Genomic DNA, 57671 nt, shown 5'->3' with positions numbered 1-57671 from the left:
GCCATAAGCCAGTTCAGCTGGGATAACGAAACGGTATTTCGCGCCTTTTGACATCAGTTGCAGGCCTTCAGTCCAACCTGGGATCACGCGATTCAGCGGGAATTCGATGGGCTCACCGCCGTTTTTCTCGGTGCTATCAAACACTGTACCGTCGATCAGCTTACCGGTGTATTTCACTTTCACTGTGTCTTCAGCTTTTGGTGAGTCACCAGATCCTGCTTGCAGTACTTCGTATTGCAGACCTGATTCTGTGGTTTTCACGCCATCTTTGGCTTTGTTTTGTTCAAGGAACGCTTTACCAGCCGCTTGGTTTTGCTCAGCTTCAGCTTGGGCTTGTGCTTGGCGTTTTTCGTTTACCGTCTTATCCAAACCTTCCAGCGTCGCTTTGATTTCGTCGTCAGTCATGGCTGATTGACCATTCAGACTAGCTTTAAAGCCTTCGATGATCATCTGTTGGTCAACATCAAAACCCAGCTCTTTTTGCTCTTTTACGTGTTGTGCCACGTAACGTCCTACAGAAGCGCCGATACCATAACCCTGTTTTTGTACATCTGTTTTCAGCTCAACTTTCGCAGTTGCCGCTGCTGGATCTGCAGCTTTTTCTTGATTGCAAGCAGTCAGGCCAACAACAGCCAGGGCTACCAATGAGTATTTCAACATGCTCTTCATTCAATTCTTCCTTAGGATGTTTAGGCAGTTATGAGTAACCTACAATGTAACTAGCGGCCCACTCTATAACAGTTAACTTGTTTGTACAAAATGGCATATTCTCACTAAAGGAGGCTAGTCAGCAAATGGAACCTCTGGCAACAGACCAGCAAAATGGGTAAGAGTTCATGAATCTGTATCGATTGCTCAAACTTTCTACCGCGCTCATCACATGCTGCCTATTATTTGCCTGCGCGCCGTCGGGCGCTCCCATTATCAATTTCGACAATAATGGCCTTTATAGTGCCGCTTTAGCCGACGATGGCACCTTAGCGCTGATCAGTAGTAGCCAACAAATCACCTTGTGGGATCTGACCACCCAACAGCCCAAATATCAATGGTGGCAGGGCAAGCGCCGTGACAATGTCATTGCGGTAGCGCTGTCTAACAATAGTCACTATGCCGCTACGCTCAGCAGCAATTCAGTGGTGCTATGGAATACTCGCGATGGGCAAGCCCTTGGATGGTGGCAACTTGCTGGTCAAGCCCAAAGTGTTGCTGTTGCCAATAATGGTCAATTATTAATTGGGCTGGCAGATGCCAGCGTGCTTTACTTGGCAACAGACCATCAACGTTTATTGAAATTTATCGGACATCAGGAAAAAGTTAACAGCGTGGCGCTCTCCAGCGATGGCAGTTTGGCGCTTACTGGCGGTAATGGAGCTAACGCCCTGTTATGGCGCACCAGCGATGCTAAAATATTACAGCGCTGGCCAATGGACTCGCGCATCTTGCAAACAGCACTGTCAGCCGATGGCCGCTTGGCGTTTGTCTCCGATAGTTCCGGCCACGGCGATATTTGGAACATTACCGAGCAGCGCCGCGTCAGCACGTTAACTATTCGACGTCGGCAAATGAACTTTACCACGGCGCGCTTTATCCAACAGGATACGCAACTGCTGACGGGTACACCGGATCGCGAGTGGCAACTGTGGCGCGTCGCTAATGGAGAAAAATTGCGCAGTCAGCGCGTTGCCTTGCCGGCAAAGCCGCAACCGCCGAGCGCCGTGGTTTATGCTGTGTCACAATGGCGTGATAATAGTATTCAAGCCATCAGCAGCAGCGGTTTGCTGGAGCGATGGAACCATCCATAACCGAGGACAGCATGGATCCAATTAGCCAACGCATTGAAGAGTTAGAAACCAAGTTAGCCTTTCAAGAGGCAACGATTGAAGAATTGAACGGCGAAGTGATTGCGCTCAATAGAGTGGTAGCAGAGCAACAATACCAACTGCAACTGATCGTCACTAAGCTGAAAGCGATTGAACCAAGCAATATGGCCACGCAAGCAGAAGAGACACCGCCGCCACACTATTGATGGAGGATTTGCCATGTTACCCATAGCGACATACGGTGAAGCAGTATTACGACAGGTAGCGGCTCCCGTAACCGTGTTTGATAGCGAACTACATCAGCTCGCCGAGCAGATGCTGCACACCATGCAACAGGCTAACGGTGTTGGCATTGCCGCACCACAGGTGCACCGCTCGTTACAGCTATTCATCATGGCATCCAATCCCAATCCTCGTTATCCCACCGCGCCGATCATGGCGCCGCAAGTGGTGATCAATCCGCAGATCCTGCAAGCCTCTGAGCAAATGGTGGCGGGTGAAGAAGGCTGTTTATCGATTCCACAGCAACGTTGCCAAGTGATGCGCCATCAGGCAATAGAGGTGAAATACCAAGATCTTTCTGGCGAATGGTGCCAAGAGTGGTTGGAAGGTTTTATTGCGCGGATCTTTCAGCATGAGTTCGATCACCTCCAAGGCATAACCCTTAAAGAGCGTGCAACGGAAGCATGATAATGTCCTATGACATTCCCAAAAAACTAGCGAAAGCCGTTAGTTACAGTTGGCTGATATTGACGCTATCTGGCTGTGCGGTCAGTGGCGTATTGACTAGCTACCCCAACGAAATGGCCTCCGTCAAAGACCAGATCAATAGCAGCGATGCCAGCGGTGTTGCGGCTAAACTCGCTGATAAGATGCAGTCATCCAACCCGTTGCTCTACGCTCAGGAAGCGGGACGCGCCGCGCAAATTAGCGGTGATTTTGCCAGCAGCATTAAGCTATACGACAGCGCCATCAACAGCTACCTTGCCCTCGATGATCGCGCCAAAGTGAGCCTCTCGCACGTAGGCGCCAACAGCAGCAGCTTGCTGGTCAATGACAAAGTGATCCCTTATGAGGGCAACCTGAGCGAACGCATTCTGCTGCATCAATATCAGGCGCTCAACTACCTGTTCAATGGTAACAACGTCGCCGCGCAGGTAGAGATGCGCCGCACCAATGAGCTGCAACAGCGACAACAGCAACAGCTCGACCAACAGAGCAAAACCGCCCAACAGCTTAGCAATGGTGAAGTCAGTGCTGAAGTCAGTCGCTTAAAATCAATTGGTGATACGCCGCTCAACGCTGGCAGTTACTACGTCACCGGTTTGCTGCATGAGCTATTCGGCCAGCCCAATGACGCCTATATCGATTACCGTAAGGCCGCGACCGTATTGCCTGATAGTCCGGTGCTACAGCAAGCATTGCTGCGATTAGCGCAATCACTGAGCATGCCGCAACTCGAAGAATTTACCCAACGTTGGGGTAAACCTGTACAGCCAAAAGCCAGCCAAGGCCGAGTAGTATTGCTGCTGGAACGCGGTTTTGTTACGCCGAAAACCAGCTTCACTTTGCCGTTTGTGGTCGATAACAGTGTGTTGAGTCTATCACTGCCCACATACCGCGAACCTGGGCCATTACCCGCGGTACCGGCCACGTTATTTGGTAGCAATGCCCTGAGTTTTGCACCATTAACGCAATTTACTCAGATAGAAGCGGCGGAATTAAGTGATCGCTTGCCTGTCATCTATACTCGACAAGCAGCTCGCTTAGCCGCCAAGGCCACCTTGTCGCATCAAACACAAGGTGACAGTACTGGCGCGTTACTCGGTAATGCCTTGATGCAGATATTTAATGTGGTAACCGAGCAAGCAGATTGCCGCAGTTGGCTAACACTGCCCGCACAGCTAGATTTGCTTGATAACTTTACCGAACAGGGCCAATATCAACTGCACTATGGCAACAACCAACAGCCGGTCACGGTTCAAGCAGGTAGAACAACCGTGGTGTGGATTATCGATACTGGCAATCTGACGCGTTTTTATACAAAATTGCTGTAAGTAAGGAACATAGGAACGGATATGAAACCTTCTAAGTTGATGTTTATCGCCGCAATGGCACTGGGGCTGTCGGCCTGTCAAAGCAAAGTAGAGTATGGTGACGCCAATGCGGTGGAAACCGTTAACGAGAACTTTGGCTCAACCGATCTGCAAGCCATTACCGACAAAATGGTCGACAGCATGCTGACCACACCGTCAGTGATTGTGTTATCTGCCAACAAGCGCCCTATTCTGTTTGTTGACTCCATCAAAAACAAAACCTCAGAACACATTGATACTGAGTCTGTAACCGACTCAATCAGCACCAAGTTGCTGCAATCTGGCAAATTCCGCTTCATCGATATGACCAAAGTGGATGCAGTGCGCAAACAACTGGATTATCAAAATAATGCGGGCATGGTTGACCCATCTACCGCGATTAAATTTGGTCGCCAGATCGGTGCGCAATACATGCTGTACGGCAACCTTTCTAGCATCGTCAAACAAGATGGCAGTACCAGAGATGTGTACTACAAAATGACCATGCGTTTGATGGATTTGGAAACCGGCTTAATTGAATGGGCCGACGAGAAAGAGATCCGCAAAGAGCGTTCAAAAACCCTATTTGGGTTATAATCTGCGCTTAACTGCTTAATAAGAAACGGCCGACTTCAAGGCCGTTTTTTTATGGCAAAAAATCCCCCAAGTCCCCAGTGCAATCATTAGGGGCTGTCTATTAACAAAATCTTATTTTTGTAACACTTCTGTTTTGGTCTCAGCGCCGATTTAGCGTACCTTATGCCACTGACAACAGATCTTAGGTTTAACCAAAAGGACATCAGCGTGAACTCGCTTCCACAGATGATTAAAGGCAGTATGATGCTGCTAACACTGGGATGGCTCACCGCGTGTAGCACCAGCAATACCGCAACGCCCCCAGCCGCCCGCGAAAGCAAAGCTTTCCTTACTGAACAGCAAGCCATGGCGCGTTCGGCACGTGTCAGCAACGTCAGCTATCAGTTGAACTTCAACTTAGATGGCAGCGAACGTTTCAGTGCGGCCGCCGATTTGAATTTTCAGCTAAGTGATACCAGCAGCCCGCTGACTATTGATTTAAACAAAGCCACCATCACTCGCTTGGTGATCAACGGTCAACCGCTGTATCCCAACTACAACGGCTTGTTTATCTCAATCAACCCAAGCATGCTGACCAATGGCAGCAACCAAGTTCATATTGAATACAACCGTGCCCACTCAACGAACGGCGAAGGTTTACACCGCTTTGTTGACCCAGTGGACGGCAAAGTCTACCTGTACTCTCACTTTGAACCTGCGGCAGCGCAGCAGATGTTCCCAGTGTTTGACCAACCCGATCTTAAGGCAACCTATACATTAACGGTATCGGCGCCGAAAGATTGGCAAGTGATCAGCGCCACCCGCGAAACCTCGGTGGAAGATCAAGGTAACAGCAAGCTGTGGCATTTTCCGGTGAGCCCTAAGCTAAGCCCATATAACTTTGCCATGCACGCAGGTCCTTACCACATGTGGCAAGACAACAGCGGCAAATATCCAATGCGCCTATTTGCGCGCCAATCGGTGGCAAATCAAGTCCGTCCGGAAGATTGGTTCAAATACACCGATTCTGGCCTGCGTTTCTTTGATGACTACTTCGGCATTAACTATCCGTTTAAAAAGTACGATCAGATCTTAGTGCCTGATTTCCTGTACGGCGCGATGGAAAACGCGGGTGCCATTACCTTTGCTGAAGGCCGTTTCCTCTACAAAGCTGAGATGACCGCCGCGCAAAAAGAGCGACTGGCAGGCGTTATCATGCACGAAATGGCCCACCAGTGGTTTGGCGATCTGGTCACCATGAAATGGTGGAATGGCCTGTGGTTGAACGAAAGTTTTGCCTCGTTCATGGGCACTATGGCGACCGCTAAAGCGACCGAGTTTGATTACGCATGGCGCAGTTTCTACGCTGGTGGCAAACAGAGTGCTTACCTTAAAGATAGCAAGGTGACCACTCACCCAATCGAAGTGCCAGTGCCAACCACTGCCAATGCCTTTGATAACATTGATGCGATTACCTACCAAAAAGGGGCATCGGTATTAAAGCAGTTGCGTCACCTGTTAGGGGATGAAGTATTCCGTAAAGGGGTACAAAACTACCTGCATCAATACCAATGGCAAAACGCCACACTGCAAGACTTTATCGGTAGCCTCGCCAAAGCTGCCAACCGCGACTTAGATCAGTGGACTAAAGACTGGCTCTACGCTGAAGGCGTAAACACCCTGCGCGCCGAATATACCTGTAGCAACGGCACTATCGACAGCTTTAAGTTGCTGCAAAGCCCTGCTGAAACCGGCCAAAGCACCTTGCGCGAGCAAAAGGTACAAGTGGCATTGCTGGTGAAAGGTCGCCACGAAATGCATCTTGTACAAAAAGTGCCAGTTACCTACCAAGGTGGCGAGACTGAAGTACCGGGACTGATTGGCGGTGAATGCCCTGATTTAGTCTATCCAAACTACGAAGACTGGGGCTTTGTGAAGGTACAACTGGATCAACGTTCATTTACCACAGCACAAAATCAGCTGTCTAAAGTGAATGATCCATTCTTGCGTTCTATGCTGTGGCAAAGTCTGTGGGATAGTGTGATGAACGGCAGCCTGCCACTGAACAACTATCTGGACACCGTTTTTGTTAACTTACCGCAAGAGCAAGATTACACCATCATCGGCCAAGTGCTGAACACGCTGCATGGCAGCAAATATTGGCTAGCCAGCATGCAACCACTGCATCAAAGTTATGGTGAAAGTGCCGTACGTGCGATGGCACAGATGAGCCTGCGCTTAGCGATGGAAAACACCAGCAACAGCGACAAACAACGTCGTTGGTTCAACGCCTATGTCAGTTTTGCTAGCGATGATGTGTCACTGTCACACCTCAAGCAACTGCTTTTAGGTCAGGCGCAAGTCGATGGCATTACCCTCGACCAAGATCTGCGTTGGGAGATCATCTATCAATTGAATCGCTATGACTTTGCCGGTAGCAAACAACTGCTACAAGCTGAAGCGAAAGCGGATCAATCTGATACTGGTATCAAAGCGGCGCTTGCGGCAGAAGTTGTGCGTCCAGATGCAGATGTGAAGAGCAAGTGGGTGGATAACATCATCAACGACGCTGAGCCGTTCCCGAAACTGCGTATTGCCATGAATAACCTTTACCCAGCAGAGCAAGCAAAGCTGCAACGGCAAACCGCCGCCAAACGTTTGCAAACGTTAGCCGCAGTTGATGCCAGCAAAGGCGCGGTATTCATGCGTTCATACGCACCAGCGATGATCCCAACAGATTGTACCAATGCCTCGGTCAACGAACTGCAGGCCACCATTGCCAACAATCCTAACTTGTCGACCATCACTATGCGTACGCTGAAAGAGATCGCACAAGAGGAACAACGTTGCGTATTGGTTAGCGGCAGCATGACCAAGTAAACAGCAAACCTAAACTGAAAAGCAGCTCCTGTGAGCTGCTTTTTTTATACACAAAACTATACAACGTAACACACTCAGCTAGCGCCTAACTGTTTGTCGCTGCGCTATGTTCCACCACGTCACTCACCGCAGTTGCTGGTGAAAGCTGAGCCAATTCAGCATTCATCACCACCACGGTTTCGCCAATTTTATCTTGAATGCACTGGCGATTGTTGTCCCAATAGATTTGCAAAAAACCGAGCAACCCCGTGGTCACCCCCGCACCATAACCACCGTAACGACCAAAGGCGCCCCACAACGTTAACGGCTCACCAGTAAGGCGAACCACCCGCATGCCCAACAGTTTTTTGCCCGGTGTTTGGCCGCGCATCAAGGCGGTAAACAGCGTGAAATACAAGGCCCCCCAACTGAGGCCCAAGCCTAAATCAGCAATAATCCCTTTCGCCCATTCAATAATTGAGTGCTGTACCGACGCTTGCTCTTCGTTATGCTCGGTGGTCGATGCCATCTCGCTCGCGGAGGATAGTGGTGCAACCGCCTGAGTTAATGTGTTTGCGTTTAGTTCACTGTCGTTGGCATCTGTTGGCGTAACGATGGCAGATGGTTCGGTCACCGATGAGACTGGCGATGCTTGCTGCGACGCTTGTGGGCTAGCCGCTGCACTGGCGCTGGCGCCATCAACCGCTTGCGGATCAACACCCGCCATCAGTTGCGCTACATATTGTTGCCGCTGCTCAGTTGAAAGAAACGCCATCTTATCAAATAGAGAGCCAACCAACTCGCGCCGCGTGCCGGGCTTGTCGGCATAAACCGCATCAAGCTGCTCTTTCATCAGCGGCAGCTTTTGCTCCACACAGCTTGAATGATGACAATCATCGAGCTTACTGGCAATGATGACCATTGCAGCGGTATGTGACAGTTGCTGCAACTGGCTAATGGTGGGACTGGTGTCACTGTTGTCCTCGGTAGCATCATCAAGCAACGGGCTAGCGAGTTCGAGCACCACCACAAAAATCACTAAGCTACTCACAATCCGCAACCAGCGCCGCGCCCAAGCTGACACCACCTGCTCGTGCCGCTTACTTACCACCCAAGTAGCAATAGCGGCCATTAAGGCGATCCATATACTCGGCACACTGCTCAAAAATGCCACCAGCGTCAGATCGAGCATCATAGCCAGCGCCCGCCGCCATGGCCGAGCTAACGGCATGCCAACCAACTCCGGCGCCAGCTTGAAAGCAAACGGCGTCACAATAGCGCGAGTTTCTTTACCGGCACGCCATGCTTCAAGCGCCGATTGATAGTGTTTATCCTGAGCTTTCACGCACAAATTCCTTATGCCAGATAATCAGTTACATCATCATTAATCGCTGCAAAGCATACAACAAGTCAGTTATTAAAAAGTAACAGTTTTGTATATTTATTTGAGTGATTTTTAAGTGAGGAGTCACGTTGGCAAGCGGGATAACACCAGTACCTCTCGTATTGATTTGGCAAAAAAAAAGAAGCACCGCAGTGCTTCTCAATAATGCAGTTTAGTTTGCAGCAATTATTCAAACAGCTCGCGAATATTGCGCAAATCACCCTTGCCTTCTGCAATCTCGTCCGGAGTTAACCCTGAGACTTCATGCGGGAACACTAGCCACTCATCAGAAGAGTGAATGAAATAATCTGGCTTCAATGGCACTGCGGTATTTTTTGGCTTGTAGTAAGGGCAAGCGATGCGGATATCTTTTGGCAAGTTCAAACGCATGGTTTGCGCCAATTTTTCTTTCAACGCATGGACGCTGCGGCCTGAATCGAACACATCATCAACAATCAGCAAGCCATCGTCTGCACCGGCGTTTTCCACGATGTAGTGCAAACCATGTACTTTGATCTCTTTACTTTGTTTATCAGTGCCGATGCCATAGTAAGAAGAGGTACGCACCGCGATGTGGTCAGTTTCGACCTGCTTGAAATCAAAGTATTCTTGTACCGCGATACCAATAGGAGCACCACCGCGCCAAATGCCCACAATAAATTGTGGACGGAAGCCACTTTGGTAAACCTGTGCTGCTAGGCGGAAAGAATCCTCCAACAGTTCCTGAGCAGTGATAAAGCGTTTTTCGATCATCGTAACGACCCCGAGTGATATCTAGAAAAAATCTGCCGCTGAATGCGGATGACATGATGGCCAAGCCACCATTGACTGTTGGCCGCGAATTTTAGCGCAATTCTTCCGCCAGTGCTGTGGTTTATCGGTCGACTTTTGTGAGTCATTACAAATTTAGTGCAGCTTTCACTGAATAACGACATTTGTTTGCGGCAAATCACATCACCAAATTGAATTTATTGCTGCGGCTCGTAGAATTGAGCTTCCCAATTTTTAGGTCATCAGTTAACCATGAGCGAATTGATCAAAGCCGTGCAAAGCCGCTACACCTGTAAAGCGTATAATCCCGCGAAAAAGATCCCTGCCGAGCATATCGAACAGCTTAAAACCTTGTTGCAGTTCAGCCCATCATCGGTGAACTCACAACCGTGGCATTTCATTGTGGCTGCCAGCGATGCAGGCAAAGCCAAAGTGGCCGAAGGTACCGCCAACTTTGCCTTCAATACTGACAAAATTCTCAAAGCGTCCCACGTCATCGTACTTTGTACGCGACAAGATCTGAGCGAGCAGTATCTGCTGCAGGTGTTGGCACAAGAAGCGGCCGATGGCCGAGTAACCGATGAAAAAAGCCAAGCGGCGCTGCACCAAGGCCGACAATTTTTCGTCAATATGCACCGCTTTGAGCTGAAAGATGCGCAACACTGGATGGAAAAACAAACCTATCTGGCACTGGGCACTTTGCTGTTAGGCGCCGCGTCATTAGGCATTGATGCTACCCCAATTGAAGGCTTTGATGTCACAGCGTTAAACCAAGCACTGGGGCTGCGTGAACAAGGCGTTAACGCCAGCGTGATTGTGGCCTTGGGTTATCGTGACGACAGCGACTTCAACGCCAAGTTACCTAAATCTCGCCTGCCACAAACTGACGTTATCAGCGAAATCTAACATTCGCTTAGCTTTTGCTACACTTGGTGTAGTCGTCTCGCGACTACGCCACTGCTAAGGCCAGTTTTTTATTGCACTAGCGATCCACTGTGGCATAGTAGAAAAAATCGCCTTCAGGATGAATGTTGCTATGTTGCTAGCCAAGCCCGCTATTGCAGAGAACACGTCAGAAAATACGATAAAGGCCAAGTCGTTTCGGCAAGATAACCCGCTGATTTGGCCGCTGATGACGCTGTTCAAAACCTCGGTAAAAAGTTGGAAGATCCATCATCTTGCTAGCGAATTGCAAAGCCGTGGTTTGATGCACAAGCTAGATGACAGCCCTGAAAAAGATCTTTTCAAACGCAATTTTCTGTTGATGAATGCCCTGTATGAGTTGCAGGAGATGCTGCTGCCAGACCAATGGCTGCAAGTAAAGTCGATGGATATTCAGCTATTCCGCTTAACCCCAACTAACGTGCTGTTGCTGCTCGATGAAGATCAATCGCTGCGGGATTATTACCTCGATTGGGCGCATTACGATACCAGCGTCAATGTGGTCAGACAGATGTTGGAAGAGTTCTGGAGTTCTTACGAGCAGTATATTGGTGCCAATCCTAAACGTTTGGCGCACATTGAAGCGCTGAAAGTGATGGAACTCGACATCAACGCCACCGATCGCGAAATTCGCCGCCAATGGCGCAAGCTCGCACTGCGCTGGCACCCCGATCGCCCCGATGGTGACGCCGCCAAATTCAGGCAAATCTGCGAAGCGTGGCAGGCACTCAAAGCCAGCTAACCAGCGCGGAAATCAGCGTCATTTCACAGATATCACTAAAAAAGCGTTGTTTAAGATTGGATTAAGTCACAATACCTACCCTCAACGCTATTAAACTAATCTATCCGCATTTATTGCAAGGAGTCTATTTTGTTGAAACCCGCTCTGGCCGTATTGATGCTTGCAGGGGCATCTTTTGCAGCTCACGCCACCGATTTTGTTGAAGGTAAACATTATACTCAGGTAGCGAATAAGGCGAGTGATAGTCCCAAGGTCACTGAGTACTTCTCGTTCTATTGTCCGCACTGCTACAACATGTCTAACAAGTACCTCAACTTCATCAAAGCCAAAATCGATCCTAGCATCAAATTTGATGACGCCCACGTCGACTTTATGAACAGCAGCATCGGTACTGAAGTGATGCGTTCACTGGCGGTAATGAAAACACTGGGCGTGGAAAAAGAGCTGCTGCCGAAGATGTTTGCCGCAATTCAAGGTGATAACGCCGGTGCGCACGACCACAGCCATCCGCATCCAACCACCATCAACAATCGTGATGACATCAAACAGGTGTTTGCAAGCGCCGGTATCGATGCCGCCAAATATGATGAAGTGGCCGATAGCAGTGAAACTACTGACACCATTAATCGCTGGCGCCAAGAGCAAAACAGCTATCAAGTAGAATCGATTCCGACCTTTATCGTCAACGATAAATACCGCATCAATATGGATGAGATCCGCTCGGTAGCGGATTTGACCGAGTTGATCGATTATCTGGCGACAAAAAAAGAAGAGAAATCAAGTGGTAGCATGGGCTGGTTATTCCTTGCCTTTGCGGGTTTAGCTGCGGCAAGCCGCCGTCGTTACAGCTAACATCGACACTCCCGCTGATAGCAAAAAGGCCTCAAATGAGGCCTTTTCTATTATCTAATCAAACATGCGCTGCCACCACGATTTAGGCTTGCCGCAATTCTCTGCCGGATGGTAACTGTCAGCCAAGGCTGGCACCGCAATCACATCGCCACAGTCAGGCTCCATCGCTACGCCAGTATCGCGGTCAAAGTAACCTTGTACCACACCATTTTCTGGCGGCAGTCGTAATGGCAATGGCGCGCGATTACGCAGGAATTGTGTGTACACTGCCATCGCGCCGCTGCTGCCGTAGAGCGACGTTTTGCCGTTATCATCACGACCCACCCACACCACTGCCACGTTACGTTCATCCATCCCAGCAAACCAAGAGTCACGGCGGTCGTTACTGGTACCGGTTTTCCCCGCCAACGTCACACCCGGGAACGCTTGGCCTAACTTAGCCGCAGTGCCCGATTCCACCACCTTGGTCATGCCGTATTGCACTAAGTAATTGACCGATGGATCAATCGCTTGATGTTGCGCCAAACCACTGGCGGCAATCGGCTGATTGTCTTTATCCAGCACTTGCGTCACCGCCGCCAATTGGCGATAACGGCCGTGAGAACCAATTGTCTGATACAGCTGTGCCACCATCAGTGGCGAGCCATTGACTGCGCCGAGCAACATCGATGGGTAAGGATTGATGTTTTCCTTCCAGCCAGCCTGTTTAATGGTGGTGGCGACGGCATCCAAGCCCAACGACATACCGAGATTGACCGTCGGTACGTTCATCGATTTTTTCAACGCGGTCAGTAACGGGACTTGCCCACTAAACTGCTTGTCATCGTTTTGAGGCGACCAAGTGTCACCCCGCTCGTTTTTCAGCGTGATCGGCTCATCTTTTAACGGCGTGACTAAGTTGTAGTGGCCGGGCTGCGCCAACGCGGTGGCGTAGATAAATGGTTTCACCAAGGAACCAATTGGCCGCCGAATATCCGTGGCACGGTTAAAGCCGTAATAAGATGGCGTGCGGTCGCCCACCATGGCCGCAATGCCGCCGCTATAACGGTCAGTCACCACCATGCCGGTTTGCAGTTGCTGTTTTTCAGCATTAAGCGACTTCATCGCACTGCTCACCGCTTGCTCGGCGGCTTCCTGCGCTAACGGATCCAACGTGGTATACACTTTCACGCCGGATTGTTTCAGCAGCGCTTCACCATAGCGACTGCGCAGCTCTTGTTTCACTTGGGCGAAAAATGCTGGCAGTTTTTGGTGTACTGGTCGCGCCGAGTTACGCAGCGCTAACGGCGTAGAAGCCGCTAACTGATATTGCTCGGCGGTGATCTTGTTGCCTTCCATCAACAGCCGCAGCACCAGATCACGGCGCTTTTGCGCTCGTTCTGGATAGCGCCATGGATTGTAGAACGATGGTCCTTTGATCACCGCAATCAAAAAGGCTTGCTGCGCTAAGGTCAGTTCACCAATCGGCCGCCCAAAATAGAATTGCGATGCCAGCCCCATGCCGTGAATGGCGCGGCTATGATCTTGTCCCATATAAACTTCGTTCAGATAGGCTTCGAGGATCTCCTCTTTGCTGTAACGAAAGTCGATAATGACCGCCATCAGCGCTTCACGCGCTTTGCGGATAATGGAGCGCTCGCTGGTTAAAAAGAAGTTTTTCGCCAACTGTTGCGTCAAGGTTGAACCACCCTGCACCGTGCGGCCAGCGGTAATATTCACTAGCGCCGCGCGGGCAATAGCGAGCGGATTCACGCCGTAATGTTCGTAGAAACTGCGGTCTTCGGTGAGGATCAACGCTTCTACTACCATCGGTGGGATCTCACCGGTCGGCACAAATAAGCGGTCTTCACCGTCGCCAGTAACAATGCGATCCAGCAGCACTGGTTCTAAATGGAATACCGCCAGTTGGCGGTTATCACCGGAGCGCGTTACTGAGGTCACGCCGTTGCTGTCAAAACTGATCAGCACCCGCTGTTCTGGCTGCTTGCCCTCTGGGTGTTGGAATGGTCGACGCCACACATCCACCTTAGTGCTAGAAGCAGAAAACTCACCCACTTGGCGCGGATTAGCCACTTTGCGATATCCGAGTAACTTCAGTTCATCCACCAGCTGTTGGTGGCTCACTGGCGCGCCGGGATATAACGACATCGAACGGCTAAAAATCTGCGCTGGCAGATACCATTTTTGCCCTTCAAATTTGCGGGCGATGATCTGATCAAGATAGATGCTGTAGACCATGAGTACCGCCGCCAAAATGAGCGCTAGCTTCCAGCCGATGGACCAGAATTTGCGCCACATAGAAGGCCGCTTCGATGTGTTGCTGGATTTTTTCTGTGGGGTTTTCTTGGTTGCTTTAGCCATTATTCCATTACTGCCGCTACTGATTGAGCGTGCGCTTCTTTGTGAATTTGGTTGGTTGTGTGTTGGCCGGATCGTCAGGCCACAGATGCTTAGGATATCGTCCGCGCATCTCCTTTTTCACCTCAACATAAGGCCCAGCCCAAAAGCTCGCCAGATCCGGCGTTAACGCCAGTGGCCGCTGTGCTGGTGATAACAGCTCCATAGTTACCGTTAACTTGCCATCCAGTAACTGTGGGCTGTGCGCCATACCTAACGCTTCTTGCAAACGCACACTCAATAATGCTCGTCCAGCAGCGTCATAACGCACCGGCGCGTTGGTGCCCGTCGCCATCGGCCAGTGTTCTGGCAACCACTGTTGTAGTTGCTGCCGCTGCGGCCAACTGAGTGAATCAAGCAATATCGCATAGATATTTAGCGCTTTCAGTTGTCCAATATTCTGCACATCATTGAGGTAGGGTGCCAGCCAATCTGCCAACGAGCCGAGTAAAGTTTCATCAGTTAAGTCGGCAAAGTCAGGCTGGTGGGATCTTGCAATGGCGCACCTGAACTGTAGCTGTCTTGCGCGTTCATCGAAATTGAGTACCGCCAGCCCTTTGCGCGCCACATAATCGAGGAAGCCGCGCACCCGCATCTCGCTGCTGAGTGCTAGCGGTTCTGACTTGAGCACCAGCTTGCCTAAACACAACTGGCGTTCGGCTTGAATCCGCCCCCGCTCCTCTTGCCATTGCGCCACCTCTTGCCAGTGACACAGATAACTCAGTTCCTGCTGCAACAAGGCGGCGGGTAGCTCACATGCCAGCCAAACGCGGCCAGCGCTGCGGCCCTGCTGCTCTTGAAAATCGGCCACCACCAGCCAGTCAGCTTGATTGAGTGGATCGCTACTGTCGAGCATCACGCCGGTGCCGTTTGCCAGTAAAAACCCTTGTTGACCACGCGCCATCGCCACGCGGTCAGGAAAGGCAAACGCCAGCAACATAGCGGTATCACTGCGGTTAGCCGCGGGAATAAAACTTTGCGGCGCGTCTTTAATGCCAAAGCGTTGCAGCCAATTACGGCACAAACGCCCCGCCAAGCCATTGGTGGCACTAGCCAGACGATTAAGCACATCGCTGCTGCCACTGCCGCCGCCCGCTTCCAGCAACGCTGCTAACAAACACGCCAGCCCGATAAGCTGCGGCTGCTGGCGTTTTTGGGCTAATTCATTGGCCTTGACCAACATATGGGCCAGCCGCACCGAGGCACCTAACTGATACGCTTGTTTGCCATGCGCTGTGACATTGCGCTGCGCGTCCACCAGTTCAAGACTTTGCAACAGTTGCCACGCCACCGCTTCATTGGCAGCGTTGGCGGGTGTCAGCAATGGCAAATCGTTCAGTGATTTCACGCTCCAATTGGCCGCATCAAACGCCATGCCGAGCAGCTCGCTACACGCAATTTCCGGCTCGTCGGCCGCCATCAAACGCGCTTGCTCTTCACTGCTCCACAAGCGTAAACAGAAACCGGCGCTCAAACGGCCAGCACGCCCGGCTCGCTGCGTGGCACTGGCTTGGCTGATACGCTTCAAGCCCAAACGAGTCACGGCAGTTTTCGGGTTAAAACTGGCTTGGCGTTTATAGCCGCTGTCGACCACCATAGTAATGCCGTCAATGGTCAAACTGGATTCAGCAACGTTGGTGGATAGCACCACTTTTTGCACGCCGTTGGCGACCGGTGCAATAGCAGCATCTTGCTCGGCGGCAGTTAACTCACCATACAACGGCAGCAGTAAGATGGCGCTATCTAAGCGTTCGGTGAGATATTCTTGCAGCTGCAAAATCTCCCGTTTACCGGGCAGGAATGCCAGCAGCGATCCCGCCGCTTGTTCGGCGCTGGCGCCCAAAGCAATGGCGGAATCTGGCTGCATCAGCGCGCTGATCATTCTACCCATGTGGCTGAGCCAATCGGGCATGTAGCTAGCATTAGTTTGAGTTTTAGCGGCTTGATACGCGATGGTGACCGGAAAGCTACGCCCTTCGCTGACCAATTTGCTGGCGTTGGGCATCAGTTGCTCTAACGGCAAACCTTGCAAGGTGGCCGACATTGCCACCAGCGTCAGGTCTTCACGCAGCGATTCTTGCACTTCCAGCGCCAGCGCTAAGCCTAAGTCGGTACTCAGATGGCGTTCGTGGATCTCATCGAAGATGATCATCGCCACACCATCCAAGGTCGGATCTTGCTGGATCATCCGCGTTAAAATGCCTTCGGTGATGATTTCCAGCTTAGTGTTACGGCCCACCTTGCTCTCGCCACGCACCCGAAAACCTATGTCGTCGCCTAATGCTTGTTGCCGCTGCTTGGCAAGAAACCCAGCGATGCTGCGCGCAGCGACGCGCCGAGGTTCGAGCATTAAAATGCGACCATCAATCTCGGGCCAATCCAACATGGCAAAAGGCAACGCGGTAGATTTACCCGCCCCGGTAGGTGCTTCGATAATGAGTTGCCGTTGACTGGCGAGCTGCGCGCGCAGTTCAGGCAACAGGGCTTGAATAGGTAGATTGTCCAACATGAATAGGCAGTGAAAACAACAAAGGCCTAGTGTAACCCGTTTTCATCGCGCCACGCTAACGCGCTACTTCAGTAAACTAGCCAGTTGCTCGAGCGGCATCGGTTTGTGAATACAGTAACCTTGCGCGTAATCGACCCCAAGTTCTGCCAGTTGGGCGAGGATCTGCTCCGACTCGACAAACTCGGCCACGGTGTAAAAGTGCAAGTCTTTGGCAAGTTGACACACGGCGGCAACAATGGCGCGGTCGGCCGGGTCTTGGCACAGGTTCACCACAAACTGACCATCGATTTTGACGTAATCCAGCGCCAGCTTTTTGAGGTAAGCAAATGAGGAAAAACCCGCGCCAAAGTCATCAATCGCCAGCTTACAACCGTGCGCTTCGAGCAACTCCAACAGCTGACACGCTTGCTCGACTTGGCTCAGCATGGCGGTTTCGGTGATTTCAAAGCACAAGTGCGACACCAGTTGCGCCTCGGCGAGCAACTGCTTTTCTAACCACTGCATAAAGTCGCTATCACCAAGCGAGGCGGCCGAGAGATTGACCGAGATCTGCTCACACTGCTGCCACAGGTGAAAATTAGCATTGCCCCAACGCAGCAAGTTATCAATCACCCAGCGGTCGACCCTTGAAGCCAAGTCATAACGCTCCGCCGCTGGAAAGAACACCGCGGGCGATAAGATTTCGCCGTTGTCACGCTGCATGCGCAATAAAATCTCCAGATGCATACCGCTGCTGGCAGCTTTAACTGAGCGGATCTCCTGAAAATGCAACTGAAAGCGATTAGCCGCCAAGGCATCGATAATCTCTAGCGACGCGGTCATCTCGGTGTAGAACTTTTTAAAGCGGCGATCACGCTCGTCAAAGATTTGATACTGATTGCGCCCCAACTCTTTGGCTAAGCGACAGGCGGCATCGGCTTGCGCCAGCACGGTGTAGATATCTTCATCGGTGCGCTCCAATGCCGCAATGCCCATGCTGGCGGAAATTTTGTGCTCCCGTCCCTGCCAACGAAACTCATGGTGGCGAACCTGGCCGCAGATCCGCTCGGCAATCACTTTGGCAGAATCGCGATTACAAGCGTGCATCAGAATGGCAAACTCATCGCCACTGAGGCGAGCCACCACATCCCCTTTGCGCACCAGCAATTTGAGCCGCTCAGCGATTTGGCAGATCAAACGATCACCGGCCATATGCCCACTGACGTTATTAATCACGCGGAACTGATCTAAATCCAGCAACGCAATGCAGACGGGTGACGGATCATGCTCAATCAGCAAGCGCTGTAATAGGTCTTCAAAATGGGCGCGATTGGGCAGACCGGTGAGCGCATCATAGTTGGCTTGAAACGACAACTCCGAGGCCAAGCGTCGCCGCTCACTGACATCTTCGGCGATCACAATCAGATTTTGGTCATCCGACGGCGCTGGATATAGCCCTAAGCGCTGCCAACTCATGTCGTTATTGTGCATGATGCCGACTTCACACCACGCCTGCCCCAGCACACCATCACGCACCATGTTCAAGGTATCTAGCAAGTTATCACGATCCTGCTCGCGCACTAGCTCGACCAAGTTGACTTGTTGGTGGTGTGCCAAAGTTTGCTCGGCGATGCGGTTCATCATGATCAGCTCATTACGGCGATTCAACTGGGCGCACGCCAGCGGCAGTTGATGGAACAACTCGTGATAGCGTCGCTCACTCTGTAACAAGGCTTGGGCGATGCGGGTTAACTCCATCGCTGAGGCAATCATCGTCTGCGACTGCTGGAGTTGTTCAATAAAGCTGTCGGCCCAGTCACATTCGCAGTGGCAATTGACCGCGCCCAACGCCATCACCGTATCGCCCAACTTTAATAATGGCAGCACCAGCAAGCTTTTTACCTGCCATTGCCGCAGCAGTTGCTTCTCCTCCAAGGCGTCTTTCGGCAGTTGTGCCAGCGAGTTCAGCGACAATAAGCGTGGGTGTTTCACGAGATCGCGAAAAAACGGCGTTTGCCCCAAACGCCATTCACGCACGCCCTGACCACTATTAAACTGCGGTTTGAGATAAAGATTGCGGGCGGAGATGTGGCCAGGTTTGGCGAGTGGCGCCAATACAAACACGCCGTCGCAAGCGAGCTGACGGGTAATCACTTCCAAGGCTCGGTCAACATGTTGCTCTAACGTAGCTGACGGCGTGTCACTGAATAGGTGCATCAAGGTTTGTTGCAGCGGACCGATTAACGTCTGCGTCATTCAATTGCTCTCCGTAACAGTCAAACCACGACATCATCTACACTATAGTCTAGGGGCTGCTGACCTTTAGCGTTTAATTTTTGTTCAAATTAAACGCGTTATGAACGAGGGCAGCCAATGAAGCTTAGTCAACTCAGCCAACTGGTTGCAACAAAGTTCAGCAGGCGTATAAATAACCCTTTCGGGCAGCGACAGAGCGCAATTTAGTTGATGAATCAAAGTGATGACTAACGAAAATACTTGGCCGCAGCGGTGTTTTTTAGGCTTTGCCCTCAGTGCGCCACAACGGCAGCAACTATGCAGTTGGCAACAGCAACTTGGCGACGGTAATCATCGCTGGGTAGCTAGCGCGAATCTGCATCTGACACTGGCGTTTTTGGGGCAGTTACAGCCCAGCCAAATGCAGCAACTACTTGAACGTGTACCGCTGCTGCCACTGCAACGTTTTAGTCAGCCGTTGACCCAGTTGGCCTATTGGCCGAAGCCGAATATTGCTTGTCTCACCAGCGAGGACGTGGCTAGCGCGTTACAACAGATGGCCGCCGAGGCGCAGCAACTGATGCACCAACTGGCGTTGCCAGCCAGTGAACATAGTGTTTATCGGCCGCATATCACCTTGGCACGTAAGGCCAGCAGCCTAGCCAATAGCTGGCAAAAGTTAGTGCCGCCACAGCTCAACTTGCAGCCGACGGCGCTGCATTTATATCACTCACAAAGTACTGATACCGGCGTGCGTTACCAAATCCTCAATAGCTGGCCGCTGGTGTAGCGGAAGCCCAAATATGCTCACATAGCGCGTGCTACAGTTGTTTGGTCATCAATACACTCGGCAAGCTGATGCCTGCGGGTGAATGGTAGGTTTCGTGCCGTACCACTTGGTAACCACAATGCTGATAAAAATCGGCGGCGTTGAGGCTCGCGTCCAGCGATAAGGTGTTAATGCCGCGTTCACGCGCCAACTGCTCCAGATGCTGCAACATGCGACCACCAAGCTTTTGCCCCATATATTCCGGTAATACAAACAGCCCTTCGATTTTATCGGTCTCCTCATCGAGCATGCCAACCGCTACCAGTTCGTCATCGATTTCAATGCCATAAAAGCCACGTTGCACTATCTCAGCAAAGCCGGTGGGCGTTTCTTCTGGTGTCCAAATGTCTAAGGTTTTGGCGTCATACACGTTAGCGCAGCCAGCGAGAATGGCAGCGTTACGCACTTGCCACACATAATCGGCGTCAATTTTGGTCAATTTTTTTATGATCATCTCGTCCTCCAGTGACAGCGCGTTAGCGCCATGCCGATAATAACCATGTGCAACAAAAACGCCCGGCGAATGCCGGGCGTGGTCAATATGGATTGAAGCAGATTCTATGCTGCGGGTCTAGCAACACGCAGCATACTGCTGGCGCTTACTCGTTGCCGAGTAACTCAGCAATGGTCAGCATGCCGTGAGTTGTCGCGCCCGCAGCCCACAGCGACGTGGCGTTATCTTCAAACGCTGCCGCTAAATCGATATGCAACCAATCGGCTTGCGGTGTCACAAAGCGCCATAAGAAACCCGCCGCATTGGATGCACCGCCTGGGCCACCACCTTTTACGGCACGGCTGTTGGCAGTATCGGCATAAGCGGATGGACATGCATCTTTGTGCCATGGGTCGAGTGGCAACGGCCATACGTTTTCGGCGACTGCTGCCGCTTTTTTCTGGGTCAATGCCAGCACTTCCGGCTGTGGTGAGAAAATCGCATTGTATTGACCACTGACCGCCATCACCGCTGCGCCAGTTAATGTGGCGGCATCAATAATAAAACGCGCGCCAGATTCACTCGCCGCTTGCAAACCATCGGCCAGCACTAAACGGCCTTCGGCGTCAGTGTTTACCACTTCTACGGTAGTGCCGTTTTTATAAGTGAGGATGTCACCTAACTTATACGCATGGCCGCTAACTAAGTTTTCGGCGCAACACAGGTACAATTTGATACGTTTCTTCAGACCACGCTGAATCGCCAAACCTAAAGCCGCAGCAACCGTGGCAGCGCCGCCCATGTCGGCTTTCATGCCCAACATGCCTTCAGAACTTTTGAGGCTGTAGCCACCGGAGTCAAAGGTGATGCCTTTACCAACCAAGGCCACCGCCACTGGCGCATCGGTATCAAACGGGTTGTAATCCAGCTCTAACATTGCCGGTTGGCGCTCACTACCACGACCAACAGCGTGAATACCAATCCATTGATTTTTGAGCAGTTCATCACCACTGATAATGCGGTAGCTGACATGCTCTGGCACCAAGGAACTCAACCATGCCGCAGTGTCACTCGCCAGCTTTACTGGGTAGAGGTTTTCTGGGGTGTCATTGATCAAATCACGGGCAAAACCGGCGCTGGCAGCACGTTGTTGCAGTTCACGCACTAACACTTCTGCGCCAGTCCATTGCACTTCATGGCCGCCTTTGGCGGTAACAAAACCTTGATAAAAGCTCCATTGACGGTCGGCATCCCATCCTTCACCACTAAAGGCGATGGTGTTGATACCTTGCGAGCGCAATTTGCGCGCCGCCATCTGTATCTGTCGCAGCGGCTGCGACGATTTCACGTGGATAGTTACAGTGTCTGCAGCAAAACTCACATCAGCATTGCCCCAATGTGCCGCTGGCGCGGTTTGAGACAATACGACTTTAAAACATTCACTCATCGGAATACCTGCCTTCACCAAAAATAGTGGCGCTATTGTAACGCAAAATTGCCCAAGCACCGAGTTTGTCGCGTTGTAGCTTGCGGTTGTCGCTGGTAGGCTAATGGCTTTTATTAGCTTGTGAGTCATATCGCGTCATGCAGTTTGAACCACCACTAGAATCTGGCCGCTTACTACAACGCTATAAACGTTTTTTGGCCGACGTGGCGCTAGCGAATGGTGAGCAGATCACTATCCACTGCCCAAACACCGGCTCGATGAAGAACTGCTTATTTCCCGGCGAGCAAGTGTGGTTTAGCCGCTCAGATAATCCCAAACGCAAATACGCCTGCACTTGGGAGTTGATGCAAACGCCAACAGGCGATTTGATAGGGATTAATACTGGCCGCGCCAATCAGTTGGCCGAAGAAGCGATAAATGCAGGCATTATCACCGAACTGCTGGGCTACCAGCAGTTGAAACGAGAAGTATGTTATGGTGTGGAACGCAGCCGCATCGATATTCACCTGACGCAGGGCGTCGAAGCTGACTGCTTTGTTGAGGTAAAAAGTGCCACATTATTGGAGGGTGACCGAGGCTATTTTCCTGATGCCGTCACCCAGCGCGGCCAAAAACATCTGCGTGAATTGATGCAAGTTGTCAAAAATGGCCAGCGAGCAGTGCTATTGTTTATTGTGCAACATACAGGCATAAAAAATGTGGCTGCGGCGGCGCATATTGATAAAGATTATGCAGATTTACTCAACGAAGCGATCGCCGCAGGTGTTGAAGTTTTGGCTTATCGCAGTGAACTGAATTGTAACGAATTTAAGGTAACTCAAGCAGTCCCCTTCATCCGTTAGAATTAAAAGAAAATACGACTAAAGTTGGCTGAATTGCAATTTAGCAGACATATTCAAATATATTGCTGTTGATGTTGGGAAATGTTTGCCTAGAAATTTATATTCTGCTATAGATAGCGGCCGTTCTAAAACGACGCCCTATGACGCAAACGAAAACAGGAGATGCGTTATGCCTGAAGGCACTAAAACACTTGGTGTACTCGCAATCGCTGGTTTGAGCCCTTACCAGGAAGCACCCGGTGAGGAGTACATGAACCCGAAACAACGGGATCACTTCAAAGCCATTCTTGAAGCCTGGCGTAATCAACTGCGTCACGAGGTGGACCGCACCGTTACGCACATGCAGGACGAAGCAGCAAACTTTCCTGATCCAGTCGATCGCGCTGCCCAAGAAGAAGAGTTCAGCCTAGAACTGCGTGCACGTGATCGTGAACGTAAGCTGATCAAGAAGATTGAAAAAACACTGCAAAAGATTGAAGACGATGATTTCGGCTTCTGTGATTCATGTGGTGTTGAAATTGGTATTCGTCGTCTCGAAGCCCGCCCAACTGCCGATCTTTGTATTGACTGCAAAACCTTAGCAGAAATCAAAGAAAAACAGATGGCTGGTCAGTAATGACACCGCAGCGGGGCTAAGGCCCCGCTCATCATTTGTATAGCTACAACATGTCACAAAACAATCGCGCTGCTTATATCGGCCGCTTTGCGCCGTCGCCCTCTGGTTCACTTCACTTTGGTTCCCTTGTTGCTGCTGTTGGCAGTTATCTGCGTGCCCGCGCTTGCGATGGCAAGTGGTTGTTACGCATTGAAGATATTGACCCACCGCGCGAAGTGGAAGGCGCTGCCGATGATATCCGCCGTACACTCGAACTGTTCGGCCTGTGGTGGGATGGGCAAGCGCTGTATCAAAGCCAACGTTTTGAAGCCTACGACGCCACAGTGCAACAACTATTGGCCCAACAAGAAGCCTACTATTGCCACTGCACGCGCAAGCAGATCCAAGAAAACATGGCAGGCGTGTATAACGGCCATTGTCGCCAACATCAGTTACACGATGGCGCCGTGCGCTTGTACAACCGTGCCGCCGTGGCACAGTTTGATGATCTGTTGCTTGGCAGTATTGAAGTGAGCGCCGACTTTGCCGCCGAAGATTATATTATTCAGCGCAGCGATGGCTTGTACGCCTATCAATTAGCCGTGGTACTCGATGATGCTTACCAAGGCGTGACCGAGATCGTCCGTGGTGCCGACTTGTTAGAAGCCAGTTGCCGCCAATTAACCCTGTATCGGCAACTCGGATTGACTGCGCCGAGTTTTATTCATCTGCCACTGGCGGCGACCAAACCTGGGTTTAAGTTATCCAAACAAAACCACGCCACGGCGCTAAATAAAAAGCAGCCGCAGATTGAATTAGCAGCAGCGTTAGCCTTCTTAGGGCAAGCGCCAGTGAGCCTCGACAAGCCCGAATTGATGCTGGCACAAGCAGTTAGCCAGTTCGATCTGCAAGCAATTCCGCGTAAAACCGAGATACTCGTCAGCGACTGATATACTCATTGCGCCCTAATTGGTATATGATAGCCGCCAGTTTTTTCACCCGATTTTGTGTTAACTATTCAGAGGTGCACCATTTTTCGCCGTATAACGCAGTTCTGTAAGCAGTTGTTTGACGATGCTCAGACGGCCAAAAATTCCCAACCTACCCACGAGGATGGACAGCTAAGCTTGGAGATTATTCCCCGAGACGGCCATGACATCTCCCGTCGTCAAATCAGTGACAATGCGCTGAAGGTGTTGTATCGGCTGCATAAAGCGGGTTACCAAGCCTATTTAGTGGGTGGTGGCGTTCGAGATCTACTGCTAGGACAACAACCAAAAGATTTTGATGTTGTGACCGACGCTAAGCCGGAAGATATTAAAAAACTGTTCCGTAATAGCCGCTTAGTTGGCCGCCGTTTCCGTTTGGCGCACATTATGTTTGGCCGCGAAATCATCGAAGTAGCCACCTTCCGTGGTCATCACACTGAATCTGACGACAAGATTTCCAAGACCAATGCATCTGGTCGCCTGCTACGTGATAACGTTTACGGCAGCATCGACGAAGACGCGCAGCGCCGCGATTTTACCGTCAATGCGCTGTATTACAGCATCGGTGATTACTCCATTCGCAGCTATGGCGGTGGTATTCAAGATCTGCGCGCCCGCACACTGCGCCTGATTGGCGATCCAGAAACCCGCTATCGCGAAGATCCGGTACGCATGCTGCGCGCCGTGCGCTTTGCCACTAAGCTCGGCATGGAGATAGAGAGCCACACCGCTGCGCCAATTAAACAGCTGGCGCCGCTGCTGAAAGATATTCCTGCTGCACGCATGTATGAAGAAGTGCTCAAGCTATTCTTCGCCGGTAAAGCGGTGCAGAACTTCCGTATGCTGCGAGAGTATCAACTATTTGCCCCGCTGTTCCCCTTGGTTGAAGCCCAGCTTAAAGAAGATCCGCACGGCCCCGCCATGCGTCTACTGGCCGAGGTGATGCAAAATACCGACGCGCGTATTGCTGAAGATAAAGCGGTCACGCCCACCTTCTTCTACGCTGCAATTTTGTGGTATCCGCTGCAAGCGCGGGCGCAAGATATCGCCTTGGAAAGTGGCTTAAGCCCATATGACGCCTTCTTTGCCGCCATGGGCGATGTGTTTGAGCAGCAATGCCAAACCATCAGCATTCCACGCCGCTTTAGTGTGCCTGCACGTGATATTTGGCAGATGCAACAACGCTTTGAGCGCTCCAAAAATGGCCGCGCCTTCAAACTGCTGGAACATCCTAAATTCCGTGCCGCCTATGATCTGCTGTTGCTACGCGCAATCGCCGAAGGTGGCAACACCGCCAAGTTAGCTGAATGGTGGCAACAGTTTGTAGAAACCGATGATGATGCCCGTAAGCAACTGCTGCAAAACGGTGCTAACAACAGCCGCAGCGGCGGTCAACGCAACCGTAATGCGCAGCAACGTCGCCGTCGCCCACCTCGCCGTAACAATGGCGAGCGTAAGCCGCAGTCTAACGGAGCCGGTGAGTAATGGCGCTGGTGTTTGTCGCACTGGGCGCGAATCTCGCAGACCCAGTGCAACAACTCAATGCCGCCAGCGTTGCCTTGTGCGCGCTGGCAGAACCTGCTAGCTATCGCATCTCCAGCTACGTGCAGTCAAAACCGATGGCGGGCATGGAGCAACCTGACTATATCAACGCGGTGGCGAGTTTTTGTACCGCGTTGAGTCCGCTCGAATTACTCGACCAATTACAAGCGATTGAAATCGCTCAAGGCCGAGAACGCCACGAACGTTGGGGCGCGCGCACGCTGGATTTAGATCTGTTGCTGTATGATGATCTGCAACTGCAACACCCTCGTTTAACCCTCCCCCATTACGATATGCAGCAACGCGCCTTTGTGTTGTTGCCGCTATATGAATTAGAACCAGAGCTGACCCTGCCAGACGGCACCCAGCTTGCGGCGTTGATTACCGAGGCAATGCGACAGTCGTTGCAACCTTTACAGACGCCAGTTTAAGTTTCGACAGCCAACCGTTGCGCCAACATTGATGTTGGCATATAACACTGTTCACTCTTTGCATTAGAAGATTATTGTTATGTCAAAAGTCACTGCTGCTACTCTGCTGAAATTTAAGCAGGAAGGGAAAAAATTTACATCGCTCACCGCTTACGACGCTAGTTTTGCCGCCGCTTTCGATGAAGAAGGTATCGATGCACTGCTAGTAGGTGACTCTTTAGGGATGGTACTGCAAGGCCACGACAGCACGCTGCCAGTGACCGTTGATGACATCGTCTATCACACCCGCTGTGTACGCCGTGGCACCAACCGCGCCTTGCTGATCGCCGACATGCCATTTATGTCTTACGCCACACCAGAACAGGGCATGGAGAACGCCGCTAAGCTCATGCAAGCGGGCGCTAACATGGTCAAACTGGAAGGTGGCGAGTGGATGCTGGACACCGTGAGAAAGCTCACCGAGCGCGGTATTCCGGTATGTGCCCACATTGGCCTGACACCACAATTTGTCAACGTCTTTGGTGGCTTTAAAGTGCAAGGCCGTGACGAAGAAAACGCCAAGCGTATTCTGAATGACGCGATTGCTTTTGAACAAGCAGGCGCGCAACTGATTGTATTGGAATGTATTCCAGCCAAACTGGCCAAAGAGATTACTGACGCCGTACATATTCCAGTAATTGGTATCGGTGCAGGTAAAGATACCGACGGCCAAATTCTGGTGATGCACGATGTACTGGGCATCTCTAGCGGCTACATTCCACGTTTTTCAAAAAACTATCTGCTGCAAACTGGGGAAATTCGCTCTGCTATCCGCGCCTACATTGAAGAGGTGCAGCAAGGAACCTTCCCTAGCGAAGAGCACATTTTTAACTGATTAGCAGGACACGTTTACCATGTTAACCACCGCTAAGGTTGAAGAGATCCGCGCTCGTATTAAATGCTGGCGCAGTCAAGGCGAAAGCGTGGCTTTCGTTCCCACCATGGGCAACCTGCACCAAGGACATATCACGCTGGTAAAAGAAGCCAAACAACGGGCTGACCACGTGGTGGTATCGATTTTCGTTAACCCATTGCAGTTCGGCCAAAATGAAGATCTCGACGGCTACCCGCGCACACTGGAGGCCGATCAGGCCAAGTTAGTCGATGCTGGCTGTGAGATGTTGTTTGTACCAACCCCGGAGATCATCTATCCCAAAGGGCTGGAACAACAAACCTTTGTCGAAGTGCCGGGAATATCTAATCAGCTGTGCGGTGCCACCCGCCCAGGTCACTTCCGTGGTGTGGCAACGGTGGTGTGTAAACTGTTTAACATCGTCCAGCCAGATATGGCGCTGTTTGGCCGCAAAGATTACCAGCAGCTGCAAGTGATCCGCACTATGGTTGAAGATCTGTCGCTGCCAGTAGAAGTGATTGGCGTCGATACGGTACGTGAAGCCACTGGCCTAGCCATGAGCAGCCGTAACGGCTACCTCACTGCCGATGAAAAAGCCAAAGCCCCCGCGCTAAAACAAGCGCTGGACGCCTTGGCACAGCACATCAGTGCCGGTGGCAACGTCGATAACGCCATCAGCGAGTGCAAAGCCAGCTTAACTGCTGCCGGTTTAACGCCAGATTACATTGAAGTGCGCGAAGCCAGTACGCTGGCGCCAGTGACCGATGCTGACCACGCGTTGGTGGTATTGGCCGCAGCTTACTTGGGTAAAGCCCGTTTGATTGATAACCTGCCGTTTAACCGCTAATTCAGCGCGATATGCAGCGTGAAAGCCTCCTGCGTGGAGGCTTTTTTCTAGCCGTTTTTCTAGCGGCGCTAAACTCTGGGATTTGATTGTTGTTCAAGTTAAATGCGTTACAAATGAGGCGCGGCCACTGACACTTAACCAACTAAACAAGCTAGATGCAAAAACGCTCGGCCAAGGTCAAGCGCTGCTAATATTGCGATGATTTCCGACAGGTCTCACCAGCAGATATGTTTCTTTTTTGCTTTTTCTGTTACAAAATCAGCCCAAGATTATCACATTGCTGCGATGACACAGATGCACACAACAGGGAAAGGGTTGCACGTCTGCCAGCGATGGGTATTGATTGCGGTGGTTGCACTTATTGCAGACGCCAACGCCGATACCGCCAGCTTTTATAAATGCCAGCGCGACAACAAGGTGGTGTTTAGCCAACAGCCTTGCCCTACCGATTTTCAAGAACACCGCCTCGATTATAAATACGGTGTCACTACCGTAACCGATAACCCGCAAGACAGCGATCCGCTGCAACAGCTACTGGACAATCAAACGCTGACCCAAGAGGAGTTTGTTAAACAGCTCGATCAGGAGATTTTTCGCTTGCAGCAACGCGGCAATGATTTGGAATTGATTAGAAGCAGCGAACTGCAAAAGTTAGACAGACAGCGGTTTTGGAAGCAGGAAAGTGACAAGTCACCCGAGTATTTACAGCAGCTGCAACAACTGAATCGTTATTACGATGAACAGCTACAACAAAACAACAGCAAACTTGAATTATTACAGCAGCATAAACAAGCGGCGTTAGCAGATGTTGACCGGCACTGAACCAGCAAGTCTGCCACTAACGCCACTTGATCTCCGCGCTTAGGTCCGCAAACCAATACCACGCGATACCAGATAATAGGCCAAACCCCACAGGCCGATGCAGAACACGCCGATGATGCCGAGTGACATGCTGACACTGATATCAGCAAAGCCCAAGAAGCCAAAGCGGAACACGTTGATCATGTACACCACAGGGTTGAGCTTAGACACATTCAGCCAGAAGTCTGGCAACAACGATAACGAGTAAAACACCCCACCCAAATAGGTCAGCGGCGTCAGCACGAAGGTAGGAATAATGCTGATATCATCAAAGCTACGGGCAAACACCGCATTGATTAACCCACCCAGTGCAAACAGCATCGAGGTGAGGAACACCGTCACGATAACCAGCAATGGATGTTGCGGTTGGAAGTCGACAAAAAACATCGCCACCAAGGTCACAATCAAGCCCACCAGCAAACCACGCGCAACGCCCCCCGCCACGTAACCGGCAATCAGCACCCAATGCGGCACTGGCGCTACCAGAATCTCTTCCAAGTTGCGTTGGAATTTGGCACTAAAAAACGACGATGCCACGTTGGAGTAGGAGTTAGTGATCACTGACATCATGATCAAACCGGGCGCGATAAACTCCATATACGACACACCACCCATATCACCGATGCGGCTGCCAACCAGATTACCGAAGATCAAAAAGTACAACGTCATGGTGATCGCTGGCGGCAACAAGGTTTGCACCCAGATACGGGTAAAACGGGTGATCTCTTTAATCAAGATGCTTTTAAAGGCGATAAAGTACAGGCCTCTCATGCTTTACCTCCTTTGGCATTTTCTACCAAGGTCACAAACAGCTCCTCTAGACGGTTGGTTTTGTTACGCATCGACAGCACTTCGATATTTTGCTCGGTCAGCGCGTTAAACACCGCATTCAACCCTTGGGCTTTCGCCACATCGACTTCTAGCGTGGTGGCATCAATCAAACGGCCGTCAATATCGCCCAAGTGCGGTAGGCTGCTGACGGGCTGTTCCAGATCCAGCACAAAGGTTTCTCTATCGAGCTTGGACAGCAGCGCTTTCATGCTGGTGCATTCCACGAGAATACCTTTATCGATAATGCCGATGTTGCGACACAACATCTCTGCTTCTTCAAGGTAATGCGTGGTCAGAATGATGGTCACACCTTCAGCGTTGATCTGCTGCAGAAATTCCCACATCGAGCGACGCAGTTCGATATCGACACCCGCCGTTGGCTCGTCGAGGATCAACAAGCGTGGGTTGTGCATCAAGGCGCGGGCGATCATCAAACGGCGTTTCATCCCGCCGGAAAGCTGGCGCGCTGCGGCGTTACGTTTTTCCCACAGGTCTAACTGCTTAAGATATTTTTCGGCCCGAATAAAGGCTTCAGCGCGTGGCACACCGTAGTAACCCGCTTGGTTAACCACAATCTGTAACGGCGTTTCAAATTGGTTGAAGTTAAACTCTTGCGGCACCAGACCAATGCACAGTTTGGCATGCTCTAACTGACGGTCTAAGTCGAAGCCAAACACCTCCACCTTGCCGCCGGTTTTATGTACCAGTGAGCTAATGATGCCGATGGTGGTCGATTTACCGGCACCGTTTGGGCCAAGCAAAGCGAAGAAATCCCCCTGCTCGACGGCAAGATCAATGCCTTTAACCGCTTCAACGCCGCCTTTATAGGTTTTTTTTAGGTTGTCCAGTTTCAACGCCAGACTGGTCGTCATGTCGTGTACCTCTGTCTAATGAAACAAAACTCCCGCAGAATGCGGGAGCCTTAGATATGATAAGCCGCCAAGCGCGTTAATTATTCTTGTGGGATCACTTTGGCGATATAAGGTAGATTGCGGTACTGCTCGGCATAGTCGATGCCGTAACCGACAACAAACTCATCGGGAATAGTAAAACCAACGAAATCAACGTGTACGTCCACTTCGCGACGCTCAGGTTTATCTAACAACGTACAGATCGCCAAACTTTTTGGCTCGCGCAAACGCAGCATCTCACGCACTTTGTAGAGGGTGTTACCTGAGTCGATAAGGTCTTCCACAATCAATACATGGCGACCTTCAATATCAGATTGCACATCCTTGAGAATCTTCACATCGCGGCTGCTGGTCATGGTGTTGCCATAGCTAGATACCGACATAAAGTCGATCTCTACGTGGCCTTTGATGCGGCGGCACAGATCGGCCATAAAGACCACTGAACCTTTCAGCAAGCCCACCATCAGCAGCTTATCGCTACCTTCATAATGCGCATTAATACGCGCAGCTAATTCATCCAGTTTTTTATCAATTTCTACAGCAGAAATCATCACTTCTGTGGTGTGTTTCATAGCTTTCTCAATCTTGTGCAACATGTTGCGGAGGCATGTTGTAGCCCCAGCGCCCAGTAAGCGAATGCTCAACCCCGAGATGGTCGAGAATTCGAGCGACCACGAAGTCTATCAGATCTTGTACAGTTTGGGGATGGTGATAAAAGCCCGGTGCCGCAGGCATAATCACCGCGCCCATGCGGGTCAGACTCAACATATGTTCTAAGTGAATGGCGTTAAAGGGCGTCTCCCGTGGCACCAACAGCAATTGGCCGCGTTCTTTCATCACCACATCCGCCGCGCGCTCCAGCAAACTGTTGCTCATGCCGGTTGCTACTGCGGCCAACGTGCCGGTCGAACAGGGACAGATCACCATCTGTTTCGGCGCGGCTGAACCCGATGCTGGCGGCGAAAACCACTCGTCTTTGCCCAGCACGGTGAGCGTACCGCTTGCTGGCATAATCGCCCGTAGTTGTTCAGTGGCTTTCTCCGGTGCGGCGCTAAGCTTAATGTCATTTTCGGTCGCCAACACCACGCGGGCGGCGCTAGAGATCATCAAGAACACCTGATAATCGGCCTTGAGCAGACACTCAAGCAGTCTTAAGCCATATGGCGCACCCGAGGCACCCGTCCAAGCTAGGCTAATGGTTTTGCTCATGCTTTCTCCGCAAATTTGGCTTCGAGTGCCGCAATAATTTTACCGTGTACGCCACCAAAACCACCGTTACTCATCACCACGATGGTGTCATGCGGCTTGGCTTGTGCCACCACATCCGCCACCAAACTATCAAGTTGCTGATAAACGGTAGCAGGAATCGGTGCTGCGGCCATCGCGCCGCTCATATCCCAATGCACATTGTCGGCCTGATACAGATAGGCGATGTCAGCTTTCGCCATGGAAGCCGCCAAGGTGTGCTGATGCACGCCGCGTTTCATGGTATTGGAGCGTGGTTCCAGCACCACTAAAATACGCTTATCGCCCACATTGGCGCGCAGTCCATCCAACGTGGTGGCAATCGCCGTTGGGTGGTGGGCAAAGTCGTCAAACACCTGCACATCATGCACCTTTGCCAGCAACTCTAACCGGCGTTTGGGTGGCATAAACTTGGCTAACGCTTGCAATGCATCTTGTGGATGCACGCCAACGTGACGCGCTGCCGCCATCGCCATGGTGGCGTTTTCCATGTTGTGACGCCCAAGCAGCGACCAGTTCAACTCACCTTGCAACTCGCCATTTAAACTGGCGGCAAAATAGTGGCCATCTGCCGCAAGCGGTTTAGCATGCCAGTTGCCTTGCGCATCATTATGGCTAAAGGTTTCCTGCTCGCTCCAACAGCCTTGCGCCACCACATCGGCCACCGCTTGGCTATCGGCTGGCCAAATCACGCGGCCCGATTGTGGTACTAAGCGTAGCAAATGATGGAACTGTTTTTGGATCGCTGCGAGGTTATCGAAGATATCGGCGTGATCAAATTCGAGGTTGTTGATCACTAAGGTGCGCGGCTGGTAATGCACAAACTTAGAACGTTTATCGAAAAAGGCGCTGTCGTACTCGTCGGCTTCCACCACAAAAAATGGCGTTGCACCTAAGCGGGCAGACACACCGAAGTTCAGCGGAATGCCGCCAATCAAAAAGCCCGGTTGATAACCGCAATCCTCTAAAATCCACGCCAACATGCTGGCGGTGGAGGTTTTACCGTGCGTCCCCGCTACGGCTAACACCCAACGCTCAGGCAGAATATGATCATGCAAAAACTGTGGCCCAGAGGTATAACGCAAACCTTGCTCTAACACCGCTTCCACGCAGGGATTGCCACGGCTCATGGCATTGCCAATCACTACTAAATCGGGCGCGGGTTCGAGTTGTGCGGGGTCAAAACCTTGAATTAACTCAATGCCTTGTTGCTCGAGCTGAGTGCTCATTGGCGGGTAAACGTTGGCGTCTGAGCCCGTCACCTTATGCCCCATGGCACGAGCTAACAATGCTAAACCGCCCATGAAGGTGCCGCAGATGCCAAGAATATGAACGTGCATGAAAAATTCCTCCGAAAAGACTGCCGCTTATTCTAACGGTCCCGTCTGCGCTTGTCAGTGAATGCTGGCTGACGCTGCCGATAAATTATAAATAGAAGTAAAAACATCTAGACGGCTAAATTGACAAAAATCGGGGTTTTTCTTATGCTGGCCGACATTAGCGCAGTCGACCATGAACGCCTGTCGCGACCGAATCAAGCAATAATAATTCAACACGCTGTTTATACGAGAGAAATTCGTTTTGTCTAACGCTACGACACCACCTACTAAGGGGCACTTTATCGCCCTATTGCCGTTACTGCTGTTTCTTGCGCTGTTCATTGGCGCAGGCGTGTATTTTCAATTAGCAGGCAAAGATTACGCCTTCTATCAAATACCAGCGCCAGTAGCGATCATTCCCGCCATTATGCTGGCAATTTTGCTGTCGAAACAGAAACTCAATCAAGCGTTAGAAACCTTTATGGCGGGCATCGGCCACAGCAATATTATTGCTATGTGTCTAATTTACCTGCTGGCGGGCGCATTTGCCGCCGTGGCTAAAGCGACTGGCGGTGTTGATGCCACCGTGGCGCTGGGCTTGCAGTTCATTCCGGCACAGTTCCTACTGCCTGGCTTTTTTATCATCGCCGCATTTATTGCTACCGCGATGGGTACCTCGATGGGCACCATTGCGGCGGTGGCGCCGATTGCCTTTGGTATCTCCGAAGAAGCCAATATCTCCCATGTGCTGATGGCCGGTGCAGTGATGTCGGGCGCGCTGTTTGGCGATAACTTGTCGATCATCTCGGATACCACCATTGCCGCTACCCGCACCCAAGGCTGCGGCATGAAAGAGAAATTCCGTGAAAACTTAGTGTTCTCACTGCCGTCGGCATTGATCACTTTGGTGTTATTTGCGCTGGTATCGAAAGGCCAAGCACAAGTGACGCCAGCGGATGTGGATGTGATTGCAGTGTTGCCTTACCTCAGCATTCTGTTGTTGGCACTGCTTGGGGTAAATGTGTTTGTGGTGCTGACCATCGGGATTGTGTTTGCTGGCGTCACCGGGATGGTGTCTACGGATTACGAATTTTTGAAATTCACCCAAGACATCTACGAAGGCTTCAAAAACATGCTGGAGATCTTCGTGCTGTCGATGTTCGTGGGTGGCCTAGCAGCGTTGATGCAACAACAAGGCGGTCTCAGCTTTGTTAGTGGTGTGATGGAAAAACTGATCCAACGTTTCTCGCGCAAACAAGGTGACGCCTCTTGCCGTGCTGCCGAGTTTGGCATGGCGGGCATTGTTGCCATGACCAACGCCTGTGTTGCCAACAATACCGTATCGATTGTGGTATCTGGCGATATTGCCAAACAGTTGGCAGAGAAGCATGAGGTATCCGCTAAACGCGCCGCCAGCGTACTCGATATCTTCGCCTGTGTGGTTCAAGGATTGATCCCCTATGGCGCCCAAGCGCTGATGATCGCCAGTTATTTTAAGATTTCACCACTGCAAGCCGTTTCTTGTGTCTGGTATTGTATTATACTTGCCATTGTCTCTTTGGCGGTGATCTTCTTTCGCCCAAGAAGTGATTAATTTTCTTACTATTACAAATACTCAGCCAAGGGATGGCATACAGTTTTAGGCAGTCTTTTATGTCAGCGTATGAGCCATTCCACCAACGCGACCTCACCCGTTTTGCGTATTATTTCGCAGTTATTGGGGTCGCCATTGCCGTATTAGGCATCTTCGTTTCCGTATTCGCCGCATTCCATTTTCATGGTATTGATGCCATCAATATGCGGATTGATAAGCTCGGCGATTATCTCAGCTCACCGATGGCGTTCGTGTTTAACATCTCGTTATTGCTCTGCGGCGGCTTTTTTGCGCTGGCAATGAGTGTGCTCATCGGACAAAAATACAGTGTCAGTACCAACATTTTGGCACTATTTGGCATCATCACTGGGGCGGGATTAGTCGTCGCTGGTTTGTACCCGTTCAATGAACTTCGCCCACATCAAATTGGTGAGCTGATCTATGTTAGCGGCAGTATTTTGGTGTTTAGCATGCTGCTACTTAACCTGTTTCGTTGCCGCACCTTGTGCGGGCCGATTACTGGCGCATTGAGCTTTTGCGGCTTAGTGGCGGGGCTGTGGCTGATGTTGCACGTCAATAGTGTCGATCTGAATTATCATCCATGCAGTAGATTTTACTGCGCGCTGTATCCGGTAATGTGGCTGCATTCCTTCATGGCCATTCTGGTCGCGCTGTCGATGGGCTCAACCGTGTTACGGCTAGGACTGACCCGCGAAATCACCATGCCCGAGCTATGAGTGACCAGTTAGGCATTCGCTTAGCCCATTTTCTGGCACAAGCTGGCGTATGTTCTCGCCGTCAGGCTGCGAGGTTGATCCAAGCACAGCGGGTCACGGTTAACGGCATTCTCGGCCAACATCAGCAGCGCATAACCACTCACACAGCAGTTCAAGTACGGCTCGACGGCGAGTTAGTTCGGCCTCAAGCGCCCGCTATTTATTGGCTGTACCACAAACCTGTCGGGGTGGATTGCCGTTTGCTGGCAGATGACGCCAGCAGTTTATTACGGCGCTTACCCGCCAGCAGCCATTGTTATCCGGTGGGACGTTTAGATAAAGACTCACGCGGGCTGCTGCTGATCAGCAACGATGGCGCCCTCACCCAACGGTTAATGCATCCCGATTTTGCACACGACAAGCGCTATCACGTCACAGTGGATAAACCGCTCAGCCACGAGTTTCTAAAGACGATGGCACGCGGGCTGGATTATGGCGCAGGGCTGACGCGGCCATGCCGTATGCAGCAACTGGCTGAGCAGCAGTTTTGTATCACCCTCACAGAAGGCAAAAAACGCCAAATCCGCCGCATGTGTCGCCATTTGGGTTTTCATGTGACTGACTTACTGCGCACTGATATCGGTGAGCTATCGCTCGGGCAACTGGCCGAAGGCTGTTTTCGTGCCCTCACCGCCAGTGAAGTCGCCACGCTAACGCAGTTAAAACATGCGTAAAAAAGCCCGCGATAATGCGGGCTTCATCAAACAGCGTTGACGGCTGACTTATTTGTTGATCTTAGGATCTAACTCGCCAGTCTGATAACGTTTGTACATCGCTTGCAGTGACAGCGGCTTGATTTTAGAACCCATGCCAGCCGTACCAAACGCTTCATAACGTTCAACACAGATTTCCGCCATCGCATCCATTGATGCTTTGAGGAATTTACGTGGGTCAAATTCGCTTGGGTGCTCAGCCATAAACTTACGGATAGCACCGGTTGATGCGAGACGTAAGTCAGTGTCGATGTTCACTTTGCGCACGCCGTGCTTGATACCTTCAACGATCTCTTCCACTGGCACACCATAGGTTTCAGGGATTTGACCGCCGTATTGGTTGATGATTTCCAACCAGTATTGCGGTACCGAAGAGGAACCGTGCATCACCAAGTGAGTATTAGGAATACGCGCGTGGATCTCTTTGATGCGGTCGATACGCAGCACATCGCCTGAAGGCTTTTTGCTGAACTTGTACGCACCGTGGCTGGTACCGATGGCAATAGCCAGCGCATCCACGTGAGTATCGGCCACAAACTGCGCCGCTTCATCAGGGCTGGTCAGCAGTTGCTCATGGCTCAATACACCGGCCGCGCCGACACCGTCTTCTTCACCGGCAGTACCGGTTTCTAAGCTACCCAAACAGCCGATTTCACCTTCTACTGACACGCCACAAGCGTGAGCGAAGGCGACCGTACGACGCGTCACGTCAACGTTGTAGTCATATGACGCTGGTGTTTTACCGTCAGCCATCAATGAGCCATCCATCATCACTGATGACATACCCAACTGAATCGAACGTTGGCACACGTCCGGATGGGTACCGTGGTCTTGGTGAATACACACTGGAATATCAGGATATTGCTCTAATGCAGCAGCCATCAGATATTTCAAAAACTGTGGGCGAGCATATTTACGCGCACCAGCGGACGCTTGCACGATCACTGGGCTATCGGTGGCTTCCGCCGCCTGCATAATAGCGCGCATCTGTTCTAGGTTATTTACGTTAAAAGCGGGCACACCGTAACCGTGTTCCGCCGCGTGGTCCAACAATTGACGAAGGGAAATTAGGGACATCTCTTCTTATCTCCATAATGAGGTGAGTGTCAGTCACCGATGTCATTATTTAAAAGGTGTTGTTTGAATCGAACGTGATTCAAACGAGTCGTGCAATGCCAGCAGTCTTTGCTGCGGCTTATGGTTATAAATGCTCCCGGTCGTGGCCGGGAGCTTATGGTTATTCGTTTTAGTTGCCGCGGGCGGTTAACATCGCCACGGCAGGCAGTTCTTTACCCTCAAGGAACTCCAAGAAGGCACCACCGCCAGTAGAGATATACGACACTTTGTCGGCTATCTCATACTTGTCTACCGCGGCGAGGGTGTCACCACCGCCAGCGATAGAAAATGCAGGTGATTCAGCAATCGCTTGGGCGATACGTTTTGTACCGGCACCAAACTGGTCAAATTCGAATACACCTACAGGACCATTCCAAACAATGGTGCCAGCCTTCATGATGATCTGCGCCAATGCTTCGGCGCTGTCTGGGCCGATATCAAAAATCATATCGTCTTCAGCTACATCGCTCACGGATTTCAGTGTGGCTACAGCTGTAGGGCTGAACTCTTTCCCCGTCACCACATCAGTTGGCACTGGAATGTCACCGCCACGGCTTTGGGCGTTATCCACCAAACGTTTGGCTTCATCAATCAGGTCAGCTTCGTACAGAGATTTACCGACACCGTTGCCTGCTGCGGCGATAAAGGTGTTAGCGATACCGCCACCAACCACCAGTTGGTCAACGATTTTTGACAGGCTTTCCAGCACAGTAAGTTTAGTAGAAACTTTGGAACCGCCCACAATCGCCACTAGCGGACGTTTAGGATTGTCCATTGCTTTTGCCAACGCTTCCAGCTCAGCTGCTAACAGTGGGCCAGCACAAGCGATAGGGGCGTGGAATCCCACACCGTTGGTTGAGGCTTCAGCGCGGTGCGCAGTACCAAAGGCGTCCATCACGTAAACGTCGCACAATGCCGCCATTTTCTTCGACAGGGCTTCGTCGTTTTTCTTTTCGCCTTTGTTGAAGCGGACGTTTTCAAAAACAACCACTTCACCCACTTTGGCATCCACACCATCCAGATATTCTGTTGCCAGACGTACCGGACAATCGAGCGCCTTGGCCAGATAATCCACTACCGGCTGCAATGAAAACTCTGGGTTAAATTCACCTTCCGTTGGACGACCAAGATGTGACATCACCATCACTGCCGCGCCTTTTTCAAGCGCCAGTTTGATGGTTGGCAGCGAAGCACGCAGACGCGCATCGCTGGTGACCACACCGTCAGCCACTGGAACGTTAAGATCTTCACGGATAAGTACGCGCTTGCCCTGCAGATCCAATTCCGACATTTTAATAATTGCCATAATTTCAACTTCCTTAATTGCACAAAAACAATTCGGTTTTCGCTAGGGGCTGTTTATCTTTGGCGTTTATTTTTTGTTCAAATTAAACGCATTATGAACGAGGCGCGGCCTGCGACGCTTAGTCAACTAAGCGAACTGGACGCAACAAAGTTCAGGAGGCGTTTAAATGAACCCTTCGGGCAGCGGCAGAGCGCAATTTATTCTGCGTTAGGTGCCGTTTGTGGAGAATAACTACACGGCACATCACCTGCCTTGCCTAAATCACGCTCTGTCTGCTGCAAAAAACAACCAAAAAAGATAAACAGCCCCTCATGCCGCCTTCCCTGCCACACGGAAAATTATTTGCTGGCGAACATCGCCAAGCTGGTGTCGAGCATGCGGTTAGCAAAGCCCCACTCATTATCACACCAGAGTAATAACTTAATTAAATGACCATCGCTCACGCGCGTTTGGGTGCCATCTACAATACTGGAGCGTGGATCATGATTAAAGTCGCATGATACCAAAGGCTCATCGGTAAATCCTAAGATCCCTTCCAGCTTGCCACCTGCTGCACGTTTCAGCACCTCATTGACGGTCTTGATATCAACCCGTTTTTCAACAGTGAGAGATACGTCAATCGCGGTGACATTCACCGTCGGCACACGTACTGAAATTGCCTCAAACTTGTCTTTCATCTGCGGCAGAATGCGCTCAATCCCACGGGCAAGTTTGGTATCCACCGGAATGATGGACTGGCTAGCGGCTCGAGTACGACGTAGATCGTCATGGTAAGCGTCGATGACCTGCTGATCGTTCATTGAGGCGTGAATAGTGGTGACAGCACCGCTTTTGATAACAAACTGCTTATCCAATTCGGCAATCACCGGAATGATGCAGTTAGTGGTACAGGAGGCATTAGACACCATGCGATGCTCAGGTTGAATCAACTCGTCGTTCACCCCATACACGATGGTCGCGTCGACATCAGCTGAGGCGGGATGGCTAATCAGCACTTTCTTCGCCCCGGCTTGCAGGTGCGCTTCACAGGCAGCGCGGTCTTGCAGCGCGCCAGTGGCTTCAATCACCAAATCGATATCCAGCGCTTGCCATGGCAGTTGGCTGGCATCAGCCTCATGCAACAAGATAATGCTGTCATTGCCAATCTGCATCTGCTGCTGGCACAACTCGGCGCGCTGAGCAAAGCGGCCATGAGTGGTATCGTAGTTCGTCAGATGGACCATCGCCTCAGGCTTAGCTAACTCGTTAATAGCAACAACTTGCAGTTGTTGTCGCTTGCCTGATTCATACAAGGCGCGTAACACCGACCGGCCGATACGACCATAACCATTGATTGCCACTCTGATCATTACTACGTCTATTGCTCCAGCGAAGGGTAAATACAACAACGGCCTATCATATGACAGGCCGTTGTAATTGGCGAGAAGCCAGCTGAAACTTCAGCGTATTTGTTCAGTTATCTATCAGAATAACGCGTTTGCCTTAGCAACCACGTTTTCAACAGTGAAACCGAACTCTTTGAACAGTTCGTTGCCAGGCGCAGACTCACCAAAGGTGGTCATGCCGACAACCGCACCGTCAAAGCCAACATACTTGATCCAGTAGTCAGCATGTGCCGCTTCAATAGCCACACGTTTGCTCACGGCTTTTGGCAATACTGATTCTTTGTAAGCCGCATCTTGTGCATCAAACTCGGTAGTTGATGGCATTGACACTACGCGAACTTTTTTGCCTTGTTCGGTCAATGCAGCCGCAGCATCAACTGCCAACTGCACTTCACTACCGGTAGCGATCAGGATCAGCTCTGGTGTGCCAGCGCAATCTTGCAGCACATAACCACCTTTCGCCACGTTAGCCAGTTGCTCGCTAGTACGCGCTTGCGCTTTCAGGTTTTGACGGCTGAAAATCAAGGATGTTGGCGCATCACGACGTTCAATCGCGGCTTTCCAAGATACCGCAGTTTCTGCCGCATCACATGGGCGCCATACCGCCATGTTTGGCGTCATACGCAGGTTAGCCAGTTGCTCAACCGGTTGGTGAGTTGGGCCGTCTTCACCTTGACCGATTGAGTCGTGGGTGTAAACGAAGATGTTTTGAATGCCCATCAGCGCTGACATACGCACAGCGTTACGGGCGTATTCCATGAACATCATGAAGGTTGCGCCGTAGTTGATGAAACCACCGTGCAGCGATACACCGTTCATGATGCCGCTCATACCGAACTCACGCACACCGTAGAACACGTAGTTACCGGCAGGATCTTCTTGAATACCTTTAGAGCCTGACCACAAGGTCAGGTTAGAACCGGCCAAGTCAGCAGAGCCGCCCAGCAGTTCAGGCAACAGCGCACCGAATGCAGCGATAGCGTTTTGTGACGCTTTACGGCTAGCAATGCCTTCGCCTTTGCTTTGGCATTCTTCGATGAATGCTTGTGCTTTGGCTTCGAACTCAGCTGGCAGTTCGCCTTTCAGTACACGGCGTTCATATTCTGCTGCCAACTCTGGGTAAGCTTTCGCGTAAGCAGCGAACTTGTCGTTCCATGCGGCTTCGTTAGCTTTACCAGCTTCTTTGGCATCCCAACCCGCGTATACGTCAGCAGGGATTTCAAATGGTGCATGTGGCCAGCCCAAGAATTCACGCGCTGCGGCGATCTCGTCTTCACCCAGTGGTGAACCGTGGCAATCGTGGCTGCCAGATTTGTTTGGTGAACCAAAACCGATGATGGTTTTGCAGCAGATCATGGTTGGTTTGTCAGTCACCGCTTTAGCAGCTTCGATAGCGGCACGGATAGCATCGCTATCGTGACCATCTACGTCGGCAATCACATGCCAGCCGTAAGCTTCAAAACGTTTTGGTGTGTTGTCGGTGAACCAGCCTTCAACGTGACCGTCGATAGAGATACCGTTGTCATCCCAGAAAGCAATCAGTTTGCCCAGTCCCAGAGTGCCCGCCAGTGAACAGGCTTCATGGGAGATACCTTCCATCAAACAGCCGTCACCTAAGAAGCAGTAAGTGTAGTGATCAACGATAGCGTGACCATCACGGTTAAATTGTGCTGCCAGCGTTTTTTCAGCAATCGCCATACCGACTGCGTTGCTGATACCCGCGCCCAGTGGGCCAGTGGTGGTTTCAACACCTGGGGTATAACCATATTCTGGGTGACCAGGAGTTCTTGAATGCAACTGACGGAACTGCTTCAGATCTTCGATGCCCAAGTCATAGCCGCTCAGGTGCAGCAGTGAGTAGATCAGCATTGAACCGTGACCGTTAGACAATACGAAACGATCGCGATCAGACCATTTTGGGTTGGTCGGGTTATGCTTTAGAAAATCATTCCACAATACTTCAGCGATGTCTGCCATGCCCATAGGCGCGCCTGGGTGTCCTGATTTGGCCTTTTGAACAGCATCCATACTGAGTGCACGAATAGCGTTAGCGAGTTCTTTCCGAGAAGACATGCTCTCTCCTGCTTAAATGTGAGGTCATAGAGGTTAAAAAATGTGATGCGCATCATTCTCACGCAGAGAGAGCTGTGAATCAAATAAATTTCCACCGCCGCTTATTGCGTTTTAGTCATAAAAAAGTTCGAACGCTTACAAAACGTTCAACATTATTGAAAGCTTATTAACAAAACCTAAGTTGCAATCGAAAAAACAGCTATTTGTATGACAAAGAAACGATTGAGGCGTTCGCTTACTCCGATAGCTATTCCATAATTTACATTCAAGCTAATGCACAATTTCTGACATTGGGGGTGTCATCAGCCCAGATTTTGATTAAAATAGCCGTCTAGATGGAAAAGCATCTAAACTGCTTTTACCGAGTTGTCACACTCACTAACGAGATTTTCCCTATTATGGCAAGACACCTGTTTACCTCTGAGTCGGTCTCAGAAGGACATCCAGACAAAATCGCCGATCAGATTTCTGATGCGGTGCTCGACGCCATTCTGGCCCAAGACCCTAAGGCCCGCGTCGCATGTGAAACTTATGTCAAAACTGGCATGGTAATGGTTGGCGGTGAGATCACCACTTCTGCTTGGGTTGATATTGAAGAATTGACCCGTAACACTGTGCGCGAAATTGGCTACACCAGCTCAGAGATGGGCTTTGATGCTAACTCTTGTGCAGTATTGAGCGCCATTGGTAAGCAGTCGCCAGACATTAACCAAGGCGTTGATCGTAAAGATCCTAAAGAACAAGGCGCCGGTGACCAAGGTTTGATGTTCGGTTACGCCAGCAACGAAACTGACGTACTGATGCCAGCCCCAATCACTTACGCACACGCATTGGTAAAACGTCAATCTGAAGTACGCAAAGCCGGCATTCTGCCTTGGCTGCGTCCAGATGCAAAATCACAAGTTACCTTCGCTTATGATGAAGGCAAGATTGTGGGTATCGACGCTATCGTGTTATCAACGCAGCACAGCGAAGACGTATCCATGAAAGAGCTGCAGGAAGGCGTGATGGAAACCATCATCAAACCGACCCTGCCAGCAGAATGGTTGAGCAAAGACACCAAATACTTCATCAACCCAACTGGCCGTTTTGTTATCGGTGGCCCAATGGGCGACTGTGGTCTGACTGGCCGTAAAATCATCGTAGATACCTACGGTGGTATGGCACGTCACGGTGGTGGTGCGTTCTCAGGTAAAGACCCATCAAAAGTTGACCGTAGTGCAGCATACGCGGCGCGTTATGTAGCGAAAAACTTGGTAGCAGCAGGTCTGGCTGACCGTTGTGAAATCCAAGTGTCTTACGCAATCGGTGTGGCTGAGCCAACCTCTATCAGCGTAGATACTTTCGGTACTGGCAAAATCCCACAAGAGAAACTGGTACAGTTGGTACGTCAACACTTCGACCTGCGCCCATACGGCCTGACCGAAATGTTGGATCTGGCTCGCCCAATCTACCAACAGACTGCGGCATACGGCCACTTCGGTCGTGAAGAATTCCCTTGGGAAAAAACCGACAAGGTTGAAATCCTGAAAGCGGACGCGGGTCTGTAATCACTAACTTAGGTTAGGCACAATAAAGGCGCTCATTGAGCGCCTTTATTTTTATCAGTAACACAGTTGGCAGCGGTGCCGTTAAGCGACTTGCTCGGCCCGGACGCGATAACGGGCAATCATGTCATCAATGGCCGCTTGGTCTAATTCACGTAAGCCACTCATCACCAGCGTTTTACAGCCGGTGCCGACTTCGCGCTCGCCGCTCATCAGTTTAAATGACAAGGTCACATCACCGCGTTTGCCATCTACCACCATGGTTTTATCAACCAGTTGCAGCTCTACGTCATCAAAGTCGAGCGTGTTTAGCTCAAAGCCCATGCTTTCGTAGATCACCAATGGCCGTGCTGGGTTGATCATCAACTGATGTTCCTGCATCAACGGCACAATGGCGTGGGTAAAGTTGAGCCCAGAAAAGGCCACATAACTGCGAATAAACGATGCCAGCTGTGTATCGCAATGCCGTTTGTCACCACTGCGGCTCGCTTGCAGATAGGGTTTGTCGTTTTCATCTTCGACGCGGATCAGCTCATCGGAGACTTCACGAAAATGCAGCGGCACTTCATCGGCCACCATACCTTCAAAACGAAACTGCATCTTTTGACTCAGGCCATATTCGCCCAACACTAATGCAAATAGCAGATCGCCAGGCACTACAAAACGCTTTGCATCCTCATCGTGGATGGGATTCACGTCACCAGCAACCTTTTTGGCAAAATCACTCGCTTGCTTGCGCGTGATAGAAATAACATTATTTTGCTTATTAAAATAATTAGTTAGGAACATTTATCGCTCTACTTTTACAACAGCTTTTGTCAGTTTCAAAAAAATTGCGCACAGTCTAACCGCAAATGGGCAAATAACTCACCCGATGACTTGCATTAGCGACTTATTCATATCGCCGCTAGGCAGGGAGTTCACTGGTTTCGCTCAGCAGTTGTAACGCCGCAAATTGGCGATACAGCTCACTCGATTGCAACAACTCTTGGTGGCGGCCGCTAGCCACCAGTTGGCCTTGATCTAATACCAGAATGCGATCGGCATTTAACACGGTCGCCAAGCGGTGGGCAATCACTAAGGTGGTGCGGCCGACCATCAGCTTGTCGAGCGCCTGTTTGACTTTCACTTCACTGACCGCATCCAAGGCGCTGGTTGCTTCATCCAGCAACAGTAGCGGCCTGTCAGCCAAAATCGCGCGCGCAATCGAGATGCGTTGTTTCTGTCCACCAGATAAACGTACACCGCGTTCACCTAAATAGGCGTGGTAGCCATCAGTCAGCTCGTTAATAAACTCATCGGCGTAAGCCGCTTTACAGGCGGCAATCACTTCGGCGTCGCTGGCATCCGGCCGACCATAGCGCACGTTATCTAACACGCTGCCAGCAAAGATCACCGATTCTTGCGGCACCAGCGCGAATTGTGCCCGTAGCAAGTTTATAGGCAACTGACGAATATCGACACCATCCAGTTCGATTGCGCCAGCAGTGGGCGTGTAGAAACGTTGCAGCAACTGAAACAACGTGCTTTTACCGGCACCACTTGGCCCAACTAATGCCACCCGCTCGCCAGCGTTGATGTTGATATTTAACTGTCGCAGCACCGGCTCGCCAACGTCATAAGCAAAATCGACCTGACGCAAAGCCAGCGCACCGCGCACTGGCGTGGGCAAAGTTTGCGGCGTTGCCACATCGACAATGGTTACTGGCGTTAACGCCAGCTCCATCAAGCGCTCAGTCGCGCCGACAGCACGCTGAATATCGCCAATCACTTCGCTGATAGTGGCCGCCGCGCCCGCCACCATCACCGCATAAAACATAAACGCGGACAGTTCACCGGCCGAGACTCGCCCAGCCATCACATCGTGCGCCCCGACCCAAGTCACGCCGACAATCGCGCCGATACTCAGCAGCATCACGCCCGAGATCAACATCGCACGGTACTTTATGCGGCCACTAGCGGCAGCTAACACCTCAGAGAGTAGACCATCAAACTGGCGTTGATCCACTGGCTCATGCCCATAAGATTGCACCGTGTGGATCTCGTGCAGTGTTTCATCGACATAGGCGCCGAGCGCGCCGACTTTATCTTGGCTGGTACGCGCCAGTTGCCGCACCTTACGGCCCAACACACCCACCGGCACTAATACCAACGGCACTGCCAATAACACCAGCAAGGTGAGTTTCCAACTGGTGAAGCCCATCATCACCAAGCCACCGAGCAAGGTCACCGATGAGCGCAGTGCCATCGACAAACTGGAACCGACCACGGTTTGCAATAAGGTTGAATCAGCAGTAAAACGCGAAATCACTTCGCCGGTACGCAGCTTGGCAAAAAAGTCGCGGCTTTGGTGCAGCAAACGTTGATACACCAGTTGGCGAATATCGTTGCTGACCTTTTCCCCTAACCAAGTCATCAAGTAAAAACGGCAAAACACGGCGGCGGCACTGACGGCGGTCAGTCCGAGGATCATACCGATAATCTGGTTCAATCTGGCGGCGTTATCGGCCAAAAAGCCTTCATCTACCATCATGCGCACGCCCTGCCCCAGCGCCAGCCAAGCGAGCGAACCAATCAATAAAAACAGCATGGCACCGAGTACGCGCCAACGATAAGGCCGTAAAAAGCTCAGCAGCCACGGCAATACTCGCACCGAGCTAGAGGAAGGTTTTGCCAAAGTGATGTTCTCTTTTTGAGTGATAAACGAACAGTTCCGTCACGATGCTCACTTGAATGTGCGCAAGGTTCGCACAAGTCATGCGAATGCTGGCACAATAACAGCTATCCAGCAGACAACCAAGGCAGATAATGGCCACCAAGCAGCAGATCTCTCCAGAAACCCAGCAAGCCGCCCTCGCGGTCGCCAAGGCGAACCAGCAGCAAGGGCAGACCAAAGAGCAAACCAAACTGATTGCTCAAGGGATTGAAAAAGGCATCGCCGAGTATAAAAAACAGCAAAAAGCGAAGGCGCGCGAACGTAACAAACAGCAGAAGAAAGCGCAGACTGGGCATCAACTCGATGAGCAGTTACAGCTTGAAACAGAGGTAGATTTACAGCATCAACATACCCAATTACCTAAATGGTTACCTTGGGGGCTGTTATTTGTGAGTTGGTTAGGGTTTGGCTTGTATGCGTGGTTGTAACAGATTAAGCAGCGGGAATATTGAGTAAGTTTTGAATTTGCGAGAGATGCGTGCCGACCCATGCGCTGTTGATCGGCCCCCACGTTTGAATATGGTAGTAGCCGCTATTGTTACGGGCACCATCTTGAATAAATGCCACTTCAATACCGATATCACTACAGGCGGCCAGCGCATCTTGCAGCGTTCGCCGTGGCATACCGGTCAACTTTTGCAACGATAATAAGTTGTGTTTGCCATCATCAATCACATGCGCCAGATACAACTTACGCACAAAGGCAATCTGTTGTTTGCTCACCTGCTCTGGATGCCACATATTCATGACTTGCTCCTGATTTCAAGCTGAAATGACCATACCAAACTACTTGAGTTTAGTCGATGTGACAATGTAATTCAGTTAAAACACAGAAACAGTTCACGCCCGCTATCTATCTGATTACTGTGGAGATCAATAAGATGAACGGTGAACCACCACGCGGTAGCTCACCGCTAACAGGTAAAACAACAGGCTGACTATTTCACCACCAGCACCGGGCAATGGGCACGATTCGCAATCTCCTCTGACACATTGGTGTTTAGGAAGTGCGCTAAACCGGAGCGACCATGGCTAGCCAGTACGATCATGCCAACATCGGCGCTTTCCGCTTCATCGACGATCACTTGCACCGGATCCCCACGACGAATCACCGTTTCCACCCGCAGTTCAGTGTCTAATCGCGCCAACAGCTTTCTCATACTGTCAGCGGCGGCCTCCTCCATGCTTTTCGCCAGTTCTTCTGGTGTCACAATCAATAATTGATAGCTGGCATCGGCAATGGGTTGGTCAACCACATGCAGAATACGCAGCCCGACTTTGTAGAAGTTGGCCATTTCCACCGCATATTGCAGTGCGTGCGACGCCGTGGTGGAAAAGTCTGTGGGCCACAAAATATCTTTTGAACGCATTTTGACCTCCTAACCGAGCGTTAGCTCGAGGTATCAAATAGCACAGTCATACATCAATCCTACGATGTATGCTGGCCGTCGTTTACTGCTTGTTCTAACCAATCAACCGCTGCCTGCCGTTGATAAAAGTATTCAATATCGATGGGGGTAAACCAATCGGCGACTTTGGTCATCCATTGCTGCCAGCCACTACGGCCAACCACGGCAATCTTTTTAAAATCACGGCCGTGAGTGACACCTAACTTCAGGTCATCCCACAGCGCTTCGGCATCCCAGCCCTGCAACTCGGTCACATCCACTAAGGCATATAACTCTGGCTGCACCGTGCCCTCAATCGCCGCTTCTAGCAGCGGCACCATCAGTTGATAATCTTGATGAGTGAGCTTGCCAATGGCTTTAATTGAGAGAAAGAAGTGGTCGCGACCACTATGCTCAATACCAATAAATAAACCGTGTCGTTGGTTATCCATAAAGGCCTCTGACGTTTGCCGCCATACGTTAAGTCTAGTAAAAGCTGGCTGGCTTACTGTGAGCTTTATCACCAAACATTGGCCGTTTGTGCTAGTGTAATCCGCCAGCAACACCCACCACATTCAGTAATGGTAGCGCCGCCACATGACCGACTCAGCCCATGCCAACAGTGACTTACTTAGCGCGTTTGCACAACAACGCCAAGGTTTTATGCAAACGCCGTTTAGTACGGCATCCCAGCGCCAGCAGCAGCTACTCGTGTTGAAGCAACAGTTACTCGCTCATGTTACGCCGCTGACGGATGCGCTCAAGCTAGACTATGGTCAACGTGCCAGCTACGACACCTTGTGGGCCGATATTCAGCCGGTGCTGAGTATGATTGATTACAGCCACAAACGTCTGCGCCGTTGGATGCAACCGAGCAAACGCCACGCTGGGGTGTTGTTAGCGCCCGCTAAGGTGAGTGTTCACTATCAAGCCAAAGGCGTTGTGGGCATCATAGTGCCGTGGAATTTCCCGGTGATGTTATCGCTTGGGCCGTTAGTCAGCGCACTGGCAGCAGGCAATCGCGTGATGTTGAAGCTGTCGGAATTTACCCCAGCCACCAACCAAGTGTTACGCCAGTTATTGCAACGAGCATTTAGCGCTGAGCACGTCTCGGTTATGGAAGGCGGCGTTGAAGTGGCGCAAGCGTTTTCCGCCTTGCCATTTGATCATCTGTTATTTACCGGTGCCACCTCGGTGGGCAAACAGGTGATGGCGGCGGCCGCCCACAACCTCACCCCAGTGACATTGGAATTAGGCGGCAAGTCGCCCGTGCTAATTGATGAACAGATACCGATAGCGCTGGCGGTACAACGGCTGATTTTTGGTAAGACGCTCAATGCCGGACAGATCTGTATCGCGCCCGATTATGTACTGTGCCCCGAGGCGCGAGTGCCGGAATTTATTGCCCAGTATCAACAACAGTTTGCCCAGCATTATCCGCACTTCAGCAACAACGCCGATGTTAGCTTTATTGTGTCAGAGCGCCATCGCCAGCGGCTGAGTGCATTGCTCGATGATGCCCGCGCCAAGGGCGCACAATGTGTCAGTGCTTGCCCAATTGAACCACAGCAACTCAATACTCGCGCTTGGCCCACACAGTTACTCACCAAGGTGAATGACGAGATGCAGGTGATGCAGCAGGAGATTTTTGGGCCGATCCTGCCGATTGTCGGCTACAGCAGCATCGAGCAAGCATTGGATTACATCAAGCAGCGGCCACGGCCGTTAGCACTGTATCTGATGAGTGAACAAACCGCCCTGCAACAGCGGGTATTGCAACATACACATGCTGGCGCACTATCAATCAATGAGACCTTGATGCATGTTGCGGTGGATGATGCGCCGTTTGGCGGCGTGGGTGCCTCGGGCATGGGACACTATCACGGCGTTGAAGGCTTTAGAGAGTTTAGCCACGCCAAAACCGTGTTTCAACGTGGTCGCGTGTCACCAACACAATGGATTAAGCCGCCCTATGGCGGGCGGCTACAACAGTGGCTCAAGCGCTTTATTTTACGCTAATTGGGATTATTGCTGCCGTACGCTGTCCAGCGCCGAACACAACTGCGCAATGCCATCGATAGCGCGCGGTGTCGGCCGCTGCAACAGGTCGGCATTTAAAGTGATGATGTGCTGCTGTTTCACCGCGGGGATCTCCGGCCATTGCTGCCAATCAATACTCTGCGGATTGCCCGTTTCATCGGTATTGAGGATCACCTCAGGCTGACGCAGCAACACGTTTTCAAGGCTGACTTGCGGGTAATCGCTGGCGGCATCGCTAAACACATTATCAGCCTGACACACCGCTAAAATCTGCTGCACCCAACTATCCCCCGCCACGGTCATCAACGGGTTTGACCACAACTGATAAAACACTTTTACCGGCCGCTTAGCGGCATTATCGCGGCGCAGTGCCGTCAACTGCTGCCGATATTGCTGTGCCGCGGCAGTGGCTTGTGCTTGATGATGAGTCAACTCGCCAAGCCGCTCCAACTCATCGGCCACTTGCGCCAAGGTTTGCGGATGGCTCAAATACACCCGCAATCCCAGTTGCTGCATGCGCTCAATATCTTGGTTGCGATTGCCGTCTTGCCACGCCACCACTAAATCCGGTTTGAGTGCTAACAGTTTATCCAGTTGAATACCGGCATAACCGCCAATGCGCGGTAGCTGTTTGGCTTGCTCAGGGTAATCCGCGTGCTCGGTGGCAGCGACCAGCTCATCACCGGCGCCGATGGCATACAACAACTCCACCGCGTGCGGGGCCAGCGCCACAATGCGCAGCGGCGGCTCGGCGGCAGCAACACAGGTACTCGTCAACCAACAAGCTAGCAACCAGCAGCAGGCTTTAACGTTCACATTCATATTTTTCACTCATAGTTCCGTCGGCAAGCAGACTAACGATTTTTATCAGCGGTTGCTAGCCTGCAATCTCGATCGTCGTTTACGTCAAATTTCCGACTAATATGCAGTTTTTCGCCACAGATATGTGCGAAAAAACCATCTAAAGGTTGATTCTTTTGTTACATCAAAATAACATTCCACTCAATCAATAAGATAAGCATAAAAAACAATCAAATAGCGTGCATTATAAACAGTTAAAGCCCACTACATTCTTTGTTATTTTTACAGCTTCGTTACTGTTTGGTTGCCAATCGACACCCGCAACCAAACCAACGCCGACGATTGACCTCGAAGCTACCGCCCTCACCCAAGCCTTTTATGCGCGTGGTTTTCAACGTACCGCGCTGGGCAACATCAACTACATAGGCATCGACCAATGTGGCGCGATGACGCTACAGGCGCACCGCGGTTCGATTCGCTACAACGAAAACTCTATCAACGCCGTCATTGATGCGTTGGATAACCAGTTTCCGATTATCGAAATTGATGTGCGTTTGACCCGCGATGATGTGTGGGTGATCCACCACGATGATTACACCGGCCGCGCTAACGGCACGGTGGATAATCAGCGCCGCCGTATTTCCAGCATCAACTACAAAAAAGAGTGGGGTTATCTGCGCGAGCGCGACCTCAACACTGGTGAGCTAACCAATACGGTGCCGCCAACGTTTGTGCAGTTAGCGCAAGCGTTCCGTGCCGGCGCCCACCGCGGCCAGCAACTAAACATTGAAATTAAAGGCAGCGCAGGCGCACAAGATATTGAGATGCTCGATTATCTGGCGCTAAAAACCTTAGGCGAAGGCAACTATTTTTACTCTAGCCTTGAACTCGGCAGCCTAGAAAAAATGCGTAAAATCAACGGTGATGTGCGCTTGTACTTTATTCAGCGCCCGGCGTTGGCATCACTGCAAAAGCTGTCGAACGATGTAAAACGCGGCGCCGGCAACGACCCGGTTTATGAACGCAACCAAGGCGAATTGAGCGATTACGAAGATTTTGGCACGCGCCACTATCGTGAACGCCGCTACGACAACCGCAAAGGGCTGGATAAACTCAGCCGCAGCCTCAAACGTAACTTCGGCATAGTGATCGATATTCGCCAATATGCCGCCAGCGCGGGCAATATTAAGCAGCTAGCGCATGCTCGCGGCATTCCGGTGGCGAGTTATACCGTCAATACGCAGGCCTATCACGCCAGTTTGCTCGCCAAACTGCCAAGTAGCCAGCGGCCAGATTACGCCATCATAGACGACACCCAATACGGCTTTTGTCGCCAGTATCAACTGCCGCCGATGCAGCCGTATGTCGGCACCACCGAGCTGACGAAGCAGATCGCCCAGTTACCACAAGATCTTGATTTACAGCGCCTAGATGAACTATCGACCTATTTTCCGCAGCACTTGTATCCGGCCATTGACGGCAGTTTGAAGTCGTTCGGACAACCGCAAAAAGGCCCGGTGAATATTCCCGGCCAAACCGAATATGTGCCGGTGTTTCTTGATACCCACGCGGGGCCAAGAGAGCGCGCTAGCGACGTCGATCTCACTCCTGCCGAAGCGATTCAAATTGAGCTGCGCGGCCAACAGCAACCACAGCCCAACAGCAATAATCAATGACCATAAAACCTCGTTATTGGCGCCTTATCCTGGTGATACTGAGCGCCGCTTATCTGGTGCCAGAAGCCATTTTTAACGCGCAATTGGTATCACTTATCGGCCTAGGCACACCCAAGCCGGAGCAGCTTGAACATTTAGAGATTTACGGCCGTACCGTATCTGGCATCGGCGTGACCTTGCTGCTAGCCGATCTTTTGCCCACACTGTTTTACCGCACCGTGTTGCGTGGCATCTTGACCATCAGTGTGGTGGCCTTGCTTGCGTGGCCGACGGTATTTTTTGGGCAAAAATATCTGGTAGAAAAACTGCTGGTACAACCGTCCACTCCGGAGCAACGTCAGTTTGCCACCTTGAGTGCCGCACTGCGTGATGCCTTGGCCGCCAACGCGGTGGAAATTTCCGGCCTCAGCTACGACCCGAGCGAGCTGCAATCTTCCGAGAACCTGACCTTTTTGGCGCTGTTTGGTGGCATGACCTACGCCGACCATAATCTGGCCGACAACCTTGAGCAGTACAAAGAGAAGATCATCGGCAACTTTGTGCAAAAGCGCGCCTACGCTCAGTTTGAGCAAAACTACCAAGACTTTGGCCAGCTGTATAAAGAGCTTTCCGGTTATTATCAGCAATATGCCGATGGCTCCAACCGCTACAATCAAACCTTAGCCGATATTCCGCAGCGCGAGCAGCAGTATTGGCAGCAAGTGGAGCAAGAGGTCAACAGCGGTTGGGCGCAATATCAACAAGCGCAAAAGGCGCAGATCGCTAAAGCCGAAGCGCGGGCGCAAAAGTATGGGCCAAAGATCCACGACTACTTTGAAGCGGTCGGCAAATGCCGCGAGCGTTACGACAAATATTCAGAGCGCGAACGCCGTGACCAATGCATTACCCGCCTCGACGCACGTTATAAAACCGAGGTTTCCAAGGCAGGTTTTGGCTACATCGAGCCCGATTATTGGTTGATTGAGGAAGACGTTAGCACCTCAGAGAACATTCTCACCTCGATTATCGGCGGTGTTCTTACCGGCGGCATCTACACCGGTATGCAAGCCATTAGCGCCGCCACGGGTGGTGATGGTGGTTTTAAAGATAAACGCTACAAATACACCGATGACCCGGAGTTTTATCGCAATCGCTTTTTAGCACTACCGAAGTTTCAGCAGCTGTTTACCGAACAAACCGGTTACCCAATGGGCATTGGCGAACTTAATCAGTTCCGCTTGCATGACCACACCCAAGAGCTACTGCGGCAAAAACTCGGCGCTAAAGGCCTGCCGCTGGCAAATGATTGGCAGATTGGCGACCGCCCCGGTTTTTATCGTGCAGTGGCCGCCAAAGTGAAACAAGATGCCGACAAACAGTGGCGGAGCCAAATGGCCAAACGCGGCTTACAACTGCCGATTAACCTCAGTTGGCCGGACTTCCAACTGCATCCAGCGGTGCAAGCTAAGATTGCTGATCGCATGGGCGATCTGTATGTCGACAATATTCGCGCCGACTGGAGCCAAGCCAACTTTAAGCGTTATGTGGTCGAGCCAAATATTCAAAAGCGCACCGAGCAATATATCGCCATGCTCAAAGACGCTGAGCAGGAGTTTGCCGATGGTGGCAAATATGCCGAGCACGGCAAACAAGCGCTACGCTCGGTGATTATTCCGCCGATCTCAATGTCACTCAGTTTGTTTTTGCTGTGTATGACCATCATCAAGTTGCCGCTAAAAATCGCCCAGCTGTTTAGTGCCAAAACACCGCGCACCAACGCCGACACAGAGGACAGCAACCAAACACCACGTCGCATTGCCAACGTGCCCACAACGGTGTGGAAAGTGCTGCCGTTACTGCTGTTGATTGCGCTGCCGCCACTGTTAGTTAGCAACCGCTATACCGAACAGAGTGATAGCCCGGTGAACTACTTCCTTGGCAAGGTGGAACAGTCCGGCAATATCGTCATGTCCTATGCGCTGCGCTGGACCCTGCACGTGCAGCCACTGCTGCATCCGCTCGGCTTAGCGTTTGAACAACACACACATATCTATAAAAACTTCGCGCCAGTAGCGCATGTGATGGCCAAGTGGGACATTACCCGCCAGTTGCTGGACGACAGCGATGTGCGCCAAGCCGCCGAACAGCTAGTGAAGCAACAGGCCAACCTCACCATCAACTGTAATGCCGATGACGCCACCATTCGCATCATGAACATTGGCCCACGCTTTAGCCAAGGCATGCGCCTCACACCGGGCAATTACGATATTCAGGTATCCGCCGCCGGTTACCAAACTTACCGCCGCTGGCACACGGTCCGTGCCGGCGAGCAGCAGTTATCCATCACGCTAACTCCACAGGGCTGAGATAAAACATGCAACACTGTAACCAACCCATTTTTAGTAACGACAAATACTGCGGCCACTGTGGTGACCCGGTAGAAAGCAGCCACCTGCGCGCCAAAGGCATCGAACAAGTCGAGCCTCAAGCGATGCAAGAACTACGCAACGTTTATCCAAATGCGCGCGTTGTCAGCGGTAAAGTGGTATCTACCTTTTACTACAAGCGTAAGTTCGTAAATAACAACAACAACTTACAGTACGGCTTCTGGTGGATTGAGCTGCAAGATGAAAATGGCAACATCGAAACCACCTCGATTGAAGCTGAAGATGAGTTTTTTACTTCAATCAAAAAAGGCGATGTACTCACACTGCTGTACCCAACCAATTTTTTTCTGACCCACAAAATTGCCGACAGCGCTGCGCGTCAAATCGTTAAGCACAACAACACTGCCCTGTGTGTGATTAACCACTTACCAGAGCAGCAACGTTCGATTCGCGGTGGAGCACTGAACCCTAGCGCTAAAGGAACCGCGTGGCTGTGGTTCTTTGCCTGGATTGCTGTAGCCGCAGCTGCGTACTTTGGCTTACATATGCGCCCAGCAGAAAATGCCATCGGCGCTGGTGCTGTGGCAGCATTGCTATGTTATCTATGGGAACGCGGCCGTAATCGTAAAAAATATGAAGCCGGCCAGCACCGCTTTAACGTGCTCAAAGCGTCGATGAAGCAGATGCTCGGCGTCAGCCGCGATGATTTGGGCTACCAACATGCCGAACGGCCAACCCATGCCAGCGACGTGATTTGCTTTGGCTGCCAGAAACGCATTCCCGGCTCTCTGCAATACTGCGTCAGTTGCGGTAGCGATCAGCAAAGCCAGCGCCATAGCGACCAACCGAGCGGCAATATCGCCGAGCAAGAAAGTGCACTGATGCAGCAATACTCGATGAGCTACAAAGAGGATTACCTGCACAAAAACCTGATGAGTGCCGACCAAAAAGGCACAGTCGCCATTAAATGCTTTTTGGCAAAAGTGATCAGCCGCGATGTGGCAGCCGATGTGTCAGATGTGTCGGTCACGACTACCACCACAGAAACGACCGATCACTACTATGGCAACCGCTACAGCCACAGCACCTCAAACACCCGCACCCGTACGGATCGTACCCGTGACACCGGCATCAGCGGCGAAGTGTGGCTCGAACGTGCCAATGGCGAACGCGTGAAATGGCAGTTCAGCGAACAAGTGCTGGGCGATCTCGACATCGGCGACTGGGTATTCTTCAGCTACAGCGATGTTAACGTGGGCGACCGCAGCAGCTTCAACCGCGAATGTGGCATCAACATCAGCAAAGACCGCCAATACTCACCAAAAAGCTTTGCAGGTTTTGGTGGCTTTACCGGCCAAGGCTTATGGTGGGTAATGGCAATCTTCTTTGGCGCATGGACCTACAGCGACTATCGCGCGCCGTTTTTTCCGCTGCTGGATTTAACCGCCAACGATTTCACCCTGCCGCTGTATCGCCAACATTGGCTTATTGACTTCCTACCCATGATGCTATTTGGCGTAATCAACATCTATCTGATGATCCACGGCTATCTCTATAGCAAACGCAACGCCAAGCGCCAAAAGCAACTGCTGCAACCAATGCGCGATGCGATTGCCAAAGTACAAAACGATTTAGCAGCCATTCGCCAACAAATCAAAACGTGGGGCTAAGCCCAACAGCAAACAGAGCGCCACGGCGCTCTGTTTTGTTATTTGCACCAACTAATGGTGCAATCCCGCAACTTGTGGGATAAATAACGGCTAGCAAAATAAAGTGATTTCTTAATTAACTGATTTATATAGCTATAACCATTGGCATTACTTTTGCTACTGCTAACACAATATCGCAAAATTTCTTAACAAGGAGTTACCCATGGGACCGTTTGAAGTGGCAGTCGTCGCCATTATTTCAGGCATCATTTATGCAATTACTAAGACCTATATGACCCAAAAAGGCGCCATCACCGCCGAACAAGAGATCGCCCAACTGCGCCAAGAGCTAGACCGCATGAATCAACGGATTCAAACGCTAGAAACCATCATCACCGACGATGGCTACAATCTCAAAGACGAGATCAATCGGCTGTAACCTGCCCATGCGTCCATCGCTGCTGATACGCCTTTATCAGCAGCAGACGCAGCCCTCGCCCCGTCCATTACACACGCCAGCCACGCTAACAACACCGAGCATTACGCCACATCCACGTGCAGTTTTTTGCGCCAACGATGCTTAGCAACAACCGCAGCACACAAGATGAGACTGTATGCCACGCCCATTCGGGGTGTACACTTGAGCGAGTCACCGCAACGCAGCCAAGGGGAAGTCACCATGGTGTTAGCCGAAATTATTTTTATCATCATCATCGGCCTGATCATCTACAAAGTCATCGACAGCTATTTGCAGCAAAAGACCTTTGCCGCCCAAACGGTGGAACAAAATCAGCAACTGCAACAAGAGTTAGATGATATTAAAGCGCGATTGCGTAACCTTGAGAGCATCGTGATTGATGATGATTTTGATATTAAACGTAAAATGAAGGATTTGTAGTGCAGCACAAATGGTGCTGCTTTTTGGTGTTGTTTGAAAGTTGGCACTTTCATCTGTTTAGCAATACGTTGCTTGATAGCGAATCGCTATAAATCGCCTGCAGCGGGCTTATGCACATGCGATCTTGTGGCTCGATGTGAATCCATCCTTGGAATCTCGACGCCAGCATCCATGCTGGCGACGGCCACAAGTCCGCATGTGCTGGGAATTCACGGCGTAATCCTGTCGCACGAATCTTGTCTGAAAGCCCATAACAAGCCTATTAAATTTAGCATCTGCTCAACAATTGATTCTATAACTAACTCATAAAGATTTTTTGGTTATCATTAGCAATTAATTCTTAATCATCTAAAAATTTTATAGTGAATTACCAAGCCACTCAATTACATATGCTACCCAGGGCAAGATCACGAACGTAATTTGAACTATTAGCATGATATTTCTCCAAAGGGCTGGACGCTTCATACTGGCT

Annotated in this window: 52 protein-coding genes (1 of these 52 running past the window's edge); 29 read left to right on the top strand and 23 right to left on the bottom strand. The window is 51.1% G+C overall.

Annotation, left to right across the window (positions count from 1 at the left end; all coding sequences use genetic code 11):
* On the bottom strand, positions 1 to 669 hold the 5' portion of the coding sequence (gene fkpA, locus L9G74_RS17710; protein WP_238898099.1) for an FKBP-type peptidyl-prolyl cis-trans isomerase. The gene continues 102 nt to the left of window position 1, outside the view; the window shows 669 of its 771 coding nt (coding positions 1-669); it begins with the start codon at positions 667 to 669; the stop codon falls past the left edge of the window.
* A 167-nt stretch (positions 670 to 836) separates the two neighbouring features.
* Here fkpA and L9G74_RS17705 point away from each other — a divergent pair, with 167 nt between their 5' ends.
* The 6 genes from L9G74_RS17705 (at position 837) to pepN (ending at position 7351) form a co-directional block, all read left to right on the top strand.
* Positions 837 to 1802 (top strand): WD40 repeat domain-containing protein, encoded by a 966-nt coding sequence (locus L9G74_RS17705; RefSeq protein ID WP_238898098.1) that lies wholly within the window; start codon positions 837 to 839, stop codon positions 1800 to 1802.
* 11 nt (positions 1803 to 1813) lie between these two features.
* Positions 1814 to 2026, top strand: a complete 213-nt coding sequence (locus L9G74_RS17700) for a SlyX family protein (RefSeq protein ID WP_238898097.1) — start codon at positions 1814 to 1816, stop codon at positions 2024 to 2026.
* Between the two features lie 13 nt (positions 2027 to 2039).
* The gene (def, locus tag L9G74_RS17695) at positions 2040 to 2510 is read left to right on the top strand and encodes a peptide deformylase (protein WP_238898096.1); all 471 of its coding nucleotides are present in this window, start codon (positions 2040 to 2042) and stop codon (positions 2508 to 2510) included.
* Positions 2511 to 2512: 2 nt separating this feature from the next.
* Positions 2513 to 3877, top strand: coding sequence for a COG3014 family protein (locus tag L9G74_RS17690; protein WP_238898095.1), 1365 nt, complete (start codon positions 2513 to 2515; stop codon positions 3875 to 3877).
* 21 nt (positions 3878 to 3898) lie between these two features.
* Positions 3899 to 4492 carry a penicillin-binding protein activator LpoB gene (gene lpoB / locus L9G74_RS17685; RefSeq protein ID WP_238898094.1) on the top strand — a complete coding sequence of 198 codons (594 nt, stop codon included), beginning with the start codon at positions 3899 to 3901 and terminating at the stop codon, positions 4490 to 4492.
* A gap of 225 nt (positions 4493 to 4717) precedes the next feature.
* Positions 4718 to 7351, top strand: coding sequence for an aminopeptidase N (gene pepN / locus L9G74_RS17680; RefSeq protein WP_238898126.1), 2634 nt, complete (start codon positions 4718 to 4720; stop codon positions 7349 to 7351).
* An 85-nt stretch (positions 7352 to 7436) separates the two neighbouring features.
* On the opposite strand, the gene L9G74_RS17675 is transcribed toward pepN, so the two are convergent.
* Positions 7437 to 8675 (bottom strand): RDD family protein, encoded by a 1239-nt coding sequence (locus tag L9G74_RS17675; RefSeq protein ID WP_238898093.1) that lies wholly within the window; start codon positions 8673 to 8675, stop codon positions 7437 to 7439.
* 225 nt (positions 8676 to 8900) lie between these two features.
* Positions 8901 to 9467: a phosphoribosyltransferase gene (locus tag L9G74_RS17670; RefSeq protein WP_238898092.1), complete on the bottom strand. Its 567-nt coding sequence runs from the start codon at positions 9465 to 9467 to the stop codon at positions 8901 to 8903.
* Between the two features lie 270 nt (positions 9468 to 9737).
* On the opposite strand from L9G74_RS17670, the gene nfsB reads away from it, so the two are divergent.
* The 3 genes from nfsB (at position 9738) to L9G74_RS17655 (ending at position 12021) form a co-directional block, all read left to right on the top strand.
* Entirely contained in the window at positions 9738 to 10391 is a 654-nt protein-coding gene (gene nfsB / locus L9G74_RS17665; RefSeq protein WP_238898091.1) for an oxygen-insensitive NAD(P)H nitroreductase, read from the top strand.
* Positions 10392 to 10521: 130 nt separating this feature from the next.
* On the top strand, positions 10522 to 11169 hold the full coding sequence (locus L9G74_RS17660) for a DNA-J related domain-containing protein (RefSeq protein WP_238898090.1): 648 nt from the start codon (positions 10522 to 10524) through the stop codon (positions 11167 to 11169).
* A gap of 129 nt (positions 11170 to 11298) precedes the next feature.
* On the top strand, positions 11299 to 12021 hold the full coding sequence (locus tag L9G74_RS17655) for a thiol:disulfide interchange protein DsbA/DsbL (protein WP_438944584.1): 723 nt from the start codon (positions 11299 to 11301) through the stop codon (positions 12019 to 12021).
* A gap of 54 nt (positions 12022 to 12075) precedes the next feature.
* On the opposite strand, the gene mrcB is transcribed toward L9G74_RS17655, so the two are convergent.
* From mrcB to L9G74_RS17640, 3 genes are all read right to left on the bottom strand, one after another.
* A complete protein-coding gene (gene mrcB / locus L9G74_RS17650) occupies positions 12076 to 14382 on the bottom strand; it encodes a penicillin-binding protein 1B (RefSeq protein ID WP_238898089.1) in 2307 nt (768 codons plus the stop codon).
* 16 nt (positions 14383 to 14398) lie between these two features.
* On the bottom strand, positions 14399 to 16927 hold the full coding sequence (hrpB, locus tag L9G74_RS17645) for an ATP-dependent helicase HrpB (RefSeq protein ID WP_238898088.1): 2529 nt from the start codon (positions 16925 to 16927) through the stop codon (positions 14399 to 14401).
* Between the two features lie 63 nt (positions 16928 to 16990).
* On the bottom strand, positions 16991 to 19162 hold the full coding sequence (locus L9G74_RS17640) for a putative bifunctional diguanylate cyclase/phosphodiesterase (RefSeq protein ID WP_238898087.1): 2172 nt from the start codon (positions 19160 to 19162) through the stop codon (positions 16991 to 16993).
* Positions 19163 to 19385: 223 nt separating this feature from the next.
* On the opposite strand from L9G74_RS17640, the gene thpR reads away from it, so the two are divergent.
* Complete coding sequence (gene thpR / locus L9G74_RS17635; RefSeq protein WP_238898086.1) at positions 19386 to 19931, top strand: RNA 2',3'-cyclic phosphodiesterase; 546 nt, start codon at positions 19386 to 19388, stop codon at positions 19929 to 19931.
* Between the two features lie 31 nt (positions 19932 to 19962).
* On the opposite strand, the gene L9G74_RS17630 is transcribed toward thpR, so the two are convergent.
* Together L9G74_RS17630 and pepB are read right to left on the bottom strand one after the other, a co-directional pair.
* On the bottom strand, positions 19963 to 20424 hold the full coding sequence (locus L9G74_RS17630) for a GNAT family N-acetyltransferase (protein WP_238898085.1): 462 nt from the start codon (positions 20422 to 20424) through the stop codon (positions 19963 to 19965).
* A gap of 145 nt (positions 20425 to 20569) precedes the next feature.
* Positions 20570 to 21850, bottom strand: a complete 1281-nt coding sequence (pepB, locus tag L9G74_RS17625; RefSeq protein ID WP_238898084.1) for an aminopeptidase PepB — start codon at positions 21848 to 21850, stop codon at positions 20570 to 20572.
* Positions 21851 to 21987: 137 nt separating this feature from the next.
* Between pepB and sfsA the strand changes: the two genes are divergently transcribed.
* The 8 genes from sfsA to L9G74_RS17585 all read left to right on the top strand — a co-directional run bounded on the left by sfsA (position 21988) and on the right by L9G74_RS17585 (position 28810).
* Positions 21988 to 22692, top strand: a complete 705-nt coding sequence (gene sfsA, locus L9G74_RS17620) for a DNA/RNA nuclease SfsA (RefSeq protein WP_238898083.1) — start codon at positions 21988 to 21990, stop codon at positions 22690 to 22692.
* Positions 22693 to 22861: 169 nt separating this feature from the next.
* Complete coding sequence (gene dksA / locus L9G74_RS17615) at positions 22862 to 23308, top strand: RNA polymerase-binding protein DksA (protein ID WP_238898082.1); 447 nt, start codon at positions 22862 to 22864, stop codon at positions 23306 to 23308.
* Between the two features lie 50 nt (positions 23309 to 23358).
* Positions 23359 to 24237 (top strand): tRNA glutamyl-Q(34) synthetase GluQRS, encoded by an 879-nt coding sequence (gene gluQRS / locus L9G74_RS17610; protein ID WP_238898081.1) that lies wholly within the window; start codon positions 23359 to 23361, stop codon positions 24235 to 24237.
* A gap of 186 nt (positions 24238 to 24423) precedes the next feature.
* Entirely contained in the window at positions 24424 to 25761 is a 1338-nt protein-coding gene (pcnB, locus tag L9G74_RS17605) for a polynucleotide adenylyltransferase PcnB (protein WP_238898124.1), read from the top strand.
* Positions 25761 to 26249 carry a 2-amino-4-hydroxy-6-hydroxymethyldihydropteridine diphosphokinase gene (gene folK, locus L9G74_RS17600; protein ID WP_238898080.1) on the top strand — a complete coding sequence of 163 codons (489 nt, stop codon included), beginning with the start codon at positions 25761 to 25763 and terminating at the stop codon, positions 26247 to 26249. Before pcnB ends, folK begins: the two co-directional genes overlap by 1 nt.
* Positions 26250 to 26328: 79 nt before the next feature.
* The gene (gene panB, locus L9G74_RS17595) at positions 26329 to 27123 is read left to right on the top strand and encodes a 3-methyl-2-oxobutanoate hydroxymethyltransferase (protein WP_238898079.1); all 795 of its coding nucleotides are present in this window, start codon (positions 26329 to 26331) and stop codon (positions 27121 to 27123) included.
* A gap of 19 nt (positions 27124 to 27142) precedes the next feature.
* On the top strand, positions 27143 to 27988 hold the full coding sequence (gene panC / locus L9G74_RS17590; RefSeq protein WP_238898078.1) for a pantoate--beta-alanine ligase: 846 nt from the start codon (positions 27143 to 27145) through the stop codon (positions 27986 to 27988).
* Between the two features lie 294 nt (positions 27989 to 28282).
* Positions 28283 to 28810 carry a DUF4124 domain-containing protein gene (locus tag L9G74_RS17585; protein ID WP_238898077.1) on the top strand — a complete coding sequence of 176 codons (528 nt, stop codon included), beginning with the start codon at positions 28283 to 28285 and terminating at the stop codon, positions 28808 to 28810.
* Between the two features lie 39 nt (positions 28811 to 28849).
* Here L9G74_RS17585 and L9G74_RS17580 read toward each other — a convergent pair whose 3' ends face one another.
* From L9G74_RS17580 to mpl, 5 genes are all read right to left on the bottom strand, one after another.
* Positions 28850 to 29620: an ABC transporter permease gene (locus L9G74_RS17580; protein ID WP_238898076.1), complete on the bottom strand. Its 771-nt coding sequence runs from the start codon at positions 29618 to 29620 to the stop codon at positions 28850 to 28852.
* A complete protein-coding gene (locus tag L9G74_RS17575; protein ID WP_238898075.1) occupies positions 29617 to 30552 on the bottom strand; it encodes an ABC transporter ATP-binding protein in 936 nt (311 codons plus the stop codon). Before L9G74_RS17575 ends, L9G74_RS17580 begins: the two co-directional genes overlap by 4 nt.
* Before the next feature lie 80 nt (positions 30553 to 30632).
* Entirely contained in the window at positions 30633 to 31163 is a 531-nt protein-coding gene (gene hpt / locus L9G74_RS17570; protein WP_238898074.1) for a hypoxanthine phosphoribosyltransferase, read from the bottom strand.
* 7 nt (positions 31164 to 31170) lie between these two features.
* Positions 31171 to 31800, bottom strand: coding sequence for a flavin prenyltransferase UbiX (locus L9G74_RS17565; RefSeq protein ID WP_238898073.1), 630 nt, complete (start codon positions 31798 to 31800; stop codon positions 31171 to 31173).
* Positions 31797 to 33176 (bottom strand): UDP-N-acetylmuramate:L-alanyl-gamma-D-glutamyl-meso-diaminopimelate ligase, encoded by a 1380-nt coding sequence (mpl, locus tag L9G74_RS17560; protein WP_238898072.1) that lies wholly within the window; start codon positions 33174 to 33176, stop codon positions 31797 to 31799. Before mpl ends, L9G74_RS17565 begins: the two co-directional genes overlap by 4 nt.
* A gap of 241 nt (positions 33177 to 33417) precedes the next feature.
* On the opposite strand from mpl, the gene L9G74_RS17555 reads away from it, so the two are divergent.
* From L9G74_RS17555 to L9G74_RS17545, 3 genes are read left to right on the top strand one after another with little or no spacing between them, the layout of a single operon-like run.
* Positions 33418 to 34749 (top strand): Na+/H+ antiporter NhaC family protein, encoded by a 1332-nt coding sequence (locus L9G74_RS17555; RefSeq protein WP_238898071.1) that lies wholly within the window; start codon positions 33418 to 33420, stop codon positions 34747 to 34749.
* Between the two features lie 59 nt (positions 34750 to 34808).
* Positions 34809 to 35486, top strand: a complete 678-nt coding sequence (locus tag L9G74_RS17550) for a hypothetical protein (protein ID WP_238898070.1) — start codon at positions 34809 to 34811, stop codon at positions 35484 to 35486.
* A complete protein-coding gene (locus L9G74_RS17545; protein ID WP_238898069.1) occupies positions 35483 to 36199 on the top strand; it encodes a pseudouridine synthase in 717 nt (238 codons plus the stop codon). Before L9G74_RS17550 ends, L9G74_RS17545 begins: the two co-directional genes overlap by 4 nt.
* 48 nt (positions 36200 to 36247) lie before the next feature.
* Here the strand turns inward: L9G74_RS17545 and fba are convergent, their stop codons facing one another.
* The 4 genes from fba to tkt form a co-directional block, all read right to left on the bottom strand.
* On the bottom strand, positions 36248 to 37315 hold the full coding sequence (fba, locus tag L9G74_RS17540) for a class II fructose-bisphosphate aldolase (protein ID WP_238898068.1): 1068 nt from the start codon (positions 37313 to 37315) through the stop codon (positions 36248 to 36250).
* 169 nt (positions 37316 to 37484) lie between these two features.
* A complete protein-coding gene (locus tag L9G74_RS17535) occupies positions 37485 to 38660 on the bottom strand; it encodes a phosphoglycerate kinase (RefSeq protein ID WP_238898067.1) in 1176 nt (391 codons plus the stop codon).
* A 338-nt stretch (positions 38661 to 38998) separates the two neighbouring features.
* Complete coding sequence (gene epd / locus L9G74_RS17530) at positions 38999 to 40009, bottom strand: erythrose-4-phosphate dehydrogenase (protein ID WP_238898066.1); 1011 nt, start codon at positions 40007 to 40009, stop codon at positions 38999 to 39001.
* A gap of 114 nt (positions 40010 to 40123) precedes the next feature.
* Positions 40124 to 42118 (bottom strand): transketolase, encoded by a 1995-nt coding sequence (gene tkt, locus L9G74_RS17525; RefSeq protein WP_238898065.1) that lies wholly within the window; start codon positions 42116 to 42118, stop codon positions 40124 to 40126.
* A 398-nt stretch (positions 42119 to 42516) separates the two neighbouring features.
* Between tkt and metK the strand changes: the two genes are divergently transcribed.
* On the top strand, positions 42517 to 43668 hold the full coding sequence (gene metK / locus L9G74_RS17520) for a methionine adenosyltransferase (RefSeq protein WP_238898064.1): 1152 nt from the start codon (positions 42517 to 42519) through the stop codon (positions 43666 to 43668).
* 81 nt (positions 43669 to 43749) lie between these two features.
* On the opposite strand, the gene L9G74_RS17515 is transcribed toward metK, so the two are convergent.
* Both L9G74_RS17515 and L9G74_RS17510 read right to left on the bottom strand, forming a co-directional pair.
* Positions 43750 to 44454 (bottom strand): DUF3581 domain-containing protein, encoded by a 705-nt coding sequence (locus L9G74_RS17515; RefSeq protein WP_238898063.1) that lies wholly within the window; start codon positions 44452 to 44454, stop codon positions 43750 to 43752.
* 118 nt (positions 44455 to 44572) lie between these two features.
* Positions 44573 to 46348 carry an ABC transporter transmembrane domain-containing protein gene (locus tag L9G74_RS17510; RefSeq protein WP_438944586.1) on the bottom strand — a complete coding sequence of 592 codons (1776 nt, stop codon included), beginning with the start codon at positions 46346 to 46348 and terminating at the stop codon, positions 44573 to 44575.
* 125 nt (positions 46349 to 46473) lie between these two features.
* On the opposite strand from L9G74_RS17510, the gene L9G74_RS17505 reads away from it, so the two are divergent.
* The gene (locus L9G74_RS17505; RefSeq protein WP_238898061.1) at positions 46474 to 46809 is read left to right on the top strand and encodes a DUF2956 domain-containing protein; all 336 of its coding nucleotides are present in this window, start codon (positions 46474 to 46476) and stop codon (positions 46807 to 46809) included.
* A gap of 4 nt (positions 46810 to 46813) precedes the next feature.
* Here L9G74_RS17505 and L9G74_RS17500 read toward each other — a convergent pair whose 3' ends face one another.
* The 3 genes from L9G74_RS17500 to L9G74_RS17490 all read right to left on the bottom strand — a co-directional run bounded on the left by L9G74_RS17500 (position 46814) and on the right by L9G74_RS17490 (position 48221).
* Positions 46814 to 47128 (bottom strand): winged helix-turn-helix domain-containing protein, encoded by a 315-nt coding sequence (locus tag L9G74_RS17500; protein ID WP_238898060.1) that lies wholly within the window; start codon positions 47126 to 47128, stop codon positions 46814 to 46816.
* Positions 47129 to 47319: 191 nt separating this feature from the next.
* A complete protein-coding gene (locus tag L9G74_RS17495; protein WP_238898059.1) occupies positions 47320 to 47751 on the bottom strand; it encodes a universal stress protein in 432 nt (143 codons plus the stop codon).
* Positions 47752 to 47810: 59 nt separating this feature from the next.
* The gene (locus tag L9G74_RS17490) at positions 47811 to 48221 is read right to left on the bottom strand and encodes a SpoIIAA family protein (RefSeq protein WP_238898058.1); all 411 of its coding nucleotides are present in this window, start codon (positions 48219 to 48221) and stop codon (positions 47811 to 47813) included.
* 145 nt (positions 48222 to 48366) lie between these two features.
* On the opposite strand from L9G74_RS17490, the gene L9G74_RS17485 reads away from it, so the two are divergent.
* The gene (locus L9G74_RS17485) at positions 48367 to 49788 is read left to right on the top strand and encodes a coniferyl aldehyde dehydrogenase (RefSeq protein WP_238898057.1); all 1422 of its coding nucleotides are present in this window, start codon (positions 48367 to 48369) and stop codon (positions 49786 to 49788) included.
* A 6-nt stretch (positions 49789 to 49794) separates the two neighbouring features.
* Here L9G74_RS17485 and L9G74_RS17480 read toward each other — a convergent pair whose 3' ends face one another.
* Positions 49795 to 50631, bottom strand: coding sequence for a cobalamin-binding protein (locus tag L9G74_RS17480; RefSeq protein WP_238898123.1), 837 nt, complete (start codon positions 50629 to 50631; stop codon positions 49795 to 49797).
* 218 nt (positions 50632 to 50849) lie between these two features.
* On the opposite strand from L9G74_RS17480, the gene L9G74_RS17475 reads away from it, so the two are divergent.
* The 5 genes from L9G74_RS17475 to L9G74_RS17455 all read left to right on the top strand — a co-directional run bounded on the left by L9G74_RS17475 (position 50850) and on the right by L9G74_RS17455 (position 57199).
* The gene (locus L9G74_RS17475; protein ID WP_238898056.1) at positions 50850 to 52286 is read left to right on the top strand and encodes a glycerophosphodiester phosphodiesterase; all 1437 of its coding nucleotides are present in this window, start codon (positions 50850 to 50852) and stop codon (positions 52284 to 52286) included.
* Complete coding sequence (locus tag L9G74_RS17470) at positions 52283 to 54631, top strand: carboxypeptidase-like regulatory domain-containing protein (RefSeq protein WP_238898055.1); 2349 nt, start codon at positions 52283 to 52285, stop codon at positions 54629 to 54631. The genes L9G74_RS17475 and L9G74_RS17470 overlap by 4 nt, the downstream gene beginning before the upstream one ends.
* A gap of 8 nt (positions 54632 to 54639) precedes the next feature.
* A complete protein-coding gene (locus L9G74_RS17465; protein WP_238898054.1) occupies positions 54640 to 56322 on the top strand; it encodes a hypothetical protein in 1683 nt (560 codons plus the stop codon).
* A 202-nt stretch (positions 56323 to 56524) separates the two neighbouring features.
* Positions 56525 to 56740, top strand: coding sequence for a hypothetical protein (locus L9G74_RS17460; protein ID WP_238898053.1), 216 nt, complete (start codon positions 56525 to 56527; stop codon positions 56738 to 56740).
* 201 nt (positions 56741 to 56941) lie between these two features.
* Positions 56942 to 57199, top strand: a complete 258-nt coding sequence (locus tag L9G74_RS17455; RefSeq protein ID WP_238898052.1) for a hypothetical protein — start codon at positions 56942 to 56944, stop codon at positions 57197 to 57199.
* The last annotated feature ends 472 nt before the right edge of the window (positions 57200 to 57671 follow it).

It is taken from the genome of Shewanella electrica (genome assembly GCF_022321485.1).
Classification (GTDB): Bacteria; Pseudomonadota; Gammaproteobacteria; order Enterobacterales; family Shewanellaceae; genus Shewanella; species Shewanella electrica.
The sequence above is the reverse complement of the archived record's forward strand: the minus strand, read 5'-3'. Positions and strand labels throughout refer to the sequence as shown.

Bases quoted from the DNA above. Each gene is read 5' to 3' on its own strand.
- L9G74_RS17630 (WP_238898085.1), bottom strand. From the start codon at position 20,424: ATGATCATAAAAAAATTGACCAAAATTGACGCCGATTATGTGTGGCAA.
- fba (WP_238898068.1), bottom strand. From the start codon at position 37,315: ATGTCCCTAATTTCCCTTCGTCAATTGTTGGACCACGCGGCGGAACAC.
- epd (WP_238898066.1), bottom strand. From the start codon at position 40,009: ATGATCAGAGTGGCAATCAATGGTTATGGTCGTATCGGCCGGTCGGTG.
- L9G74_RS17500 (WP_238898060.1), bottom strand. From the start codon at position 47,128: ATGAATATGTGGCATCCAGAGCAGGTGAGCAAACAACAGATTGCCTTT.
- thpR (WP_238898086.1), top strand. From the start codon at position 19,386: ATGACTAACGAAAATACTTGGCCGCAGCGGTGTTTTTTAGGCTTTGCC.
- L9G74_RS17700 (WP_238898097.1), top strand. From the start codon at position 1,814: ATGGATCCAATTAGCCAACGCATTGAAGAGTTAGAAACCAAGTTAGCC.
- nfsB (WP_238898091.1), top strand. From the start codon at position 9,738: ATGAGCGAATTGATCAAAGCCGTGCAAAGCCGCTACACCTGTAAAGCG.
- L9G74_RS17485 (WP_238898057.1), top strand. From the start codon at position 48,367: ATGACCGACTCAGCCCATGCCAACAGTGACTTACTTAGCGCGTTTGCA.
- L9G74_RS17575 (WP_238898075.1), bottom strand. From the start codon at position 30,552: ATGACGACCAGTCTGGCGTTGAAACTGGACAACCTAAAAAAAACCTAT.
- sfsA (WP_238898083.1), top strand. From the start codon at position 21,988: ATGCAGTTTGAACCACCACTAGAATCTGGCCGCTTACTACAACGCTAT.
- def (WP_238898096.1), top strand. From the start codon at position 2,040: ATGTTACCCATAGCGACATACGGTGAAGCAGTATTACGACAGGTAGCG.
- L9G74_RS17705 (WP_238898098.1), top strand. From the start codon at position 837: ATGAATCTGTATCGATTGCTCAAACTTTCTACCGCGCTCATCACATGC.
- L9G74_RS17535 (WP_238898067.1), bottom strand. From the start codon at position 38,660: ATGGCAATTATTAAAATGTCGGAATTGGATCTGCAGGGCAAGCGCGTA.
- panC (WP_238898078.1), top strand. From the start codon at position 27,143: ATGTTAACCACCGCTAAGGTTGAAGAGATCCGCGCTCGTATTAAATGC.
- L9G74_RS17545 (WP_238898069.1), top strand. From the start codon at position 35,483: ATGAGTGACCAGTTAGGCATTCGCTTAGCCCATTTTCTGGCACAAGCT.
- L9G74_RS17460 (WP_238898053.1), top strand. From the start codon at position 56,525: ATGGGACCGTTTGAAGTGGCAGTCGTCGCCATTATTTCAGGCATCATT.
- mrcB (WP_238898089.1), bottom strand. From the start codon at position 14,382: ATGGCTAAAGCAACCAAGAAAACCCCACAGAAAAAATCCAGCAACACA.
- pepN (WP_238898126.1), top strand. From the start codon at position 4,718: ATGATTAAAGGCAGTATGATGCTGCTAACACTGGGATGGCTCACCGCG.
- L9G74_RS17585 (WP_238898077.1), top strand. From the start codon at position 28,283: ATGCACACAACAGGGAAAGGGTTGCACGTCTGCCAGCGATGGGTATTG.
- hpt (WP_238898074.1), bottom strand. From the start codon at position 31,163: ATGAAACACACCACAGAAGTGATGATTTCTGCTGTAGAAATTGATAAA.
- L9G74_RS17490 (WP_238898058.1), bottom strand. From the start codon at position 48,221: ATGGATAACCAACGACACGGTTTATTTATTGGTATTGAGCATAGTGGT.
- L9G74_RS17515 (WP_238898063.1), bottom strand. From the start codon at position 44,454: ATGTTCCTAACTAATTATTTTAATAAGCAAAATAATGTTATTTCTATC.
- L9G74_RS17640 (WP_238898087.1), bottom strand. From the start codon at position 19,162: ATGACGCAGACGTTAATCGGTCCGCTGCAACAAACCTTGATGCACCTA.
- L9G74_RS17550 (WP_238898070.1), top strand. From the start codon at position 34,809: ATGTCAGCGTATGAGCCATTCCACCAACGCGACCTCACCCGTTTTGCG.
- L9G74_RS17505 (WP_238898061.1), top strand. From the start codon at position 46,474: ATGGCCACCAAGCAGCAGATCTCTCCAGAAACCCAGCAAGCCGCCCTC.
- pepB (WP_238898084.1), bottom strand. From the start codon at position 21,850: ATGAGTGAATGTTTTAAAGTCGTATTGTCTCAAACCGCGCCAGCGGCA.
- dksA (WP_238898082.1), top strand. From the start codon at position 22,862: ATGCCTGAAGGCACTAAAACACTTGGTGTACTCGCAATCGCTGGTTTG.
- mpl (WP_238898072.1), bottom strand. From the start codon at position 33,176: ATGCACGTTCATATTCTTGGCATCTGCGGCACCTTCATGGGCGGTTTA.
- L9G74_RS17495 (WP_238898059.1), bottom strand. From the start codon at position 47,751: ATGCGTTCAAAAGATATTTTGTGGCCCACAGACTTTTCCACCACGGCG.
- L9G74_RS17670 (WP_238898092.1), bottom strand. From the start codon at position 9,467: ATGATCGAAAAACGCTTTATCACTGCTCAGGAACTGTTGGAGGATTCT.
- panB (WP_238898079.1), top strand. From the start codon at position 26,329: ATGTCAAAAGTCACTGCTGCTACTCTGCTGAAATTTAAGCAGGAAGGG.
- L9G74_RS17580 (WP_238898076.1), bottom strand. From the start codon at position 29,620: ATGAGAGGCCTGTACTTTATCGCCTTTAAAAGCATCTTGATTAAAGAG.
- hrpB (WP_238898088.1), bottom strand. From the start codon at position 16,927: ATGTTGGACAATCTACCTATTCAAGCCCTGTTGCCTGAACTGCGCGCG.
- lpoB (WP_238898094.1), top strand. From the start codon at position 3,899: ATGAAACCTTCTAAGTTGATGTTTATCGCCGCAATGGCACTGGGGCTG.
- L9G74_RS17470 (WP_238898055.1), top strand. From the start codon at position 52,283: ATGACCATAAAACCTCGTTATTGGCGCCTTATCCTGGTGATACTGAGC.
- folK (WP_238898080.1), top strand. From the start codon at position 25,761: ATGGCGCTGGTGTTTGTCGCACTGGGCGCGAATCTCGCAGACCCAGTG.
- gluQRS (WP_238898081.1), top strand. From the start codon at position 23,359: ATGTCACAAAACAATCGCGCTGCTTATATCGGCCGCTTTGCGCCGTCG.
- L9G74_RS17465 (WP_238898054.1), top strand. From the start codon at position 54,640: ATGCAACACTGTAACCAACCCATTTTTAGTAACGACAAATACTGCGGC.
- tkt (WP_238898065.1), bottom strand. From the start codon at position 42,118: ATGTCTTCTCGGAAAGAACTCGCTAACGCTATTCGTGCACTCAGTATG.
- L9G74_RS17565 (WP_238898073.1), bottom strand. From the start codon at position 31,800: ATGAGCAAAACCATTAGCCTAGCTTGGACGGGTGCCTCGGGTGCGCCA.
- L9G74_RS17660 (WP_238898090.1), top strand. From the start codon at position 10,522: ATGTTGCTAGCCAAGCCCGCTATTGCAGAGAACACGTCAGAAAATACG.
- L9G74_RS17690 (WP_238898095.1), top strand. From the start codon at position 2,513: ATGTCCTATGACATTCCCAAAAAACTAGCGAAAGCCGTTAGTTACAGT.
- metK (WP_238898064.1), top strand. From the start codon at position 42,517: ATGGCAAGACACCTGTTTACCTCTGAGTCGGTCTCAGAAGGACATCCA.
- L9G74_RS17480 (WP_238898123.1), bottom strand. From the start codon at position 50,631: ATGAATGTGAACGTTAAAGCCTGCTGCTGGTTGCTAGCTTGTTGGTTG.